Source organism: Rhodococcus sp. 05-339-2 (assembly GCF_002258965.1).
Taxonomy (GTDB): domain Bacteria; phylum Actinomycetota; class Actinomycetes; order Mycobacteriales; family Mycobacteriaceae; genus Rhodococcoides.
Genome location: NZ_NOYW01000018.1, coordinates 865,073 through 908,648 on the forward strand (window position 1 = coordinate 865,073; position 43,576 = coordinate 908,648).

40 protein-coding genes (1 of these 40 only partly in view) are annotated in these 43,576 nt (G+C 65.8%); 10 read left to right on the forward strand and 30 right to left on the reverse strand.

The window, feature by feature from the left end; translation table 11 throughout:
* Nucleotides 1-565, forward strand: the 3' portion of a protein-coding gene (gene rsgA / locus CH273_RS21795; RefSeq protein ID WP_052050252.1) for a ribosome small subunit-dependent GTPase A. 470 nt of this gene lie to the left of the window's left edge; only the last 565 of its 1,035 coding nucleotides appear in the window; its start codon lies beyond the left edge, outside the window; it ends in the stop codon at nt 563-565.
* Between the two features lie 50 nt (nt 566-615).
* Here the strand turns inward: rsgA and CH273_RS21800 are convergent, their stop codons facing one another.
* From CH273_RS21800 to CH273_RS21820, 5 genes are all read right to left on the reverse strand, one after another.
* Nucleotides 616-1,866 (reverse strand): fatty acid desaturase family protein, encoded by a 1,251-nt coding sequence (locus CH273_RS21800; protein WP_032397669.1) that lies wholly within the window; start codon nt 1,864-1,866, stop codon nt 616-618.
* A gap of 122 nt (nt 1,867-1,988) precedes the next feature.
* Nucleotides 1,989-3,290 (reverse strand): fatty acid desaturase family protein, encoded by a 1,302-nt coding sequence (locus CH273_RS21805; RefSeq protein WP_032398294.1) that lies wholly within the window; start codon nt 3,288-3,290, stop codon nt 1,989-1,991.
* Between the two features lie 108 nt (nt 3,291-3,398).
* Entirely contained in the window at nt 3,399-4,514 is a 1,116-nt protein-coding gene (locus CH273_RS21810; protein WP_032398293.1) for a ferredoxin reductase, read from the reverse strand.
* Nucleotides 4,515-4,638: 124 nt separating this feature from the next.
* Nucleotides 4,639-5,163, reverse strand: a complete 525-nt coding sequence (locus tag CH273_RS21815; RefSeq protein ID WP_032397668.1) for a DUF6912 family protein — start codon at nt 5,161-5,163, stop codon at nt 4,639-4,641.
* Nucleotides 5,164-5,174: 11 nt separating this feature from the next.
* Nucleotides 5,175-6,620, reverse strand: coding sequence for a WS/DGAT/MGAT family O-acyltransferase (locus CH273_RS21820; RefSeq protein ID WP_032398292.1), 1,446 nt, complete (start codon nt 6,618-6,620; stop codon nt 5,175-5,177).
* A gap of 185 nt (nt 6,621-6,805) precedes the next feature.
* Between CH273_RS21820 and CH273_RS21825 the strand changes: the two genes are divergently transcribed.
* A complete protein-coding gene (locus CH273_RS21825) occupies nt 6,806-7,384 on the forward strand; it encodes an Rv3235 family protein (RefSeq protein ID WP_052050249.1) in 579 nt (192 codons plus the stop codon).
* A gap of 37 nt (nt 7,385-7,421) precedes the next feature.
* Here the strand turns inward: CH273_RS21825 and secA are convergent, their stop codons facing one another.
* From secA to CH273_RS21895, 14 genes are all read right to left on the reverse strand, one after another.
* A complete protein-coding gene (secA, locus tag CH273_RS21830) occupies nt 7,422-10,328 on the reverse strand; it encodes a preprotein translocase subunit SecA (RefSeq protein WP_032397667.1) in 2,907 nt (968 codons plus the stop codon).
* Between the two features lie 307 nt (nt 10,329-10,635).
* On the reverse strand, nt 10,636-11,304 hold the full coding sequence (gene hpf, locus CH273_RS21835) for a ribosome hibernation-promoting factor, HPF/YfiA family (RefSeq protein WP_032397665.1): 669 nt from the start codon (nt 11,302-11,304) through the stop codon (nt 10,636-10,638).
* A gap of 201 nt (nt 11,305-11,505) precedes the next feature.
* Nucleotides 11,506-12,189 (reverse strand): ComF family protein, encoded by a 684-nt coding sequence (locus tag CH273_RS21840; protein ID WP_032397664.1) that lies wholly within the window; start codon nt 12,187-12,189, stop codon nt 11,506-11,508.
* 46 nt (nt 12,190-12,235) lie between these two features.
* Entirely contained in the window at nt 12,236-13,978 is a 1,743-nt protein-coding gene (gene lpqB, locus CH273_RS21845) for an MtrAB system accessory lipoprotein LpqB (protein WP_052050429.1), read from the reverse strand.
* 35 nt (nt 13,979-14,013) lie between these two features.
* On the reverse strand, nt 14,014-15,699 hold the full coding sequence (mtrB, locus tag CH273_RS21850) for an MtrAB system histidine kinase MtrB (RefSeq protein ID WP_032397663.1): 1,686 nt from the start codon (nt 15,697-15,699) through the stop codon (nt 14,014-14,016).
* Nucleotides 15,696-16,373, reverse strand: a complete 678-nt coding sequence (gene mtrA / locus CH273_RS21855; RefSeq protein WP_027496508.1) for an MtrAB system response regulator MtrA — start codon at nt 16,371-16,373, stop codon at nt 15,696-15,698. Before mtrA ends, mtrB begins: the two co-directional genes overlap by 4 nt.
* Nucleotides 16,374-16,377: 4 nt before the next feature.
* Nucleotides 16,378-17,043, reverse strand: coding sequence for a dTMP kinase (locus CH273_RS21860; protein WP_032397662.1), 666 nt, complete (start codon nt 17,041-17,043; stop codon nt 16,378-16,380).
* 21 nt (nt 17,044-17,064) lie between these two features.
* Entirely contained in the window at nt 17,065-18,549 is a 1,485-nt protein-coding gene (gene ahcY / locus CH273_RS21865) for an adenosylhomocysteinase (RefSeq protein ID WP_032397661.1), read from the reverse strand.
* 121 nt (nt 18,550-18,670) lie between these two features.
* Entirely contained in the window at nt 18,671-19,774 is a 1,104-nt protein-coding gene (locus CH273_RS21870; RefSeq protein WP_045199982.1) for an alkane 1-monooxygenase, read from the reverse strand.
* A gap of 266 nt (nt 19,775-20,040) precedes the next feature.
* Nucleotides 20,041-21,558: an amino acid permease gene (locus CH273_RS21875; RefSeq protein ID WP_032398289.1), complete on the reverse strand. Its 1,518-nt coding sequence runs from the start codon at nt 21,556-21,558 to the stop codon at nt 20,041-20,043.
* Between the two features lie 150 nt (nt 21,559-21,708).
* Complete coding sequence (manA, locus tag CH273_RS21880) at nt 21,709-22,938, reverse strand: mannose-6-phosphate isomerase, class I (protein ID WP_082322644.1); 1,230 nt, start codon at nt 22,936-22,938, stop codon at nt 21,709-21,711.
* Nucleotides 22,938-24,080, reverse strand: coding sequence for a hypothetical protein (locus CH273_RS21885; RefSeq protein WP_032397659.1), 1,143 nt, complete (start codon nt 24,078-24,080; stop codon nt 22,938-22,940). The genes manA and CH273_RS21885 overlap by 1 nt, the downstream gene beginning before the upstream one ends.
* Nucleotides 24,081-24,151: 71 nt before the next feature.
* Nucleotides 24,152-25,534, reverse strand: a complete 1,383-nt coding sequence (locus CH273_RS21890; protein ID WP_032398287.1) for a phosphomannomutase/phosphoglucomutase — start codon at nt 25,532-25,534, stop codon at nt 24,152-24,154.
* 196 nt (nt 25,535-25,730) lie between these two features.
* On the reverse strand, nt 25,731-26,141 hold the full coding sequence (locus CH273_RS21895; RefSeq protein ID WP_179275530.1) for a DUF3499 domain-containing protein: 411 nt from the start codon (nt 26,139-26,141) through the stop codon (nt 25,731-25,733).
* A gap of 72 nt (nt 26,142-26,213) precedes the next feature.
* Here CH273_RS21895 and CH273_RS21900 point away from each other — a divergent pair, with 72 nt between their 5' ends.
* Nucleotides 26,214-26,693, forward strand: coding sequence for a metallopeptidase family protein (locus CH273_RS21900; RefSeq protein ID WP_032397658.1), 480 nt, complete (start codon nt 26,214-26,216; stop codon nt 26,691-26,693).
* 30 nt (nt 26,694-26,723) lie between these two features.
* On the opposite strand, the gene CH273_RS21905 is transcribed toward CH273_RS21900, so the two are convergent.
* Nucleotides 26,724-26,957, reverse strand: coding sequence for a WhiB family transcriptional regulator (locus CH273_RS21905; protein ID WP_027496498.1), 234 nt, complete (start codon nt 26,955-26,957; stop codon nt 26,724-26,726).
* A 719-nt stretch (nt 26,958-27,676) separates the two neighbouring features.
* Between CH273_RS21905 and cofD the strand changes: the two genes are divergently transcribed.
* The 3 genes from cofD to CH273_RS21920 all read left to right on the forward strand — a co-directional run bounded on the left by cofD (nt 27,677) and on the right by CH273_RS21920 (nt 30,588).
* Nucleotides 27,677-28,651: a 2-phospho-L-lactate transferase gene (cofD, locus tag CH273_RS21910; protein ID WP_032397657.1), complete on the forward strand. Its 975-nt coding sequence runs from the start codon at nt 27,677-27,679 to the stop codon at nt 28,649-28,651.
* On the forward strand, nt 28,648-30,018 hold the full coding sequence (locus tag CH273_RS21915; protein ID WP_032397656.1) for a coenzyme F420-0:L-glutamate ligase: 1,371 nt from the start codon (nt 28,648-28,650) through the stop codon (nt 30,016-30,018). Before cofD ends, CH273_RS21915 begins: the two co-directional genes overlap by 4 nt.
* 108 nt (nt 30,019-30,126) lie before the next feature.
* Entirely contained in the window at nt 30,127-30,588 is a 462-nt protein-coding gene (locus CH273_RS21920) for an NUDIX hydrolase (RefSeq protein WP_082074002.1), read from the forward strand.
* A 13-nt stretch (nt 30,589-30,601) separates the two neighbouring features.
* Here the strand turns inward: CH273_RS21920 and manB are convergent, their stop codons facing one another.
* From manB to rfbD, 3 genes are read right to left on the reverse strand one after another with little or no spacing between them, the layout of a single operon-like run.
* On the reverse strand, nt 30,602-31,696 hold the full coding sequence (gene manB / locus CH273_RS21925; RefSeq protein ID WP_032397655.1) for a mannose-1-phosphate guanylyltransferase: 1,095 nt from the start codon (nt 31,694-31,696) through the stop codon (nt 30,602-30,604).
* Entirely contained in the window at nt 31,686-32,597 is a 912-nt protein-coding gene (locus CH273_RS21930) for a glycosyltransferase family 2 protein (protein WP_032397654.1), read from the reverse strand. The genes manB and CH273_RS21930 overlap by 11 nt, the downstream gene beginning before the upstream one ends.
* A 34-nt stretch (nt 32,598-32,631) precedes the next feature.
* Nucleotides 32,632-33,486 carry a dTDP-4-dehydrorhamnose reductase gene (gene rfbD / locus CH273_RS21935; RefSeq protein ID WP_032397653.1) on the reverse strand — a complete coding sequence of 285 codons (855 nt, stop codon included), beginning with the start codon at nt 33,484-33,486 and terminating at the stop codon, nt 32,632-32,634.
* A 443-nt stretch (nt 33,487-33,929) separates the two neighbouring features.
* On the opposite strand from rfbD, the gene CH273_RS21940 reads away from it, so the two are divergent.
* Together CH273_RS21940 and CH273_RS21945 are read left to right on the forward strand one after the other, a co-directional pair.
* Nucleotides 33,930-35,354, forward strand: coding sequence for an LCP family protein (locus CH273_RS21940; RefSeq protein WP_032398284.1), 1,425 nt, complete (start codon nt 33,930-33,932; stop codon nt 35,352-35,354).
* 59 nt (nt 35,355-35,413) lie between these two features.
* The gene (locus CH273_RS21945; RefSeq protein WP_032397652.1) at nt 35,414-36,139 is read left to right on the forward strand and encodes a TIGR03089 family protein; all 726 of its coding nucleotides are present in this window, start codon (nt 35,414-35,416) and stop codon (nt 36,137-36,139) included.
* Here CH273_RS21945 and CH273_RS21950 read toward each other — a convergent pair.
* Genes CH273_RS21950 through CH273_RS21960 form a run of 3 tightly spaced genes read right to left on the reverse strand, consistent with a single transcriptional unit; the run spans nt 36,127 to nt 38,247 of the window.
* Entirely contained in the window at nt 36,127-36,516 is a 390-nt protein-coding gene (locus CH273_RS21950; protein WP_371828389.1) for a hypothetical protein, read from the reverse strand. The genes CH273_RS21945 and CH273_RS21950 overlap by 13 nt on opposite strands.
* Entirely contained in the window at nt 36,513-37,052 is a 540-nt protein-coding gene (gene purE, locus CH273_RS21955) for a 5-(carboxyamino)imidazole ribonucleotide mutase (protein ID WP_032397651.1), read from the reverse strand. The genes CH273_RS21950 and purE overlap by 4 nt, the downstream gene beginning before the upstream one ends.
* Entirely contained in the window at nt 37,045-38,247 is a 1,203-nt protein-coding gene (locus tag CH273_RS21960) for a 5-(carboxyamino)imidazole ribonucleotide synthase (protein ID WP_371828401.1), read from the reverse strand. The genes purE and CH273_RS21960 overlap by 8 nt, the downstream gene beginning before the upstream one ends.
* Before the next feature lie 198 nt (nt 38,248-38,445).
* Here CH273_RS21960 and CH273_RS21965 point away from each other — a divergent pair, with 198 nt between their 5' ends.
* Entirely contained in the window at nt 38,446-39,006 is a 561-nt protein-coding gene (locus CH273_RS21965; protein WP_045199996.1) for a GtrA family protein, read from the forward strand.
* 5 nt (nt 39,007-39,011) lie between these two features.
* Here the strand turns inward: CH273_RS21965 and CH273_RS21970 are convergent, their stop codons facing one another.
* The 4 genes from CH273_RS21970 to CH273_RS21985 are packed head-to-tail and all read right to left on the reverse strand — an operon-like array spanning nt 39,012 to nt 42,541.
* On the reverse strand, nt 39,012-40,331 hold the full coding sequence (locus CH273_RS21970) for a sensor histidine kinase (RefSeq protein ID WP_032397649.1): 1,320 nt from the start codon (nt 40,329-40,331) through the stop codon (nt 39,012-39,014).
* Nucleotides 40,332-40,337: 6 nt separating this feature from the next.
* Nucleotides 40,338-41,018, reverse strand: a complete 681-nt coding sequence (locus CH273_RS21975; RefSeq protein ID WP_032398281.1) for a response regulator transcription factor — start codon at nt 41,016-41,018, stop codon at nt 40,338-40,340.
* 39 nt (nt 41,019-41,057) lie between these two features.
* Nucleotides 41,058-41,657 carry a PH domain-containing protein gene (locus CH273_RS21980; protein ID WP_082322677.1) on the reverse strand — a complete coding sequence of 200 codons (600 nt, stop codon included), beginning with the start codon at nt 41,655-41,657 and terminating at the stop codon, nt 41,058-41,060.
* 47 nt (nt 41,658-41,704) lie between these two features.
* Entirely contained in the window at nt 41,705-42,541 is an 837-nt protein-coding gene (locus CH273_RS21985) for a biotin--[acetyl-CoA-carboxylase] ligase (RefSeq protein WP_032398279.1), read from the reverse strand.
* Nucleotides 42,542-42,637: 96 nt separating this feature from the next.
* On the opposite strand from CH273_RS21985, the gene CH273_RS21990 reads away from it, so the two are divergent.
* Nucleotides 42,638-43,576: acyl-CoA carboxylase subunit beta (locus CH273_RS21990; protein WP_306436897.1), on the forward strand; the 939-nt coding region annotated here is incomplete at its 3' end.

Consider the following 43,576-nt stretch of genomic DNA (forward strand, 5'->3'; position numbering starts at 1 on the left):
ACTGGTGGCTGCGTACGTCGGCGGACTCGAACCGGTCCTGTGCCTGACCAAGAGCGATCTGGCCGACCCCGAGGAATTCACCGCGGCCTTCGCCGATCTCGACGTCCCGGTGGTGTTGGCAGGCCAGTCCGAGGACCTCACCGAGCTGACCGCGATGCTGACCGACAAGGTGACGGCGCTCATCGGACACTCGGGCGTCGGAAAGTCCACGCTCGTCAACAGGCTTGTGCCCGACGCATATCGCGCCACCGGTGTGGTCTCGGGCGTCGGGAAGGGCCGTCACACCTCGACGCAGTCGGTGGCGCTCCCTCTGCCCGGCGGCGGCTGGGTGGTCGACACTCCCGGTATCCGGTCGTTCGGACTGGCGCACATCTCCCCCGAGAACGTCGTCGCAGCGTTCTCCGATTTAGCCGACACCATCGAGAACTGTCCCCGAGGATGCACCCACCTCGGCCCACCCGCCGATCCCGAGTGCGCTCTGGACACCTTGACCGGAGACGCGGCCCGACGCGTCGCGGCCGTGCGTCTGCTCCTCGAAGCCGTTCGAACGAACGAAGCCTGGTAGCAACCCCCCTTTCGGGGTCGGTTGCCACCAGGCTGCACGCCGTTCGGAACTTACGCGGCCTTGCGGACCAGGCTGCGAATTCCCTTGCGCTTCTTCGTCTCTGCGATGGCGGTGCGGAGACCGCGACGCTTGCCCGTTTCGGGATCGACGGTGAACAAACCGGCCGGAGCATCGGCCCACTTGCGCTCGGACGCAGTCTCGGGAGCGTCGTCACTGGTCGCCTTCAGGTACTTGTTCGGCAGCGACAGCTTGGCGATGGTTCGCCACGACAGGAAGTACTGGTGGACGATCGAGCCGGTCGTGTACGGCAGGTCGTACTTCTCGGCCAGTTCGAGCACTCGAACCTTGATCTCGCGCAGGCGGTTACTGGGCAGATCCGGGAACAGGTGGTGCTCGATCTGGTAGCATAGGTTGCCGCTCATGAACTCCATGACGGGGCCCGCGTTGAAGTTCGCACTGCCGAGCATCTGACGCAGGTACCACTGACCCTGAGTTTCGCCCTCCATGTCGGACTTGGTGAACTTCTCCGCACCGTCGGGGAAGTGGCCGCAGAAGATGACGGTGTTGGTCCACACGTTGCGGATCATGTTGGCGGCGATGTTCGCCGTCAACGTGCTCTTCCAGGCGGGACCGGTCAGCAACGGATGCAGGACGTAGTCCTTGCCGATCTGCTTGCCGACCTTCTCGAGCACCTCGCGCCGCTTCTGCTCGAATTCCTCACGCGGCACTCGACCCTTGGCGACCTTGCCCAGTTCGAGGTGCTGAAGCGCCACTCCGTACTCGAAGAACAGCTGCAGCAGCAGGTTGTAGACGGGGTTGCCGATGTTGAAGGGCTTCCACCGCTGATCGCGGGTGACGCGCAGCAGACCGTAGCCGACGTCGTCGTCCATGCCGAGCACGTTGGTGTACTTGTGGTGAATGTAGTTGTGCGTCTGCTTCCAGTGAGCGGACGGCCCCGTGTTGTCCCACTCCCACGACGTGGAGTGGATTTCCGGGTCGTTCATCCAGTCCCACTGGCCGTGCATGACGTTGTGGCCGAGCTCCATGTTCTCGATGATCTTCGCGACACCGAGCATGGCGGTGCCGACGAGCCACGCCGGACGACGACGGCTGGCGAAGAGCACGGCCCGGCCACCGATGTCGAGGGATCGCTGCAGGCGGATCGTGTTCTTGACGTACCGGGCGTCGCGTTCACCGCGGGACGCTTCGATGTCACGCCGGATGGCGTCGAGCTCGTGGCCCAACGCCTCGATGTCGGCATCGGTCAGATGCGCGTATTCTTTGACGTCCGTAATCGCCATGGGAAACAACCTCCTGGCAGTCGTGAACACACAGCTCGCGTATCAGGCCATGTGTGATTCCGTCACCTACCGTATCGTAACTTACGGTTCCGTAGGTTAGCGCCGGGAATGTGTGTGACGATTCACAACGACGCGCGGTCGCCCGATCGACGAAGGGCCTTGGCCTGACGCCTGGCTTCCTTCTTGGCGTTGCGCAGGCTCACACGCGCCTCCTGCATCGCCGACCGCAGACCGCGGCGCTGCCCGGTCAGCGGATCGATCCGAAGAGCATGAACGGCAGGCGAATCCCCTACGCGCCACCGTCGCTCGGAGGACGTCTCGGGAGCGTTGTCGGACGTGGCACGCAACCACGAGTCGGGCAGCGACAGCTTGTGAATGGTCCGCAGCGCCAGCAGGTACTGCTTGCCGAGCGACCCCGTGGTGTACGGCAGGTCGTACTTCTCGCACAGAGCGTGCACCTTCTCGGCGATCTCCGAGTACCTGTTGCTCGGCAGATCCGGGAACATGTGGTGCTCGATCTGGTAGCAGAGGTTGCCGCTCATGAACGCCATGACCGGACCGGCGTCGAAGTTCGCACTGCCCAGCATCTGACGCAGGTACCACTCGGGTCGTGTCTCGGTCTCGAACTGGCCGATCGTGAACTTCTCTGCCCCGTCGGGGAAGTGACCACAGAAGATCACCGCGTACGCCCACAAATTCCGGACGAGGTTGGCCGTCGCGTTGGCGGTCAACGTCGACTTCCACGCCGGACCGGACAGTGCCGGGAACAGCACGAAATCCTTGCCGACCTGCTTGGCGATCTTGCGCGCAAAGGCGCGGGTCGCCGGAGACTTCAGCAGGCCCTTCTCGTCCTCGCCGTCCAACTGCTTCTGCGCGTCGTAATCGTGCAGCGCGATGCCCCACTCGAAGGTGGTGGCCAGCACGATGTTGGCGAGCGGCTGAACGAGGTTGATCGGCTTCCACGGCTCGTCGCGGGTCATCCGCAGGATGCCGAAGCCGATGTCGTCGTCCATGCCGACGATGTTGGTGTACGTGTGGTGCGAGTAATTGTGGGCGCGTTTCCACTGCTCCGACGGACCGGTCTGATCCCACTCCCACGAGGTGGAGTGAATCTCCGGATCGTTCATCCAGTCCCACTGCCCGTGCATCACGTTGTGGCCGAGTTCCATGTTCTCGACGATCTTGGCGACACTGAGCATCGCCGTACCCACGAACCAGGCCGGCCGATACTTGCTGCCGAGCAGCACCGCACGGCCACCGAGCTCGAGCAGCCGCTGCAGTCTGATCGTCCGACGGATGTAGGCGGCATCGCGCTCGCCGCGGCTGTCTTCGACGTCTCGACGAATCGCATCCAGTTCACGACCGAACGCTTCCATGTCCGCTTCGCTGAGATGAGCGAACTCTTTGATGTCGGTGATAGCCACCGGGTCCTCCAACAGTTGAGTGCAGTGCCCGAAATATCGGGTTTCGACGTGGGCAACCTACGTAAGCGTAACCGAACAGTCTGAGAAGGCGGTGTGCGAAAAACAGACCTACAGTTCCAGTGTGCAATCGCCCGCAGCAGCGGAAATGCACGTCTGGACGCGGTCGCCCTCACTGTGTTCCTTACCGGAACGAAGGTCGATCACATGCCCTGCCGTCAACGGGACAACGCACGTCTGGCAGATACCCATCCGGCAGCCGAACGGCATCTGAACGCCGACGTTCTCACCGGCTTCGAGCAGGCTGGTCGCGCCGTCGACGGTGGTCTTCTTGTCCGATTTGGAGAACGTGACGGTGCCGCCTGCACCGGAGGTGTCGGCGCGCGAGATCTCGAACCGCTCCAGGTGAAGCCGGTCCTCGATCCCCTCGCGTTTCCAGGTCTTCTCGATCTCTTCGAGCAGAGCCGCAGGCCCGCACGCCCAGGTGTCACGCGTGCGCCAGTCGGGATAGAGCTCGTCGAGCGAGGCGAGTGCGAACTTGCCGTCCGACCGCGTCAGTTGCACGTGCGAGGTGAAGTTGGGATGAGACTTCTCCAGAGCGGCGATCTCGGCGGCGAACATGACTTCGTCCTCGGTGGGTGCCGAGTGGATGTGCACGGTGTCGGGCATGTCGCCGTGCCGATCCAAAGCCCGCAGCATCGAGATGATCGGGGTGATGCCGCTGCCTGCCGTGACGAACAAGATTTTGTTCGGCGGCGGCACGGGCAGCGCGAAATTGCCTTTCGGGGCGGCCAGCCGAACGATGGTTCCCTGCGGGACACCGCCGACCAGGTGTGACGAGAGGAAGCCTTCCGGCATCGCCTTGACGGTGATGGAGATCAGCTTGTCCTCCCAGTTCGGCGGGGAGGTCAGCGAGTAGGACCGCCAGTGCCAACGCCCGCCGAGGTGCAACCCGATCCCGATGTACTGGCCGGGCCGGTAATCGAAGTTGAAGCCCCAACCCGGCTGGATCACCAGGGTCACCGCCGTCGCGGTTTCCTTCTCCACTCGCACGATGCGACCGCGGAGTTCGCGTGCGGACCAGAGAGGATTCGCCAGATGCAGGTAGTCATCGGGCAACAAGGGAGTGGTGATGCGGGTGAAGGCACCACGCACCATGTTCAGTCTCGGACGCTTGGGGGCCGATACTCCGGCCGCCGGAGCCTCCAGCCACTTCTTCAGATCCATCGGGTGTTCCATCCCCTCGATCGAGATACTGAACCGCTTGCGGTCATCGAGGTTACGCTACCGTAGGTTCGGGTTCGGGAACACCTGCGCCGATGTGAATCGTGCCCGAGCGAACACGGCCGAGTCACAGCAGTTCGAGCAGAAACGACAACTCTTGCGGGGCGTACCACGCGAGCGTGTGATCCTCGGCGTCGCCGAGCACGAACTCCGCGTCCACGTCACCCATGTCCGCGGCATCGACGGCAGCGACGGCCTTGGCCACCGCCGATTCGGCCCCTTCGAGATCGACGTGGACCGACGCGACCTGATCCATCCGCAACGGTTCCTTCAGCCGGACGACGGCATCGTCGAGATCGGGGCGCAGAGTGGGATCGTCCACATCGGCCGCGATCACCGCCCGCCGGTACACCACCCCTTCGGCGACCGTACCGGTATCGCTCTCGTCGTCGACGGCGGCGGCGATCAGTCGCAGAGAGGCCCGCGCGGCCTCCCCCATCGCCACCTCGGCAAGCTCCTCGTCGTCGCCGGACGAGTACGCCTCACGCAGCGTCGGTGTCACCGCGAAGGCCGTGCGCGAGACCGGGCTGAACTCGCCCTCCGCCGACAACACTTTCAAGAACTCCAACGTCGCCGGAACGTAGACACGCATTGCAGAAGACCTCACACTCTCGATTCGTTGCTGGCATCGACCAACTCTTCCAATGCCTCGTGCAGAAGCGCCGTGACGACGTCCACGTCGGGCATGGCACCTCGATCGGCGTTGAGCCCGAAGAACACGTAGCCGTCGTAGGACGTCAACCCGATGCTCATCGCCTGGTTCTCGAACAGCGGCGACACCGGATACATCTCGAGCATGCGCGCACCACCCACGTACAGCGGGAACTGGGGTCCTGGCGCGTTGGTGACGATCAGATTGAACACCCGCTGAGAGAGCCTGCTGCCCGCCCGCGCGCCCATCGCGTGCAGGCTCGCAGGCGCGAACCCGGAGATGCGCATCAGTGTCTGTGCGGTGACTCCGCGACTCTGCTTGGCATGCGCCTCGGTGGCGTGCGCAATGTGCGAGAGCCGCACCACGGCATTCGATTCACCGACGGGCAGGTCCACCAGAAACGACGAAACCTCGCTGCGATCGTCCTCGGCCGGCTCGACCGGCCGCTCGGCCGCATCTCCGAAACCGACCCGATCGGCCGAGACGTACACCGACATGGGCACCATGGCCCGCACCGTCGAGGAGGCCGTGACGGGCTCTCCCCGAGAGAGCAGCCAATTGCGCAGTGCCCCGGTGACGACAGCGAGCACCACGTCGTTGATCGAGCAGTCGAACCTGTTGTGGATGCTCCGGTAGTCGGCGAGCTCGGTCTTGGCCACCGCGAATCTGCGGTTTCGCGAGATCGGGGCGTTCAGCGGACTCGACGGCGCGCTCTGGGTCGCGGTGCGCAGAACTGCCGCGACCTTCGCGGCGGCACGCACTGCCTCGCCCGCGACACCGGCAGCCCCGCGGACCGCACCGCGCAGAGCCTCGACGCTCTCCCCAGGACGCACCACCAACTCGGTCAGAGCATCGATGACCAACGCCGAGTCCTTGGGCTCGCGCGCAGGCATCCAGAGTTCCTCGGCCATCGGCGGCGGATTCTTGCTCGCATCCAGAATGACCTGACCGATGTCGAGCGCGTGTTCGCCGTCGACCAAGGCCGAGTGTGACTTGGTGAAGATCGCGAAGCGATTCTTCGACAGGCCCTCGACCAGATACATCTCCCACAGCGGCCGAGTGCGATCGAGTGGGCGCGAGGTCAGTCGCGCGATCAGATCGTGCAACTGATCGTCGGAACCAGGCTTCGGGAGCGCCGACCGGCGAATGTGGTACGTGATGTCGAAATCCGCGTCGTCGACCCACACCGGCCTGGCCAGACCGAAGGCGACCTCACGCACCTTCTGCCGATACCGGGGAACCAAGGCCAATCGTTGTTCGACCAACGACAGCAGTCGGTCGTAGCTGAATCCGCTGCGCGGAGTCCGAAAGATGGCGAGCGACCCGAGGTGCATGGGGCTGCTACTGGCCTCGAGAAAGTAGAACGACGCATCCTGCGCTGTCAGCCTGGTCGCCATCGCGTGTTCCAGTCCCCGTCCTCGCGTGAAGTACGCGCCGATTCCTGTGGCCGAGCGCGCAGTGTGCTCGAACATAGAGTACGTGGCGGGCCGATGTCGGTCTCGGGGTCGGTCGTGGACCGTATCGCGGGCCGATCCGGGGTACCGACGGGAACCGAACGCGCTCTCGGACCGTCAATGACGGTGTGAGCGTCATCGAATCGAACGACCCGCTGGACATCTCCGACACGTCGGCCCCCGGCCCCCGAGTCCGCGCCGAACATCATTGCTTTCTCTCGCGTGCCGCTCCGTTCGAACCGCCGCTGTGCACCGGTGCCGTACACACGTGGGATCCGGCGTCGGCCGCCGAAGCGCCGCCGCCGGCTCTGCACCGACCTTCCGTGCGCAGCAACCGTTCTCGACCGCGCGTCGAGCCCTACGGCCGGCCATCGGTACCCGCCGATGCACGGTCGAGTGCCGACCGCGCCATGCGCATGATGATCGAGGTCATCGATAGACGACGCAGCGCAGACCAGCTGTCACCGTTGTTCACTGCCTCGATGGTCGACCTCGTGCGGACCATCGTGCGGAACCCGCCGCCCGGCAGACGACTCGGATTCGCTGCCGTGCGTCGAGTACACGTGGCGTATCGATCGGACGTCTCCGCGGAGATCTTCGGCTCCTACACCCGCGGTCCACGCACGTTCGCCTTCGCGGGCCGAATCGAGCTGGCGATCGACCCGCGCCGCCCCGGGTGGACGGTCACCTCGCTACGAGTGGGGTGACGGTCGCCTCGCCCGGAGGCGACGCGACCGTCGTGCACTATCTCTTGCGCTTGGAGCGAGCTGCCTTCTTGGGTGCCTTGCTCTGAGTCCTCGCGGCTTCGCGACGCTCGCGGCGGGTGCCTTCGGCGGCGGACTCGCTGCCGGACGGGGACGGACCGGAACGGCGAACCGCAGTGCCACCGCCCTCGGCCGGACCGGAGAAGGTCAGTCTCTGCTCGTCCTGGTCGTCGAGACCCTTCGCCCGCAGAGCCGAGGGCACTGCGGGAGCGGTCGGTGCCGGAGCAGTGGGTGCCGGAGCCGTCGGTGCGGGTGCCGTCGGTGCCGGTGCTGCGGCGGGTGTCGGCGCCGGTCGGCCGGAGCCCACCGGCGAGGACAGTCCTGGAGCCACGGCGAGACCTGCCGAGGCCGCGGGCCCCGCCGGAGCCGGTGTCGCCTCGACCTGAAGGTTGAACAAGAAGCCGACCGACTCCTCCTTCAGGCCGTCGAGCATGCCCTGGAACATGTCGTAGCCCTCGCGCTGGTATTCGACCAGCGGGTCGCGCTGCGCCATCGCACGCAGGCCGATGCCTTCCTTGAGGTAGTCCATCTCGTAGAGGTGCTCGCGCCACTTGCGATCGAGTACCGACAGCAGCACTCGACGCTCGAGTTCACGCATTCCGTTCTCGCCTGCGATTCCGTCGATCTCGGCCTCGCGGGTGGCGTAGGCCGATCGCGCGTCCTCGAGCAGCGCCTCACGCAATTCGTCGCGGCTCAGGTCGTCCTTCTCGCCGTCCTCGTTCTCGCCGACGAGCACCTTGTGGTCGATTCCCACCGGATAGAGAGTCTTCAGTGCGGTCCAGAGCTGCTCGAGATCCCAGTCCTCGACGTAGCCCTCGGCTGTCGCACCGTCGACGTAGGCGGTGATCACGTCGGTGATCATGCCCTCGACCTGGCCCTCCATGTCGGCACCTTCGAGGATCCGGCGACGCTCCTCGTAGATGACGGTGCGCTGCTGGTTCATCACCTCGTCGTACTTGAGAACGTTCTTGCGGATCTCGAAGTTCTGCTGCTCGACCTGCGTCTGAGCGCTCTTGATGGCCTTGGACACCATCTTGGCTTCGATCGGGACGTCGTCGGGCAGGTTGAGCCGGGTCATGATCGATTCGAGTGCACCACCGTTGAATCGACGCATCAGTTCGTCGCCGAGCGAGAGGTAGAAACGCGATTCACCCGGATCACCCTGACGACCGGAGCGGCCTCGAAGCTGGTTGTCGATCCGGCGCGAATCGTGTCGCTCGGTACCGAGGACGTACAGCCCACCGGCCTCGCGCACGGTATCGGCATCGGCCTTGACCTGCGCCTTGACCTCTTCGAGCGCAGGCTCCCACGCGGCCTCGTACTCTTCCGGGGTCTCGACCGGATCCAGACCCTGCTTCCTCAGTTTCAGGTCGGCGAGAATGTCCGGATTGCCACCGAGCACGACGTCGGTGCCGCGGCCGGCCATGTTGGTCGCGACGGTCACCGCGCCCTGCCTGCCCGCCTCGGCGATGATCGTCGCTTCCTGCTCGTGGAACTTCGCGTTCAACACGTTGTGCGCCACGCCGCGCTTGGTGAACTGCTTCGACAGGTACTCCGAGCGCTCGACGCTCGTGGTGCCGATGAGGACCGGCTGGCCCTTCTCGTGCCGCTCGACGACGTCGTCGACGACGGCGTCGAACTTCGCTTCTTCCGTCTTGTAGATCAGGTCGCCGTTGTCCACGCGGACCATGGGACGGTTGGTCGGAATCGGAATGACGCCGAGACCGTAGATCTGGTGCAGTTCCGCGGCCTCGGTCTCGGCGGTACCCGTCATGCCCGAGAGCTTGTCGTAGAGACGGAAGTAGTTCTGCAGGGTGATGGTGGCCAGCGTCTGGTTCTCGGCCTTGATCTCCACCTTCTCCTTGGCTTCGATCGCCTGGTGCATGCCCTCGTTGTAGCGGCGTCCCACCAGGATGCGGCCGGTGAACTCGTCGACGATGATGACCTCACCGTCGCGGACGATGTAGTCCTTGTCCTTGGTGTAGAGCTCTTTGGCCTTGATCGCGTTGTTGAGGTAGTTCACCAGCGGAGAGTTGGCGGCCTCGTACAGGTTGTCGATGCCGAGCTGATCCTCGACCAGTTCGACGCCCGCCTCGTGCACACCGATGGTCCGCTTGCGGATGTCGACCTCGTAGTGGGTGTCCACCTTGAGCATCGGCGCGATACGGGCGAATTCTCCGTACCACTTGCTCGACGCGTCGGCGGGTCCGGAGATGATCAGCGGCGTGCGGGCCTCGTCGATGAGGATCGAGTCGACCTCGTCGACGACGGCGAAGTTGTGGCCGCGCTGCACGAGGTCGTCGAGCGAGTGCGTCATGTTGTCGCGCAGGTAGTCGAAACCGAACTCGTTGTTGGTGCCGTAGGTGATGTCCGCGGCGTATGCGGCACGGCGTTCCACCGGGGTCATGCCGGAGAGAATCACGTCGACCGAGAGACCGAGGAAACGGTGTACGCGGCCCATCCACTCCGAGTCGCGCTTGGCGAGGTAGTCGTTGACCGTCACCACGTGCACACCGTCGCCGGAGATGGCGTTGAGGTAAGCGGGCAGAACACAGGTCAGGGTCTTGCCCTCACCGGTCTTCATCTCGGCGATGTTGCCGAAGTGCAGGGCGGCTCCACCCATGACCTGAACGTCGAAGTGTCGCTGCGACAGCACCCGCCAGGACGCCTCGCGGGCCACGGCGAAGGCCTCGGGCAGGAGCTGATCCAGGGTCTCGCCGGCGGAGTACCTCTCCTTGAACTCCGCGGTCTTGCCGCGCAGTTCGTCGTCGGAGAGGCTCTCGACGTCCGGAGACAGGGTCGAGACGTGGTCGGCGATGCTCTTGAGCCGCTTGACCATGCGACCTTCACCGACACGGAGCAGCTTGGAAAACGACAGCGACGGCACGGGCTTTCTCGTCCTCGATCCTCGGTTCACGGGTACTGGTACGAACAACACTGCATACTTCACGAGCTCACGGGTTCGTCACCACGACTTCTGCGTGACGGGTAACCCGAACGCGTCCATGGTAGGCGGTGTCGCTGCGAACCCGGCAGCCCGACTGTCGGTCGTCGGAGATCGTCGATCGACCATTCGGACAACACCGACACAGCACTGCAGGCTCGACGTGGGGATCGAGTCTCCGGTGTCGAGCCTGCAGCGGTGAAAAGATTTCACGGACGGCGAACGAGTCGCGCCGCCTCGAGCGGTCCGGTCAGGTGAGTCTGATCAAGCCGTAATCGAAGGCGTGCCGTCGGTACACGACCGAGGGACGATCGGTTGCGCTGTCGTGGAACAGGAAGAAATCGTGACCGACGAGTTCCATTTCGTACAGCGCGTCGTCGACGCTCATCGGTGCAGCCGAGTGGATCTTGGTTCGCACGATGTGCCCGGGACCGCTCTGGTCGTCCTCGAACGAGTCGAGTTTGATCTCGGGATCGAGGGCCAGCGTGTCGTCCTCGGCGAGTTCGGCAGTGGCCTCGGCGACGGACACGGGTCTCTTCTCGCCGTAGTGGACCTTGCGACGGTCCTTGGTGCGCCGGAGTCTGCTCTCGAGTTTCGACGTCACCGCTTCGAGTGCGGCATAGAAACTGTCGGCACACGCTTCGGCTCGAACGACCGGGCCCTTGCCCTTCGCGGTGATCTCCACGCGTTGACATGCCTTGGCCTGGCGGCGATTTCGTTCGTGCTGCAGTTCGACGTCGAACAGGTAGATGGAGGGATCGAAGCGCTCGAGGCGAGCCAATTTCTCGGAGACGTATATCCGGAAATGATCCGGTATCTCGACGTTGCGGCCCTTGACCACAACGTCCGCATTGCTCTTGGCGGGTTCTTCCGAGGGCTTCTCGTCGAAGAAAACCGAGGCTTGTGAAGGGGTCGTCACGCGTACCTCCCGATATCGGCCACGCCCACTGTTGGACGTGGCAAGTGTGCATGCCGAATGGGGAACCTTCCGGCATCTCGAGTCCGGGGCATCACCTCACATCCGGTTCAGTTGGGGCGTGTCCGCGACGTTAGTCGGTCATCGACTCGTGTGCCACCGTTCACCCCGAATTGGTTGTCGGCGTGTCCCTCCACCTCACCGTCACGCACTGGCCACCACCAGCGCGCCGGCCACCGGGACCCCGAAATCGGTTAGTACTCTTGCCGATTCGGCCAAGGTCGCGCCGGTGGTGACGACGTCGTCGATGAGCAGAACGGTGAAGTCCGCCGACTTCGTCCCACGTGCGCCGGTTCGCGGACGAGTCACCCCGACGGCCTCGATCCGGCCCGCCACGTTGTGCTGCCGTTGCCCGGCCGACAGTCCGACCGAGTCGCGGACCGCGCCGCTCATGCGGAGCACCTCGGGAACGAGCACTCGCTCCGGTGCCAACTGTTCGGCAGCGATCCGAGCGCATCGCAGAACGGGATCACCCCCGCGAGCGCGCGCCGCCCGAGCCCGAGAGGGCGCGCAGATCAGAACCAGCGAACCGAGCTCGGGCGGATCGATCTCACCTGCGTCACGCAGATGTCCCACGGCCCCGGCGAGCGCTCGCCCGAAGGGCCGGGCCACCGACCGTCGACCTCGCTCCTTCAAGGCGATCACACCACTGCGACGCGGCCCGGTGTACGTACCGAGGGACCAGCACGGCACGCCGGGATCGACTCGTGGACGAACGGCGATGGGCGGGACGAACAGAGCCAGGGAACACACCGGGCACCAGTGCTCCCCCGGCACACCGCACCCGGCACACTCGAGAGGCAGAATCAGATCGAGGAGCGATCGCATGGACGGGGATTCTGCCCGGGCCCACCGACAGACGTCTGCGGCCCCGTCAGCCGGGCAAAATCGGCACCGCTTCGACTCCGGTCAATCCGGTGACCTCGCGCCAGTACCGGTCGCCGACCGGATCGGTGTTGTTGAGCGCGAACACGGCCCGCGCGTCGGCCACGTACTCCGTTTCCGGCGAGGCGTCCACCGCCAACACCGGAGTGGTCAGGTTGCGTGAGGGCAGCGGATCCATCCGGGATCCGTCGACGGTCACCTCGACCACCGGTGTATCGGTGGCGACCCGTGCGATCACGATCGTGTCGCCCGTACTCCAGTCCAGACTCGTGGCGTCACTACCGAGTCCGATGGCCACGGCCCTCGGCTCGGTCAGGGAGTACACGCCCGAGGGCTCGCGCACCACCGTCGCCACGTACACGACGCCGTCGACGATGAGCGCCGCTCGCACCCCGTCGCGGGCCAGTCGCAGTTCGGTGATCCGATTGCCGAGTGTCGTGACGGCGGTGGCCTCGACCGGGATCACCGACACCTGACCGGTGGATGGATCGCGGGCGGCCCGGATGACGTTGGTGCCGTCGATCACCGCCCACGCCGCGTTGTCGTCGGCTCCCCAGGTGGGACGCGTGATCGATTGCCCCTCGGCCACGGGGAACGCGCCACCGTCGTAGCTACCGACCATGAGCGTGCTCGACGGCGCAGGGGCGGGCCGTCCGGTGTCCGCGACGCCTGCCACGAGGGTGCCGTCGTTCGACAGCGCCACCGAACGCAGGTTGCGGGCCTGCCCGAAGTACCCGGGAGCGGGGGTGGTCTCCGCCTCGTCGACGCGGAGCAATGTGCCGGAGGCGAGTGCGTGCAGCCCGATGCTGTCGTCGGTACCGCCCAGCGGATCGAACGCGTCGACGCCCGCGGTCGTCCACCCGTCGGGCTTGGTCGTGTCGATGGGTTGACCGTCGGCGAGCAACACGTACGGCCCTGCCACCTCCGCCGAGGCGAGAGTCCAGATCACTTGAGCGGCAAGCAGTTCGCGATCGCGGTCACCCTTGTTCTGCAGGCCACCGAAGTCGATCTTGATGCCGCCGAGTCCCACCCCCACCTGCGAGGTCTGGCCGTCCGCCTTGGTGATGGGCCCGCGAATACTCACATCGTCGGACAGTTCGTTGCTCACCGCGGCCGCCAGCGCCGACTTGGGGCCGTCGATGAGCAGCTGCACGAGCTGGTTGGCGAGCTGGTCCTGCGATCCGCTGGTCCACCGCACGTCGGGCACGAGTACGCCACCGAGCGGATCCACGAAGTAGAGCGATCGCTGCTGATAGGTGTTCAGAAATGCGGATCGATCGATGACGACGCCCGGCGGCAGTTTCGAGATCCGCCACTGACCGTCCACTCGGGCCATCTCGATCGCGGCGTCGACCGTGTCCGAGCCGGCCTGGTACTCGCCGCCGGAGGCCAGCATTCCCGCCGTCGTCGAGCGGATGGTGAACTGCGCGGTGTCCGCAGTTCGTGGACCGGACAGGGTGTCGATCCGGTCCGCTACGACCGTCCGTGCGCCGTCGTCCCACGTTCCCGACGCCTCCTCGGTGAGAAACTGCCGGGCGGCCTGATGCCTGTTGGCCGAGACCGCGCTGGCCTCGAAGAAGTCGTCGAGCAGGCGATCGGGCTCGCGTCCCGGCTCGGGGGCCGGGGCGCTGGTCGGCACGGCACCGGCGGTCAAGGTGCCGATGGCCTGAGGGCTGGACGACTCAGGCAGGCTGGCGCAGCCGCCGACGAGGGCGACGACGAGCGCGCACATCGCCAGCACCCGGGTGCTGCGACGACACGAGAAGATCACGTCGCGGGCTCCGACGCGGATGTCTTGGGTGCGGTGATCGCGGGAATCGGTTGTCCTTGTGCGAATTTCCTGGTGCTGGGTTTGAGGGGCAGTGGGGATCCGATCACCTTGTGCCCGCGCACGAGCGGCAGGGTGAGTCGGAAACATGCGCCTTCGCCCACTGCTCCCCACGCTTCGAGCTTACCGTCGTGCAGGCGGGCGTCCTCGACGCTGATGGCCAGCCCCAGGCCGGTGCCGCCGGAACGTCGAACGCGGGAGGGATCCGAGCGCCAGAACCGGTTGAACACCAGCTTCTCTTCGCCCGGTCGCAGCCCGACTCCCTGATCGCGCACCACGAATGCTGCCGCGTCGGCGTCCGAGCGTAGCCGCAGCAGGACCGGCTTGCCCTCGCCGTGGTCGAGTGCGTTCGCCAGCAGATTGCGCAGGATTCGTTCCACCCGTCGAGGGTCGACCTCGGCGATCACTGCGGTCTCGGGCATGTCGACGATCACTTCGGTGCCGGTCTCGCGGGCCAGATGCCGCACGGTCGACACCGCCGCTCGGGCGCACATGCGCAGGTCGAGCTGTTCGGCGGCCAGTTCGGCCACGCCCGCGTCGTGGCGGCTGATCTCGAGCAGGTCACCGAGCAGGGTCTCGAACCGATCGAGCTCGTTGACCAGCAACTCCGACGATCTCTTGAGTGCAGGCTCCAGGTCGTCGCTGGCGTCGTGAATGAGGTCTGCGGCCATCCGAACGGTGGTCAGCGGGGTGCGTAGTTCGTGGCTGACGTCGGAGGTGAATCGGCGCTGGAGATTACCGAATTCCTCGAGCTGGGTGATCTGTTTGGACAGGCTCTCGGCCATCTCGTTGAACGACATCGCAAGTCTGGCCATGTCGTCCTCGCCGCGGACCGGCATGCGTTCCTTGAGCCTGCCGTCGGCGAATCGCACCGCGATCCTCGACGCCGAACGAATGGGCAGAACCACCTGCCGCGCGACGAGCATCGCGATCGCCGCGAGCAGAACCAGGAGCACCACCGCGCCGATGAACAGCGTGCCGCGAACGAGCGAGAGCGTGCGATCCTCGCTGGCCAGCGGAAAGATGAGGTAGAGCTGCAGGGCCGAGATGTCGGATCCGGTGGGCGATCCCATGATCAGCGCCGATCCGGAATACCCGCCGTCGCTGTCGGTCACCGTGGCGTACTGCGAACTGATCAGGCCCTTCTTGACGAAGTCGCGCAGGCTGTTCGGGATCTGATCGACCGGACCGACGGACGCCTCAGCTCGGGTGGCATCGCCCTCCACGATCAGGACCGGATCGAACGATCCCGCCGACCCGGTGGTCGACGCCGCGTCCAGATCCTGGTTGGTCAGTGCCGCCCTGGCCCGTTCGAGGCGTGTCGCGAGCCCGCTCGAATCGTCGGCTCCGGCGAGGTTGCCCTCGACGGTGGTCCGCGAACGGTCGAGCTCCTCGGTCGCGGCGGACAACTTGGCCTCGAGCAGTCGATCGGTGATCTGGCTGGTCAACACCACACCGAGGATGAGAATGACCACCAGGGACAGCGTGAGCGTCGACACGACGACGCGCAGCTGCAGAGACCGTCGCCAGGCATGGCCGAGCGACGTACTCAGCGAACGAAACCAACGCAGTACCGGTGAGAACTTGCCGTTGATCCGCCGCCGAGAATGGGAGAAACGGATCACGGCGGTCCGGCCTTGTAGCCGACCCCCCTCACGGTCAACACCACCTCGGGGTTCTCCGGGTCCTTCTCCACCTTGGCGCGCAGACGCTGCACGTGCACGTTGACCAGTCGGGTGTCGGCCGCGTGGCGGTAACCCCAGACCTGTTCGAGCAACACCTCTCGAGTGAACACCTGGCGAGGTTTGCGGGCAAGCGCCACGAGCAGGTCGAACTCGAGGGGCGTCAGGGAGACGAGTTCGTCGCCGCGACTGACCTTGTGGGCCGGCACGTCGATGACGATGTCTGCGATGGACAGCAGTTCGGCGGGTTCGTCCTCGGTCCGACGCAGGCGCGCACGCACCCGAGCGACCAGTTCCTTCGGCTTGAAGGGCTTCATGATGTAGTCGTCCGCACCGGACTCGAGACCCAGGACGACGTCGACGGTGTCGGTCTTGGCCGTCAGCATGACGATCGGCACGCCCGAATCGGCACGAAGGACGCGGCAGACGTCGATGCCGTTCATTCCGGGAAGCATCAGGTCGAGCAACACCAGGTCCGGCCGATTCTCACGTACGGCAGCCAGAGCTTGGGTGCCGTCGCCGACCACGAAGGGCTCGAATCCCTCACCGCGCAACACGATGGTGAGCATCTCCGCCAGAGCCGAATCGTCGTCCACAACCAGAATCCGAGGCTTCATGGTCCTATGGTGTCACTTTCCGAACCCCTGATGGCTGATTGAACATGTCGGCGGCGAGTCGATCGGGGTCGACGTCGGCGGTGACGACCCGCCACGGCGACACCCAGTGCGATGCAGCGAGGGTGCTGTACGCAGCCGAGGTTCGGCTCTGCAGTGAGCTGTCGCGCTCGTAGGAATCCCGGGTGCGAGCGGCGTCCGCACTCTCCCGGGCCGCAGCACGCTCGGCGGCCAGCGCCACCGGGACGTCGAGGAGAATCTGGACATCGGGAACGGGCACCGCGAATCGCTCGAACTCGAGCGACCTGATCCATTCGACGGCCTCGCCGTCGGCGGACTGCTCGAGCCGAGCGGCGGTGTAGGCGGCGTTGGATGCCACGTACCGATCGAGAAGAACGATATCTTTGTCCGAGAGCAACTTTCGGATCTCCTCGCCCGCGTCCCGGCGATCGAGAGCGAACAACAGGGCCATCGCGTGCACACTGCCTGCGGTGTCGCCGTGTTCGCCGTGCAACGCCTCCGCAGCCAGATCGGCGTGGATCGACCGGTCGTACCGGGGAAACCCGATGCGCTCGACCGACAGGCCGTCACGTTCCCACGCCGAAACGAGCCGACGGGCGAGCGTGTTCTTGCCCGCTCCGTCGACTCCTTCGATGACGAACAGTTTTCCCACTCCCGGACCTGGCCCCGTCGGTCAGTAGCGGTAGTGCTCGGGCTTGTACGGGCCCTCGACGTCGACGCCGATGTACTCGGCCTGCTCCTTGGTGAGCTTGGTGATCGAGCCACCGAGCGCTTCGACGTGGATGCGGGCGACCTTCTCGTCGAGGTGCTTGGGCAGGCGGTAGACCTCGTTGTCGTACTCGTCCGGCTTCGTCCACAGTTCGATCTGAGCGATGACCTGGTTGGAGAAGCTGTTGCTCATGACGAACGACGGGTGTCCCGTGGCGTTGCCGAGGTTCAGCAGTCGCCCCTCGGACAGGACGATGATCGAGTGCCCGTCCTTGAACTGGTACTCGTCGACCTGCGGCTTGATGTTGATCCGCGTGACGTCGGGAGCCTTCTCCAGCCCGGCCATGTCGATCTCGTTGTCGAAGTGACCGATGTTGCCCAGGATCGCCTGGTGCTTCATCTTGCGCATGTGCTCGAACGTGATGATCGACAGGTTGCCCGTCGAGGTGATCACGATGTCGGCCTGCTCGATGAACTCCTCGACCGTGCGCACGTCGAAGCCGTCCATGAGCGCCTGCAGCGCATTGATCGGATCGGCCTCGGTGACGGTGACCCGCGCACCCTGGCCCTTGAGCGCCTCGGCGCAGCCCTTGCCCACGTCGCCGTAGCCGCAGACCAGCACGGCCTTGCCGCCGATCAGGACGTCGGTGCCGCGGTTGATGCCGTCGATCAGCGAGTGCCGAGTGCCGTACTTGTTGTCGAACTTGCTCTTGGTGACGGAGTCGTTGACGTTGATGGCCGGGAACGTGAGCTCTCCGGCGGCCGCGAACTGGTAGAGCCGTAGCACTCCGGTCGTGGTCTCTTCGGTGACCCCCTGAACGGACTCGGCGACCTCGGTCCACTTGGACTTCGATGCCTCGAGCGAGCGACGAAGCAGGCCGAGGAACACCTTGTACTCGTCCGAATCGTGATCGTCGTCGGTCGGCGGTACGACGCCTGCCTTCTCGAACTGCGCGCCGCGCAATACCAGCATCGTGGCGTCGCCACCGTCGTCGAGAATCATGTTGGCGGGCTGCTCGGGCCAGGTGAGCATCTGCTCGGCCGCCCACCAGTACTCTTCGAGGCTTTCACCCTTCCAGGCGAACACCGGGACGCCCTTGGGCTCCTCGACGGTGCCGTAGGGCCCGACGACGACGGCCGCTGCCGCGTGGTCCTGGGTGGAGAAGATGTTGCACGACGCCCACCGAACTTCGGCACCGAGTGCAACAAGGGTCTCGATCAGCACGGCTGTCTGCACGGTCATGTGCAGCGATCCCGAGACTCGCGCTCCCTTGAGCGGCTGCACGTCTGCGTATTCGCGGCGCAGCGCGATCAAGCCGGGCATCTCGTGCTCGGCGAGTCGGATTTCCTTGCGGCCGAATTCCGCGAGCGACAGGTCTGCGACCTTGAAGTCGATTCCACCGCGGCGATCCACGGTGAGTGCCGATCCTGACGTAACTGAGGTCGTCATCTTGCCTCTCCTGTTGACTGAGTATCTGTTCCCAGGCTATCGGGTCCGCGCGGCGGCACCACCGGCTGCCCGAGCGAGCAGGAGTGGAACCGGCGAATCGACCGACCGTCGAGAACCCGCTCTACCCGTTTCGTCCGGCTCGCGCCAGGATTCGAGCCCGTTTTCGGGGCAGGATGTTCGCGCGGGCGATATCTCCCTGGTAGTGCGCCGATACCCGCGGATCCATCACCCGACGCCACAGCGGCGGAATTGCGGCGAGGATCACCATCGACGCGTAGCCGGCGGGCAACTGCGGGGCCTCGTCGCAGGAGAGCAGGGTCTGATATCGCTTGCCCGGATTGGCATGGTGGTCGCTGTGCCGCTGCAGGTGGTACAGAAATATGTTGGTGCAGATTCTGTCGCTGTTCCAGCTGTGGCGAGGCGAGCACCGAACGTATTTCCCGCGATCGTTCGTTTCGCGGAGCAGGGCGTAGTGCTCCACGTAGTTCACCATCTCGAGCAGGACGAATCCGACGACGGCCTGCACCAGAAGATACGGCGCGATGGACCAGCCGAACACGATCAGCAACGAACCGAACAGCACGACACTGAGCAGCCACGTGTGCAGCAGCGCATTGGAAGGGCTGGCGACCGAGCGGCCCTTACGCCGGAGTCGTTGCGCCTCGAGCTTCCATGCGGAGGCAAGGCCGCGGATCGTGCTGCGCGGCACGAAGGTCCACACACTCTCGCCCAGTCGTGCGCTCGCGGGATCCTCCGGCGTCGCCACCCGGACGTGGTGACCACGATTGTGTTCGACGAAGAAGTGTCCGTACAGCGTCTGGGACAGGGCGACCTTGGCCAACCAGCGCTCGTGCTGCTCGATGCGATGGCCCAGTTCGTGAGCGGCGTTGATACCCGTGCCTGCCACCAGGCCCACCGTGACCGCGAGGCCGATCTTGTCCACCACGCTCAGATCGCCGTATGCCCACATCCAGCAGGCGACGAAGAGTCCGACGAACTGCACGGGCAGAAACAGATACGTACACCATCGGTAGTACCGATCGTTCTGCAATTTTTCGCTGGCCGACGCATCCGGATTGTGTCCGTCCTCGCCCGCGATCAGATCGATCACCGGAATGATCACGAAGAACACCAGCACGCCGCTCCACCAGAAGAGCGGCATGCCCGTCCAGTAGACCAACTGCGACGGCAGTAGCGCCGACGCCGGGGCCAACAGCCCCAGCATCCACAGATAACGTTTGTTGTCCTGCCAGCGAACCGACCGTTCACTGGCCTTCGAATCCCGCCCCCCGAAAGCGACACCCGAATCCTCCGTAGAAGTGATTCGGCCGTCCACACTCACTGTTGCAACACCCTCTCATCGAACTTTTTGAGTCCTCCAAGTCTGTTTTCGAGGGTATAACATTCCCACGGTCTGATGTGACGCTATCTAAATTCGCCGCACAATCGCTGGTCAGCGGTCATGAACGCCCAGCGCTGTCACTGCGCAGGTCAGCGCTCGGGCTTCTCGGTCCTGGACTTGCCTGCTTCTCGCAGCCCCATCACCGAGTGACGCCTGCCGTACAGGACGTAGATCACCACGCCTGCGGCCATCCAGACCAGGAACCGCAACCACGTCTCCACCGACAGGTTGAGCATCAGCCACAAGCAGGCCAGGACAGCGAGAATCGGCACCAACGGAACCCACGGCACCCGGAAGCCACGCTCGAGGTCGGGTCGAGTCCGGCGCAGAACCAGCACACCCGCAGACACCAACACGAACGCGAACAGCGTGCCGATGTTCACCATCTCCTCCAGCGTTCCCAGCGGAACGAAGGCAGCGAGGAGACCGACGATGACACCCACCAGAATCGTCGTCCGAACCGGCGTGCCCTTGCTTCCGGTGTGTGCCAGTCCCCGCGGCACCAGTCCGTCGCGCGACATCGCGAAGAGCACTCGGGTCTGCCCCAACATCAACACCATCACCACGGTCGTCAGACCGGCGAGGGCACCGAACGAAATGATGTTCTTGGCCCAGGTCAACCCATTCAGCTCGAACGCCGTCGCCAGCGTGGAGCTGTCGCCGGCCAGATCGGTGTACTTGACCATTCCGGTCAGCACCAACGTGACGGCCACGTAGAGCACGGTCACGATCGCGAGCGATCCGAGAATCCCGCGCGGCAGTGCCTTCTGGGGTTCCCTGGTCTCCTCCGCGGTCGTGGCGACCACGTCGAAACCGATGAACGCGAAGAACACCAGTGACGCCGCAGCCAACAGTCCGTACCAACCGAAGGTGCTGCCGCCGGCACCGGTGACGAACGAGAACAGCGACTGGTGCAGCCCCTCACCGGTCGACGCAGGCTCCGACGGCGGAATGTAGGGATCGTAGTTGGCGACCTTGATGTAGAACGCGCCGACGACCACGACGAAGAGAACGACGATGACCTTCACCGCGGTGATCACCAGCGACACCCGTGAGGACAACTTGGTACCCGACGCGATCAGCACCGTCAGGACCACCACGATCAGCAGTGCGCCCCAGTCGAAATTCAGAGAACCGATCTCGAGCACCGGCGCGGACGTACCGAGCAGATCGCCCAGATAGAGCGACCATGCCTTCGCCACCACGGCGGCTGCGAGGCCGAACTCGAGGATCAGATCCCATCCGATGATCCATGCGATGAACTCGCCGAACGCCGCGTACGAGAACGTGTACGCACTTCCCGCCACGGGCACCGTCGACGCGAACTCGGCGTAGCACAGCGCCGCGAGGCCACAGGCGATCGCCGCGAGCACGAAGGCCAACGACACAGCCGGTCCCGCAACGTTTCCTGCGGTCCGCGCGGTCAGGGTGAAGATGCCGGCACCGACGGCGACGGCGACGCCGAACACGGTCAGATCCCAGGATCCGAGTTCTTTCCGAAGTTTCGTGTCCGGCTCGTCGGTGTCCTCGATCGACTGCTCGATCGATTTGGTCCGGAACCAACCCGTCGTACGTGGGGTCTTCGCGGGCCGGTCTGCTCTGGTCATCGGGTCTCCGTATCGCCACTTCACATCTACCGACGGATCACCGAACTCATCCGTCACTTCGATTCACTGTGGCATCAGACTATTGCCTACGGGCACGCCATCGGACCGATCTCACGGTTCGAATCGGCAGACGCTCCGTGAACGCGCGATCTACAGGCGGCCAACGGAGGCCACGAACACCTCGGCCTCGCCCGAATCGGCGGTCACGGTGACGGATTCGTCTGCAGCGGGTATCCATGCCGAGCTGCCCTGGGGCACGGTCAGCTCGAACTGTCGGTCTGCGGTAGCGGCGACGACGGTGCCACTCGTGCACAACAGAATTCTCGGGCCGGAGCCGGGAACGGCGACCGTCTCCCCCGCCGCAACCGCAGTCCGACTCAGCGCGAATTCCGGTGCAGGCGTCGGATACAGATAGGTCGGTCGATCGTCGACACCCGGAGTGATGGGCGAGATGTCGGCAGGCTCGAAATCGAGCACCCGCAACAGTTCCGGGACGTCGACATGTTTGGGGGTCAGTCCGCCGCGGAGCACGTTGTCGGAGTTCGCCATGATCTCGACCCCGGTGCCGCGCAGGTACGCGTGCAGATTTCCGGCGTCGAGGTACAGACCCTGGCCGGGAGTCAGGTTCACCCGATTGAGCAGCAGCGCCGCGAGCACTCCGGCGTCACCGGGATACGACTCCCCGAGCTCGAGCAGAGTTCTGGCCTCGGCGGCGAATCGTCCACCGTCCGTGCGTGCGGGACCGGAGAGATAGTCGATGCATCCTTGGGCGACGGCAGGCAACATGTCGTCGAGTGCCTGCCCGGGCAGCGTGATCCACGAGGTGAACACGGTGCGCAGCCCCGAGGCATCGGGCTGGGCGGCCAGCAGAGTTCGATACCCGCTCAGGGCGGGGACGGCCAACGCGTCGAGCAGTTCGACGGTCTCGGTCGGACGCCGGAAGCCTGCCAACGCCTCGAATTCCGTGAGCGCGACGATCAATTCGGGCTTGTGGTTCGGATCCCGGTAGTTGCGTACCGGAGAGTCGATCGGGACACCCGCGGCGTTCTCGCGTGCAAAGCCTTCACGTGCCTGAGCACTGCTGGGATGCGCCTGCAGAGACAAGGGCTCTTCCGCGGCTAGCAGTTTCAGCAGGTACGGCAGGCGTGACTCGTACTGCTGCGCGGAGCCACCGAGATGAGTACCCGGATCGTCGTCGATCAGCGTGAGCAGCGGGGTGCTGCCGCCCTCGTGCACCACATGCGCGGAGTCGGCCGGATGAGCGCCGAGCCAGATTTCTGCCTCGGGATGATCGGACGGCACCGGGCGTCCCTGAATTCGAGCCAGAGCGGTTCGCGAACCCCATGCGTAGGACCGAACCGCGCCTCGCAAGAGCTGCACTAGCTACCGCCCATCAACAGCAGATACGCGGCAGTGGTGTCCAACCGCGTGGCCAACACGGACATCGTGTCGAGCACCGAGAGTCTATCCGGATCCCGCACCGGTGGGGGGCCGTCGAATTCGGAACGTGCGTGCTCGCCACCGAACAGCGCCTCGCTGGAATCGGCGAGCAACATTTCCGACTCCGGTACACCTGCGATTCGTCGTTCGGTCATCGCGCGATCGACGTCCGAGGCCACCACGACGACGCGCATCGGCAGCGCAGGCGGTGGTCCGTCGAGCTGCTCGTCGTGAAAGAACGAGTCGAATGTCTGTGATGTGCCGGATGATTCGACGACGGACGCCCGAATGGATGCGGCAATGACGTCACCCAACTCCCCCGCACCGACGACGACACCCGCCACGCGCAGCAGCACCTCGCTGCCGTGCCGAGCGACCTCGACCGCAGCAGGACTGCCCCCGGTCAGCACGACGCGTCGACCGTTCAACCCACTGGCGAGGGCCTTGGCCGGATTGTGGAACATCTCGTTGGACGGGCTGTTCCTCACCGCCTCCGCGTCGAGCAGGTCTGCAAGACGAGACAAATTGGGCAGCAACGTCTTCCACGATCCGCCGGCAACCGCACCGAGTACCGCAACGAACGCCGCGAGGTAACGCATCAGCGCGTTGTGGTCGCGAACCGCGATTCGCGGCGGCAACCACATGACTCTGGCTCCCCGGACGGCACGCAGCGGCCCCTCCTCGGGGGCAACCACCACGACTTCGGCACCACGCCGGGATGCCGCGTCGACCGACTCTGCCAGTCGCGGATCCCCTGCGTCGTCGCCTGCCACCACCACCACGTCGAGCGGGCCGATCCACGGCGGGGTACCGGTGCTTCGCACGAGGGGGACGCCGAGGCGGTCACCGAGCGCAGCGACCAGCAGTGACGCTGCCCGACTGCTCCGCCCGTCGCCGGTCACGATCACCACGCTCCGGGGACGCAGATCGGCCAGCCGGGCGAGGACCGACTCGTCGACCGCGGTCGCGACGGCACGAACCTGAGCGCCCGCCAGCGCTGCGCTGCGCAGGGAGCCCTCGCGATCGGCTGCGATGAGAGCATCCGAATCGTCGAGATCGACCAGAGACGACACTGCCGTCATGGCTGCGACACCTCCCCTTACCTCACCCGCTCGAAACGTCTGCATACCCACTCACGGGCCCTCGGTAACCACTATTCCAGTCCGGCGCGAACGATGCTCAAGATCTCCGTCGAAAGTGCGTCGACTTCTTCGCGGGTCCGCGCTTCCACATTGAGTCGAAGCAGGGGTTCGGTGTTGGATGCCCGCAGGTTGAACCAGCCGCCGTCGGCCAACTCGACCGTCACGCCGTCGAGGCGGTCGATTCCGGCGGTCCGATCGGCGAACGCCGCGAGCACGGCCTCGGTCCGTTCGGCTGCGTCACCGACCGTCGAGTTGATCTCTCCCGACGCGCTGTAGGTCTCGTAGGTGGCCATCATCTCCGACAAGGGGCGATCCTGTGCACCGAAAGCCGCGAGAACGTGCAGCGCAGCGAGCATGCCCGAGTCCGCTCCCCAGAAATCACGGAAGTAGTAGTGCGCCGAGTGCTCGCCACCGAAAACGGCTCCGGTGTCGGCCATCTGCTGCTTGATGAAAGAGTGGCCGACGCGGGTGCGGACCGGCGTGCCACCGAGCTTCTCGACCAGCTCAGGTACCGCACGGGAGGTGATCAGATTGTGGATGACGACCGCGCCCGGCTCCTTGGCCAGCTCGCGCTCGGCCACCAGGCAGGTCACCGCCGACGGTGACACCGGGTCACCCTTCTCGTCGACGACGAAGCACCGATCGGCGTCGCCGTCGAAGGCAAGGCCGATCTCGGAGCCGGTCTCGACGACGAATCGCTGCAGGTCCACCAGGTTCGCCGGGTCGAGTGGATTGGCCTCGTGATTGGGAAAGCTGCCGTCGAGTTCGAAGAACAACGGTTCGATCGTCACCGGCAGCGGCGCGAACACGGCGGGCACGGTGTGCCCGCCCATGCCGTTGCCTGCATCCACCGCGATCTTCATGGCGCGAATACCCGACAGATCGACCAGTTCGCGCAGGAACTGCGCGTACTCGGTCAGCACGTCACGAGACGTCACGGCCCCGGCGGGGCCGTCGAACTCCGGTACCCCGTCCACCAACTCGGCCTTCACCGTGGCCAGACCGGTGTCCTGGCCCACGGGCTTCGCACCGGCGCGGCAGAGCTTGATCCCGTTGTACTTCGCCGGGTTGTGACTGGCGGTGAACATCGCCCCCGGGCATTCGAGCAGGCCCGAGGCGAAGTAGAGCTGATCGGTCGACGCCAGGCCGATGTGCACGACGTCGAGCCCCTGAGCGGTGACGCCGTCGGCGAACGCACGAGAGAGTGCGGGCGACGAATCACGCATGTCGTGCCCGATGACCACCGAACGCGCGGCCCCCGCCTCGTCACGAACCAATCGAGCGAACGACGCACCGACGTCGCGCACGAACGCCTCGTCGATCTGCTCACCCACGACCCCTCGGACGTCGTAGGCCTTGATGACGGCGTTCACGGATTCTGCGGTTCGGGCCACGAAGATTCTCCTGGTGATCGTTGTCGACGACGCCGCACATCGGCGTCGGAAATCGAGCGTCGGTAGCGGTGCGATCCACACCAAGTATCGGCTGAACCTTGCGGTCCGTTTCTGTCCTGCTCCCCGAACCTTGCCAGACGGCAGACGGACCGGCCAGTCGGACCGACGGACGCCACACTCGGTGTCCTCGGACGGCTCAGGACGTGGGGTCGGGAAGAACTCGAAGGTGACCGCGCCTGCCCGTTCGGACGGCCGGAGCGGACCGGCGTTCGGTCTCGGACGGCCGGGAGATCGAGCGATCGGAGCTATCGCGATCCTCGGATCGGACGCGATCGCCGCGACCCGCTTCGCGTACGGCTTCGGCGAGGGCCGTCAGATCGTCCTCGTCGGGGCTCGACGTCGAGTAGCCGCCTTCGTAGCGCACCAGTTCCCAGCCCTTGGGAGCGGTGGTGGTCGACGCGTGCACCTCGCACAGATCCCAGGAATGCGGTTCGTCGACTGTGGCCAGCGGTCCGACGACCGCGGTGGAATCCGAGTAGACGTATGTGAGCGTCGCAACGGCAGAACGGTTGCAACCAGGCCTGCAGCAGCCACGCAGTGATCTCACGAGTGCAGAGTATCCGGTGGGTGCAACCGACCGAACGACCGACACACCAGACGAGCGCGATAACCTCCCCGTATGCCTCGTTTCTCATCCGCGCGCCGGATCACTTCTCGGTCCGTGGCCCGACACGGACGCGGCATCCGCGGACCGGTTCTGCCCGAGGACATCCCGGCGCGGCGCTCACGGGCGGAGAAGTTCGACCGGCTGGTGCTCGAGGCGTTCGCGCGGATCGATCATCGGTGGCACGAGAAGCTCTCGAAGCTCGACATCGCCGTGGACGAGGTACCCAAGATCAGGGCGTTGGATCCGGAATCGGTGACGTGGCCACCCGAGGTGGTGGCGGAAGGTCCGGTACCGCTCTCACGCCTGGTACCCGCCGGCATCGACAAGCGCGGGGAGACGACACGCGCCAGAGTGGTGCTGTTTCGGCGGCCGTTGGAACGACGCGCCAAGCATCCGGAGGATTTGGAGGATCTGTTGTTCGAGGTTCTGGTCGAGCAGGTGGCCACGTATCTCGGCATCGACCCGGACGAAGTCGACCCGGCCGGGGAGTGATCGACCCGTCGGGAGACCGAACCGAACTGCTCAGCCGATTCCGCGCTTGAGCCTGCGACGCTCCCGCTCGGACAGCCCGCCCCAGATACCGAACCGCTCGTCGTTGGCGAGCGCGTACTCGAGGCACTCGTCCTTGACCTCGCAGCCGAGGCAGATGCGCTTCGCCTCGCGGGTGGATCCGCCCTTCTCCGGGAAGAAGGCCTCGGGGTCGGTCTGCGCACACAGGGCGCGTTCCTGCCACTGGTCCTCGATTTCCTCGAACATCTCGTCGAAACCCGCGACGAGACTGAGGAACGGCTTGGCCGGTGGAACCGACTCGGCGACGAACGGCATCGAGTCGACGTCGGAATCCGAATCGAGTTCCGCGTCGGCGTCGGCGTCGATGACGTCGACGTCGTCGGTCTCGTCCGTCGGGACGACGTACGCAGAACCCGCATCGATCGAGACGCTGGAATCTGCGCCGATGCCGGACTCGGTTTGCGGCGCGTCGTCGACAGCGCTGAGATGTGCAGTGGGTCCGCCCCGCTGATCACGTGTCACGTGCTGGTCATACATCGCTTCCGCCTCCTCACCTGTGGTAGCGCAGATACTTTCGGTCCTCGTGTTCTCGAATACCTTGCCCCGCGCGGTCATTCGATCGAGCTGGTCCAACGTGCCGGATCCGACTCTCGACCTCTACTCGACGTCCAGTCAGGGACGAACAGGAAGGGAACGAGTGTTCGAAACCAGGTTCGCCGCAATCGAACTCGTGCTGCGAACACTGAATGACATACCTGTGATTAGACACGTCCAGGTGTGTCGCGGTCAAGCCGATCGCGCAAATCCAATACCATCACATGCCCGAAATCGGCGCTCTCCCCGAATCGAAGCCCGTCCCGTGCGTGTCGCATCGGTTCTCGCACGCGCAAACCGGCCACACGGACGTTGCGGCACGGGGTGGGCGCTCACCCCGCACCACCGCAACCCCATTAGGCTCGCGTGTTGTGAAAGTTACTGTTCTGGTCGGCGGCGTCGGTGGCGCTCGGTTTCTGCAGGGCCTGAAAACGTTGTTCGGCGACGAGCCCGAGCACGAGATCACCGCCGTGGTCAACGTCGGCGACGACGTGTGGATGCACGGACTCCGCATCTGCCCGGATCTCGACACCTGCATGTACACCCTCGGCGGCGGAATCGACACCGATCGAGGCTGGGGTCGGATCGCGGAGACCTGGAACGCTCGGGACGAGTTGGCAGCCTACGGTGCCGATCCCGACTGGTTCGGACTCGGCGACCGCGACATCGCCACGCACCTGATCCGCAGTCGTATGTTGCGCACCGGCTTTCCACTGTCCGCCGTCACCGAAGCTCTGTGCAACCGTTGGCAACCGGGAGTCCGGCTGCTGCCCGTCACCGACGATCGCTCCGAGACCCATGTCGTCGTCACCGATCCCGACGACCCGAGCGGCGAGCAACAGCGCGCAATTCACTTCCAGGAGTGGTGGGTTCGGTATCGCGCACAGATCCCGACCCACAGCTTCGCCAACATCGGAGCCGAACAGGCAACTCCGGCACCGGGAGTCGTCGAGGCGATCACCGAGGCCGATGCCGTCGTCCTCGCGCCGTCCAACCCGGTGGTCAGTGTCGGTGCGATCCTCGCAGTGCCGGGTATCCGCGGTGCGCTTCGCACGACGGATGCCAAAGTCGTCGGCCTGTCCCCCGTCGTCGACGGTAAGCCGTTGCGCGGCATGGCCGACGAGTGCCTGTCCGTCATCGGAGTCGAGACCACGGCGCAGGCGGTGGGCCGTCATTACGGAAGCCGGAGCGGTACCGGCATTCTCGACGCATGGCTGGTGCACACCACCGATACGGCGGTCGTCGACGGAGTGGACGTGCAGTCGGTTCCGTTGCTGATGACCGACCCCGAGACCACTGCAGTGATGGCACGCACTGCACTGCGCGCAGCCGGACTCGACCTGTGACCGACTCCCACACCACACACACCGCACCGAGTGATCACGCCCCCGGCGGGGCCATCGAAATTCTTCCGGTGACCGGGCTCCCCGAGTTCCGTCCGGGCGACGATCTCGCTGCGACCGTCGCGGACCGTGCGCCGTGGTTGCGTGACGGCGACATCCTCATCGTCACCAGCAAGATTCTCTCCAAGGTCGAGGGCCGTCTCGTACAGGCACCCCGCGATGCAGACGAGCGAGATGCCGCCCGCAGAGTCCTGGTGGAACAGGAAGCCGTACGCATCGTCGCCCGCAAGGGCCGCACCCTCATCACCGAGAATCGACTCGGCATCGTGCAGGCCGCGTCGGGAATCGACGGCTCCAACGTCGACGGCGGCGAGCTGGCGCTGCTGCCCGAGAACCCCGACGCCAGTGCAGCAGCGCTCCGCACTGCCCTCGGGGCGCTGCTGGGGGTGACGGTCGCCGTGGTCGTCACCGACACCATGGGGCGGGCGTGGCGGATCGGCCAGACCGACGCCGCCATCGGAGCGGCGGGCCTCGGCGTCGTACATGCATACGCCGGAGCCGAGGACGGCCAAGGGAACGAGCTCGTCGTCACCGAGGTCGCGATCGCCGACGAGCTCGCTGCCGCAGGCGATCTGGTGAAAGGCAAGCTGGGCGGGGTTCCGATCGCCGTGGTGCGCGGACTGACTCCGGTCGACGACGGTTCCACCGCCGCAGCCCTCCTGCGCGGTGGTGAGGACGATCTGTTCTGGCTCGGCACGGCCGAGGCACTCGATCGTGGTCGACGCGAAGCCCTCCTCCTCCGACGGTCGGTGCGCTCGTTCACCGACGAACCCGTCGATCCCGACTCCGTTCGTGCTGCCGTGTCCGATGCCCTCACCGCCCCTGCTCCGCACCACACCCGTCCGGTCCGTTTCGTCTGGGTCAGGACACCCGCGCTGCGCCGCCGGCTGCTCGAGGCGATGCGAGAGCAATGGCGAGCCGACCTGACCGCAGACGGCCTGAGCGAGGAGCGAACAGCAGCACGACTGAGCCGCGGCGACATTCTGTTCGACGCTCCGGAGATCGTGATCCCGTTCTGTGTGCCCGACGGCGCACACTCCTACCCCGACGAGCGGCGACGGACGGCGGAGGACACGATGTTCACCGTCGCCGTCGGCGCGGCCGTACAGGGTCTGCTCGTCGCTCTCGCGGTTCGTGACCTGGGCAGCTGTTGGATCGGCTCGACGATCTTCGCGGCCGACACCGTGCGCGCCGAACTCGGCCTGCGAGCGGATTGGAAAGCCATGGGAGCCATCGCGATCGGGCACTCCGCCGAGCCGCTGACCGTGCGGGAGCCAGTGGTGCCCGGCTCCTCGCTGCTGGAGGTCTGAAGCGTGTCGGCGGCTACGCCGCGTCGTTCGACCCTGTGGAACTCGGTCGGCACGGCCCTGCACGGATGGGCGCCCTCCGACTCGGGAGACGAATCGCTCCGGCACACCATGCTGGCGTTTCTCGACAGCAATCCCGACGCCTGCCTGCGCGCCAACCGGGCCGGACACTTCACCGCGTCCTCGTTGGTGCTCGACGCGTCGGGAGCCCATGTGCTGCTGACGCTTCATCCCAAGGTCGGTCGGTGGATTCAACTCGGTGGCCACTGCGAACCGACCGACGAGACCGTGGTCGACGCCGCGCTACGGGAGGCCACCGAGGAATCCGGGATCGCCGATCTGACCATCGATCCGATACTGCTCTCGGCGCACACCCACCCGATCACGTGCTCGCTCGGCGCACCGACGCGGCACCTCGACCTCAGATTCCTGGTCCGGGCCCCGGACGGCGCGCGAGCGGTCCGCAGCGAGGAATCGACGGATCTGCGCTGGTGGCCGGTCGATGCATTGCCCGACGACGCCGAGCGAGAGACGATCGACCACCTCGTCGCACTCGCTGCCCGCCGCCGCTGACGGCGAGCACGCCTCAGACGTCGGTGGAGAAGCGGACTCCACCGTCGGGCAACTTGACCCCGGGCCACACGCGCGCGCCGCGGAGCAACTCGCAGCGAGCACCGATGTCGGCACCGTCTCCGATGACCGCGTCGCGCACCAGTGCGCGAGGTCCGATACGGGCACCGAAGCCGAGGATGGATCTCTCGACGACGGCCCCTGCTTCGACGATCGCACCGTCGAACACGACGGCCCCGTCGAGGCGGGCACCCGCCCCGATCTCGGCACCGCGTCCGACGACGGTTCCACCGATCAGCAAGGCACCCGGGGCCACGCCTGCACCCGGATGAACCAGTGATTCGCCGCGATCACCGTGCAGTGCAGGCGACGGCGCGATGCCACGAACCAGATCGGCAGAGCCCTTGACGAAATCTTCCGGTGTTCCCATGTCGCGCCAGTAGGCGCTGTCGACGTGCCCGTAGACCTTCTTGTCCTCGGCGAGCAACGCGGGGAACACCTCTCGCTCCACCGACACCGGGCGATCGGACGGAATGGACTCGATGATCTCGCGCTTGAAGACGTAGCAGCCCGCGTTGATCTGATCGGTCGGCGGGTCCTGAGTCTTTTCGAGAAACGCTGTCACCCGGCCTGATTCGTCCGTCGGTACGCAACCGAACGCGCGCGGGTCACCGACGCGAACCAGATGCAACGTGACGTCCGCATCGGTGGTTCGGTGCGTATCGAGCACCGCTGTCAGATCGGTGCCGCCCAGGACGTCGCCGTTGAAGACCATGACGTTCTCGGCGCGCAGACGCGGCAGTACGTTTCTGATACCTCCACCGGTGCCCATCGGCTCGGTCTCGAAGACGTACTCGAGTTCGATGCCGAGCGACGATCCGTCCCCGAAATGCTGCTCGAACACTTCGGCTTTGAACGATGTACCGAGAACCACGTGCTCGATGCCTGCGGCCTTGATGCGCGCCAGCAGGTGCGTGAGGAACGGCAACCCAGCGGTGGGGAGCATCGGCTTGGGTGCCGAGAGCGTCAGCGGCCGGAGCCGAGTTCCCTTGCCGCCCACCAAGATGACTGCGTCGGTACGTGCGGCACCCGATGTGGAACTATCCGACATGTCCAGCCTCTGTTCTCTCGTCCGATACTCGTCCGTCAACTGCCCGCGCCCGAAGCGCTCCGGCCACAACGATCTTCGAGCGAAGACCGAGACCTGCGCGCAGGGCCCATCGTAAGGGAGCCTGCCACGTCCGGTCGTGCCGATCGGCCTGGAAGCGGTACGCGCTGGTGTGATGTGCGGGCAACATCACTTCCGGATGCCGTCCTGCCGCATGACCTTTCGAGTGGGTCACCTCGACATCGGGAACGTAGACGTTGTGCCAGCCCGCTCTTCCGAGCCGGTCGCCGAGATCCACGTCCTCCATGTACATGAAGTAGCGCGAGTCGAATCCACCGATCGAGTCGAACGCCGAACGCCGCAACAACAAGCACGATCCCGACAGCCACCCCACCGGACGCTCGCTGACCGTCTCGTTCTCCTGGCGATACCGCCGAGTCCACGGGTTCGTCGGCCACAGTTTGCCCAACACCGCATGGCCTGCACCGGACGTGAGATCGGGCACCGACCGTGCCGACGGGTAACGCGAGCCGTCGGGCTCACGAATGAGCGGTCCGAGGGCACCCGCCCGTGGCCAACGCGCCGCAGCGTCGAGCAGGCCGTCGAGGGATCCGGGATGCCACCGCACGTCGGGGTTGGCCACGACGACGAACTCGACGTCGGGGTCGATCTCGGCCACCGCGCGGTTGACCGCTGCGCCGTAACCGATGTTCGCTCCGGTTCGCAGCAGTTCCGCCTCCTCGAACGCGGCCTCGGCTGCCTCGGGCGTGCCGTCGACCGAGCCGTTGTCCGCCATGATCACCCGAAGGGGACGCGTCGTCGCCTCACGCAGAGACGTCAGGAACTGGTCAAGGTATTCGCCGGGTGAATAGGTCACCGTCACCACGGCCAGCTCGGAACTCACGCGGGCAAGACTAGCCCGATCCCGCGTCCGACCCTCATGTCGACTGCGTCAAGGCGGCCGTCAACGCGTCCGACCACGGCCGCGCCGGGGTCAGACCGGCATCGACCCATGCAGTCGGTGACAGCACCGAGTACGCGGGCCGAGGTGCCGGAACGACGTACTCGGCGCTCGAGCACGGCTGCACTCGCTCGGGATCGGCACCGATGCCCGCGAACACCGCGCGTGCGAGGTCGAACCAACTGGCCTGCCCCGCATTGGTGTAGTGCAGCGTTCGACCGCGCACAGCAGGATCTGCTTCGAGCTCGAGCAGGCCCGACGCCAGATCGTGAGCGAACGTGGGCGACCCGATCTGGTCGTCGACCACCGAGATCGTCTCGCGCTCACCTTCGAGTCGACGCATCGTGGTCACGAAATTCTTGCCGGTGTTGTCGTACACCCAGGCGGTCCGCACGATCACGGCCTCGGGCAGTTCCTCGTGCACCGCGAGCTCGCCTGCGAGCTTGGTGCGTCCGTACGCCGACTGCGGTGCGGTCTTCGCATCGACCTCGTACGGTTCTGTTGCTGTGCCGTCGAACACATAATCGGTGGAGACGTGGATCAACCGGGCCCCGACACGCCCGCAGGCGCGCGCGAGATTTCGAGGGCCGTCCGCGTTGACCGCCGATGCCCTGGCCTCGTCGGTCTCGGCGGCATCGACCGCGGTGTACGCGGCACAGTTGATCACCGTTGCCCCCGCTGTCACCGCCGCAGCCACGGCGTCGGGGTCGGTGATGTCCAGGTCGGCGGAGGAATATCCGAACACCTCGACACCGTCACCTCGTTCGGCGGCCAGAGACATCACTCGGCGGCCCAACTGGCCGTGTGCACCGGTCACCACGATCGCATTCACGGTTGCCAAGTGTGGCACGCCGCGTTCGCTTCGGCGAGGCAGCGACCGGTGCCAAGTAACCTTCGAACGGCGGGGGGGAACAACGAAGTAGGCGGGTGTCTCAGACCGGCCGGAAACGAGAGAGGGTCGTCACGGTGCCACGAGATCCAGGCACGCCCGGAGGTGAGCGCACTCCCCCGCCGAGGCGGAGCGCTCCCCGGCGACCCGACGGCCCCCGAGCGCGCACCGCGGGCCGCCCCACCGATCGCGGGGACGCTGCTCACCGATACGGCGACGACGAGCTCCGCGGTGAAGGCAGACGGAGAACTCGCAGCGAACGTGCGGACAGATCGCGCCGGCCGGAACGACGCAGCGCTCGCGGTGGCGTCGAGCAACCCGAATCCGACGGCAGGTCGCCTCGCGTCGGCGGTACCCGCTGGCCCGCGACGCACGTCGCGGTCGCGGTGCTCTCGATCCTGGTTCTGCTGGTGACCGGTTTCGCTTGGCGCAGTGTCGACAGCCTGCGCTCGAACATCGCCACCGCGGGTGGTCTCGGTCTCGGCGGAGCCGCCGACGGTGCCGTCGACATTCTCATGGTCGGCACGGACAGTCGTACCGACGCCCACGGCAACGCGTTGTCCCCCGCCGAACTCGCGTCTCTGAACGCAGGCGAAGAGGTGGCGTCCAACACCGACACGATCGTGCTGATCCGCGTCCCGAACGACGGTTCGTCGGCCACTGCGATCTCCATCCCGCGAGACTCGTACGTCGAGGTTCCCGGAATCGGGATGTCGAAGATCAACGCTGCGTACGGCGCGACGAAGGAGAACAAGCGGCTCGAATTGGTGGAGCAGGGTGTCACCGACGCCGATGCCGAATCACAGGCCACCGAGGCCGGGCGCGAGGCCCTCATCGACTCCGTCGCAAACCTCACCGGCATCACCGTCGATCACTATGCCGAGGTGGGTCTGCTCGGCTTCGTGCTGCTGACCGATGCCGTCGGCGGCGTCGAGGTGTGTCTGAACAACCCTGTGCAGGAACCACTGTCGGGTGCGAACTTCCCGGCGGGCGAGCAGAACCTCTCCGGTTCGCAGGCTCTCAGTTTCGTCCGACAGCGGCACGATCTTCCCCGCGGAGACCTGGACCGCATCGTGCGCCAGCAGGTGTTCATGGCCTCGCTGGTGCGAAGTGTGCTCAGCGCCAAGACACTGAGCAACCCCGCGAAACTGGGCCAACTCAGCACCGCGGTTCAGCGATCGGTGACGCTCGATTCCGACTGGGACATTCTGCAGTTCGCCACCCGCCTGCAGGATCTCGCAGGCGGCAAGGTCAAGTTCGAGACGATCCCGGCAGTCGACATCAATGCGACGACCGACTACGGCGAATCGATCGTGCAGGTCGATCCGGCCGCGGTGAAGAAGTACGTCGAAGGACTGCTCGGCGACGGCAATTCGGCGGAGGCCAACGCCGAGGAATCGGACGCACCGGTTGTCGATCCGTCGACGGTGACGGTCGACGTCGCGAACGACAGCGGGATCGACGGACTCGCCAACGGTGTCGCCGGCTCGCTGACTGCCCTGGGATACGTCGACGGCACCATCGGAAACTACGAGGGCTCGTCGATTTCCGCGAGCCGTATCCAGGCTGCCGATGTGGACAGCGATGCCGCGCGTGCCGTGTCTGCTGCCCTGGGCGATCTGCAGATCACCGCCGACGACTCGCTGCCTGCGGACACCGTGCGCGTGGTCCTCGCGAACGACTACGCGGGGCCGGGCTCGGGGCAGGCCGCGACTGCGGAAACCATTGCTCCCGAATCGGGTACGGCGGTTCCCGAGGCACCGGCGGCTCCGATCGACGCCGGTTCCACCGGTCCGATGTGCGTCAACTGATCGGTGCCGCTCGCCGAGCGTGTGAATCGGTGGCGTCGAGCGTCATCTAGGGTGCTGGGGTGGCTTCGAATCTGACTCAGACCCTGCTCGACCCGATTCTCGCCGCCGATCCGGCCGGTCCGCGCGTGACGTTCTACGACGATGCGTCCGGTGAGCGGGTCGAGGTGTCGGCGGTGACCCTCGCGAACTGGGCCGCCAAGACCGCCAACTTGTTGCGCGACGAGTTCGCCTTCGAGGTGGGTGGCAGGGTGAGTGTGCTGTTGCCCGCGCACTGGCAGACGGCTGCGGCGCTGCTGGGAGTCTGGTGGGCAGGCGGCGAGGTGGTCATCGGGGCCGACGACTCCGCGGACGTGGCGATGGTGTCGGGCGATCGGCTCGACGAGTCTCCCGAGGCGGACGAGGTGTTGGCGTTCTCGCTCGACGCGTTCGGCAAGGCGGTTCCCGATCTGCCGATCGGCATGACCGATTACGCGACGTCGGTGCGGGTGCACGGCGATCAGTTCAGGGTCGCGGGTTCCGCGAGCGCAGGTGCGGCACTGGACGGGCGTTCGGTGGACGAGGTGCTCGCTGCCGCTCGTGAGCGAGCCGACGCACGGTCGTGGACGGCCTCGGACCGGATCGCCTCCAGCGCGTCCTGGAACACGGCCGACGAGCTGATCGACGGTCTGCTCTCGGTTCTCGTCGTCGGCGCGTCACTGGTTCAGGTGGCCAATCCGGACGAGACGAAGTCCCAGCGGCGGGCCGAGACCGAAAAGGTCACCGCCACCGCTGCTCAGCCGGGCTGACGGTAGCCACCGTCGGCGAGTCCGGCCTCGATCTCGTACTTGTTCGCCGGGCCCCGATGCCGCGCTTCCTCGGCGAGGTAGCGGAACGGGAAGGTGAGCCCGAAGTTCGCCCATTGGTCTGCGTGTACGGCCTCGTGCCGCAGAACCCGACGGGCGGTGTTGCCCTTCGTCAGATAGGCACCGCCGAATGTCGTTCCGCCGCGGCCGAATCCGCCGCGCAGCCCGGTGCACACGAACAGGGCGAATTCGTCGTCGAAGCGCGCCGTACCGCGCCAGAGCCGGGCATAGAGCAACGCCAGCCGTGTCATGAGCATCGACTGCCGACTACCGCGACCTGCGCGCTCGATCTGCTCGCTGCGTGACACGGCTGCGCTCACCCGAGCAGAGTGGTGCGCAGCGCTTTGTCCTTCTCCAGCACCATGGCCTCGAGCGAGGCCTGGAACGCAGCCATCCGTTCTTGCAGAGCCGGATCGGATGCACCGAGAATCCGGACCGCGAGCAGCCCTGCGTTGCGTGCACCACCGATGGAGACGGTGGCCACGGGAACACCGGCGGGCATCTGGACGATCGAGAGCAGCGAGTCCATACCGTCGAGGTACTTCAGGGGCACCGGAACGCCGATGACCGGCAGCGGCGTCGCCGACGCGACCATGCCGGGCAGGTGGGCCGCTCCCCCGGCACCGGCGATGATCACCCGGATCCCGCGGCCTGCGGCCTCGCGCGCGTAGTCGAGCATGCGCTGCGGGGTGCGGTGCGCCGACACGACGCCCACCTCGAAGTGAATCCCGAACTCGGCCAGTGCTTCTGCTGCTGCTTCCATGGTGGGCCAGTCGGAGTCGCTGCCCATGATCAGGCCGACGGCAGGAGTGGAGCCTGCGGAACGACCATCGGGGGCAGGAGTGTTGTCAGTCATCGTGCGGGTCCCATCCGTCGGTCCATTCGGCGTGCGACATCCAGTGCGCTGCGCGTTCGGCTCGCTCGCGCACCGCGGCCACGTAGGCGGGGTCGGCCAGCGAACCCGATTGTGCGCCCAGGATGTTCACGTGGCCGATCTTGCGATCCTTGCGCTCGCCCTTGCCGTACAGATGCACCTTCGCATCGGGCATGCGGGCGAACAGGTGATGCAGCCGCTCGTCCATCGTCATCTCGGGGGCCTCGGGCGCGCCCAGAATGTTGGCCATCACCGTCACCGGAGCGAGTGGATCGGTGTCGCCGAGCGGGTAGTCGAGTACCGCGCGGAGGTGCTGCTCGAACTGCGAGGTGCGACACCCGTCCATGGTCCAGTGCCCGGAGTTGTGAGGGCGCATGGCGAGTTCGTTGACCAGGAGCTTGCCCGAGGTGGTCTCGAACAGTTCGACAGCGAGGTCTCCGACGACGCCGAGCGCACCGGCGATGTCGAGCGCGAGCCTGCCTGCGAACGTGGCCACGTCCTCGTCGAGGTCGGGAGCAGGTGCCAGCACGACGGCGCACTGGCCGTTGCGTTGCACGGTCTGCACGACGGGCCACGCGGCACCCTGGCCGAACGGCGACCGGGCGACCATCGCCGACAGCTCGCGGCGCATGGCGACCTTCTCCTCGACCATGAGCGGTACACCCAGGTCGAGTTGGGCAGTGACGATCGCCTCGGCTTCCTCGGCGTCGGCCGGCATCCAGACGCCGCGCCCGTCGTAGCCGCCGCGAACGGCCTTGAGTACCACCGGCCACCCGTGCTCGTCTCCGAACGCAATCGCGTCCTGCGCCCACGAGACCTCGGCGTAGGCGGGACCGGGCGCGCCGAGTTCGGCGAGCTTGCGGCGCATACGAAGTTTGTCCTGGGCGAAGATCAACGCACTCGGTGGCGGTTGCACGTTGACGCCTTCCGCCACGAGAGTCTCGAGGTGCTCGGTCGGCACCTGCTCGTGGTCGAAGGTGAGAGCGTTGGAACCGGTCGCGGCCGTGCGGAGCGCATCGAGGTCGTCGTGGTGCCCGAAGACGACGTCGGGGCTGACCTGAGCTGCCGGCTCGTCGGCACCCGCGGCGAGGACGCGAAGAGTCTGTCCGAGTTCGATGGCGGACTGGTGAGTCATTCGGGCGAGTTGACCGCCGCCGATCATCGTCACCACGGGCATTCCGGTCGACGACGGGCGCGCAGCGGTGGGGCGCGGTTCGGTACCTGTCACGGCTCACCATGGTGTCATGTCGCGCGCATTCGGTCCGAACCGGCGTCCGGCCCGCCGGGCCACTTGCTGGGCGAGGACCTGTGGAAACCCTGATGATCGGAGCCTCGGTTCGGCGAATCCGGGGTGGGTTTCGTAGACTTCACCGTTGTGCCGACGATCGCAAGCGTGCTCCAACGCTTACCCAAGCCCATTCGGGACCTCGCGATCCGGCACAGTGAGCTGATCAAGTTCGCCATCGTGGGTGGCACGACGATGGTGTTCGACCTCGTCATCTTCTACTCGCTGAGCCTGACGGTGCTCGAGCAGAAGCCGGTGATCGCCAAGATCATCTCGGGTGTTCTCGCCACCCTGCTCAGCTACTTCCTCAACCGCGAGTGGGCATTCAAGCATCGCGGCGGACGCGAGCGGCACCACGAGGCACTGCTCTTCTTCGCGATCAGCGGCATCGGCGTGCTCATCGCAGCCGGTCCCCTGTGGATCGCGAACAACGTCTTCGACATTCGCGACACCAGTGAGTCGCTGACCACGGTGGTCATCATCGACTTCGTCCTCAACTACATCATCGGCAACCTGCTGCAGATGGCATTCCGGTTCTGGGCACTGCGCCGCTTCGCCTTCCCCGAGGACAACGCGCGCACCATCTTGGAAGTGGACGCCGAACGCAACGAGGACCCGACCGACGCAGCGGACGCACTCGACCTTCCCTGAGACGATCAGCGCGGCTCGCGCCGAGGCACGGCAGCCGACGGTTCACGCCACGCAGGCAGGAAGACCGAGAAGAGCGCCGGACGGCGGCGCTGCAGTTCCAGCCTGCCGCCGTCCGCCTCGATCAGCGCCCGGGCCAGCGCGAGCCCGACACCGGTGGAACCGGCTCCCGAGAATCCACGGTCGAAGATGTGCGGAGCGAGTTCGTTGCTCACTCCCGGTCCCTCGTCCGAGACCTCGACACAGACCAGTCGTTCACGGCGTCCCTCGGTGCTCTCGACCGCCGAGACGGCCCGAACCGCCACCGTGCACGCGCCTTCTCCGTGCACCAGAGAATTGTCCACCAGTACCGAGACCGCTTCGCGCAACCGCGAGCCGGTCACCGAGGCCTTCAGGTCCGCATCACCCTTGAGCACCAGGGTCCGCCCCACGTCCTCGAAGTTTCGCTGCCACTCGACGACGGTGCCGATCAGTTCCTCGACGACCGAGACCTCGTGCGCGTCGGCAGCGCCGTCACTTCGAGAGGATCGAACGAGCTCGTCGATGGCGAGGGTCAGTCGGTCCACCTGATCCATCGCCTCGTTGGCCTCGTCGACCACTGCCGGATCCGGGTGCGTGGAGATCTCGTCCAGGCGTAGACGGACGGCGGTCAGGCGGCTGCGAAGCTGATGCGAGACATCGGCGACCAACGTGTGTTCACGTTGCAGCCGCCCGGCGATCTCGACGGTCGCCGAATCGAGAACCTCCGAGACCCGATCGAGTTCTGCGATGCCGTGCCGCCTTGGGTCCGGCCGAAAGTCGCCCTCGGCCAGCCGGGCGGCGCGCCGCGCCACATCCTGCAACGGGTCGGCCAGCCGCTTGGCCGTCGCTACGGCCACGACGGTGCCTGCCATCGCCGATGCGAGAACGACGAGAGTCACAGCTCCGAGCGCCTGGCGCTGAAGGGAACGCATGTCGTCGGACGGAACTTCGAGGCGAAGCGAACCCGAGGTACCCATCGACAGCGATTCGACGAGCGGTCGAGGCACGGACGACTGCCCGATGTCCGCGCGCGATGCGGCATCCTCGGGGGTCGGGTAGATGACCACGAGCCGGCCACCCTGTGGGATCGCCAACCGGAGCGAGCCGATATCGAGCTGGCCCTCGATCAGCCCCGCCGACCCTTCCTGCGAAATGATCTCGGCCGCCATTCGATCCAGGCGTGCCTGCAGGTCGTTGCGGGTGAAATCCTCCACCCACAACCACGCGGTGTACATCAGGGGCAGACCGAGCAGCAAGGCCGTCATGACGACGACAGCGAGAATCGAGACCAGAATCCGGCGCCGCATCGACCGCTAGTCGCTGTTGATACGGAAGCCGACGCCGCGCACCGTCGCGATACGACGCTCGGCCACGGGTCCTTCGTCGCCGATCTTGCGACGCAGCCAGGACATGTGCATGTCGAGGGTCTTCGATCCGCGCAGCTCCGCGTCGCCCCAGACCTCACGCAGGATCACCTCACGAGAGACGACTTGGCCCGCATGGTCGAGCAAGACCTTGAGCAGCTCGTACTCCTTGTTGGCCAGAGATATCTCGGTGCCGCTGACCAGGACGCGTCGAGCAGCGGGTTCGAGACGAATGGCACCGACCTCGATCGGGGAATCCTCCCCGGCACCACGGCGGCGGAGCAACGCACGTACGCGGGCCATGAGCTCGGCGAGCCGGAAGGGCTTGCCGACGTAGTCGTCGGCCCCGGCGTCGAGACCGACCACGAAGTCGACCTCGTCGGTTCGCGCGGTGAGCATGAGTACGGCGACCTCGGATCGGTTGGCACGCACCTGCCGACACACTTCGAGGCCGTCCATCCCCGGCAGGCCGAGGTCGAGTATCAACAGGTCGAACTTTCCGTCCAGCGCGCGCTGGAGGGTTGCGGGGCCGGTCTGTTCGACGGTCACCGTGTAGCCCTCACGTCCGAGAGCTCGGGACAGGGGCGCAGCGATGGCTTCGTCGTCTTCGGCAAGCAGCACGTCGGTCACATCGGTCACCATACGGTTCGAAGGTGAGAACAGCCTGTGTTACCTGCGTTTCCCGGCTCGCCAACCTGGTTTGGACTCGACAGCCGAATCCTCGGGAATCGGCTCGAACGCTCCCTGCAGGCCGTGCACGGATTCCCGGCGGTACTCCATCGAGTCGAATACCTGCTGGTAGAGCAGGGAATGCACACGTTGTACGTGCGGAATGTCGTCGAACTCGAGCGGATCGTCCGATGCCGAGGCGATGATGAGCGTCCCGGTTCGCAACATCCGGTCGAGGAGTCCGTGGCGAAACTGCACGTTGCTGATTCGGCTCATCGGAATGTCGATGCCGGAGTGGGTGAGCACGCCCTGTCTGATCAACACTCGCCGGTCGGTGACGATGAAATGCGTGCACTTCCAGCTGATCAGCGGCACCAGGCACCGCCACACGACGATCGCCACCCACATCACCGCGGTGGCGATCATGGCGACGTTCGCGGCGGTCGATTCGAGCCGCGCACTCGCGACTCCGAGACCGACCCCTGCCAGGCCGGTGACGAGCACGAATGTCACCGACGGCAGGACGAGCATCTTCCAGTGGGGGTGATGATGGAGCAGGAGCTCTTCCTCGTCGGCCAACGCGTCCTGTGGGTAACCCACGTGCACTCCTGACTACTAGCCTCGACTTCCGTCGAGTCGATATGGTCTCACGAGAGGGGTCGGAGATGAGTGACATCACCGGCGGCCACGGCCAGCACCGACGGCGTGTCGGACCCTTGCTGCTCGACCTCGATCACGATCCGGCCGTGCTCGTCGACGTCGATTGCCGTTCCCACCTTCTCGTCGCCGCCGGGCAGATCGACTCGTACACGCTGCCCGATGGTGCCGCACCTCTCCCGGTACCGGTGGACGAGGGCGTCGGTGTTCCAGTTCGAGTCCCGCCACGAGTCCACCTCGGCGGCCATTCCCCGCAGGATCGCCCGAACCAACGTGTCGCGGTCGAGAACCGCAGCCCCTTCCAGCGCCAGTGACGTCGCCGTGGGCACCGGCAGCTCGTCGCTCGTCATCGACACGTTCACTCCGAGCCCGATGACGACGGTGGGCGAGGGCCCGTGCGCGGCGACCTCGGCCAGGATGCCCGAGACCTTCTTGCCACCGATGAGGACGTCGTTGGGCCATTTCAGTCGAGCATCGACTTCACCGACGGTGCGCAACGCGTCGACCAGTGCGATTCCGGTCATGAGCGATACCCACCCGAGCACGGCCGGATCGATTCCGGGGAACTTCAGCAGCATCGACACCAGAATCTGCGACCGCGGCACACCGGAGAACGGTCGCGCGTGCCTGCCGCGTCCGCTGTCCTGATGTTCGGCGATCAGTGCCGTCCGGTCCGCGTAATTCGCTGCGCCCGCGATCAGGTCCGCGTTGGTCGAACCGGTTTCCGCTACCACGTCCACCCGAGACCAGGAGGCCTGCGGGCCGTCCACCAGTGCCCGGCGAAGCGCGCGAACGTCCAGTGGCGGGCGATCGAGGTTTGTCCACATACGCACCAGCATATGGGCTCGGCGACAGGCCCAGGGCCTGCCGCGAACCACCCTCGGTCGGGGCGCAGATCACACTCGCAGTTAAAGTAGTGCCCCATGACCAGCGTCCAGGATTCCACTGCACACGGGTCGGCCGAAGCCCCCGATATCCATACCACTGCGGGTAAATTGGCCGATCTTCGTAAACGTCTCGCGGTTGCGGAGATTCCGTCCGGTGAGGCGGCGGTGGACAAGGTCCACGCCAAAGGCAAGCTGACCGCCCGTGAGCGGATCACCGCCCTGCTCGACGAGGGCTCGTTCGTCGAACTCGACGCCCTCGCCCGCCACCGCTCGCAGAACTTCGGGTTGGGGGAGAACCGGCCCTTCGGTGACGGTGTGGTCACCGGCTACGGCACCGTCGACGGCCGCGATGTGTGCGTGTTCTCCCAGGACGCCACCGTCTTCGGCGGCAGCTTGGGGGAAATCTACGGCGAGAAGATCGTCAAGGTGATGGACCTGGCCGTCAAAACCGGACGACCGTTGGTCGGCATCAACGAAGGCGCCGGAGCCCGCATCCAGGAAGGGGTGGTCTCCCTCGGACTGTACGGCGAGATCTTCCACCGCAACGTCCGCGCCTCCGGGGTGATCCCGCAGATCTCGGTGATCATGGGACCCGCCGCGGGCGGGCACGTCTACTCCCCGGCCCTGACCGACTTCGTGGTCATGGTCGACGGCACCTCCCAGATGTTCGTCACCGGACCCGACGTGATCAAGACCGTCACCGGCGAGAACGTCACCATGGAAGAACTCGGCGGCGCACACACCCACATGGAGAAATCCGGGGTCGCGCACTACGTCGCCTCCGGAGAACAGGACGCCCTCGACTACGTCCGCGACCTGCTCTCGTACCTACCGAGCAACAATCGCGCCGACGCCCCCCGCACCGCACCCTCGGACCCGGTCGTCGGGTCGATCGAGGACTCGCTCACCGCGGAGGATCTCGAACTCGACACCCTGATCCCCGATTCACCGAACACCCCCTACGACATGCACGAG

What these genes read in the sequence shown, in the direction of transcription:
- CH273_RS21920 (WP_082074002.1), top strand. Translation starts at nt 30,127, where the DNA reads ATGCTGGCGTTTCTCGACAGCAATCCCGACGCCTGCCTGCGCGCCAAC.
- CH273_RS21810 (WP_032398293.1), bottom strand. Translation starts at nt 4,514, where the DNA reads ATGGATCTGAAGAAGTGGCTGGAGGCTCCGGCGGCCGGAGTATCGGCC.
- CH273_RS21900 (WP_032397658.1), top strand. Translation starts at nt 26,214, where the DNA reads ATGCCTCGTTTCTCATCCGCGCGCCGGATCACTTCTCGGTCCGTGGCC.
- CH273_RS21970 (WP_032397649.1), bottom strand. Translation starts at nt 40,331, where the DNA reads ATGCGGCGCCGGATTCTGGTCTCGATTCTCGCTGTCGTCGTCATGACG.
- purE (WP_032397651.1), bottom strand. Translation starts at nt 37,052, where the DNA reads ATGACTGACAACACTCCTGCCCCCGATGGTCGTTCCGCAGGCTCCACT.
- CH273_RS21820 (WP_032398292.1), bottom strand. Translation starts at nt 6,620, where the DNA reads ATGGCGACCAGGCTGACAGCGCAGGATGCGTCGTTCTACTTTCTCGAG.
- CH273_RS21840 (WP_032397664.1), bottom strand. Translation starts at nt 12,189, where the DNA reads ATGCGATCGCTCCTCGATCTGATTCTGCCTCTCGAGTGTGCCGGGTGC.
- CH273_RS21800 (WP_032397669.1), bottom strand. Translation starts at nt 1,866, where the DNA reads ATGGCGATTACGGACGTCAAAGAATACGCGCATCTGACCGATGCCGAC.
- CH273_RS21875 (WP_032398289.1), bottom strand. Translation starts at nt 21,558, where the DNA reads ATGACCAGAGCAGACCGGCCCGCGAAGACCCCACGTACGACGGGTTGG.
- ahcY (WP_032397661.1), bottom strand. Translation starts at nt 18,549, where the DNA reads ATGACGACCTCAGTTACGTCAGGATCGGCACTCACCGTGGATCGCCGC.
- CH273_RS21870 (WP_045199982.1), bottom strand. Translation starts at nt 19,774, where the DNA reads ATGCTGGGGCTGTTGGCCCCGGCGTCGGCGCTACTGCCGTCGCAGTTG.
- CH273_RS21985 (WP_032398279.1), bottom strand. Translation starts at nt 42,541, where the DNA reads ATGTGGACAAACCTCGATCGCCCGCCACTGGACGTTCGCGCGCTTCGC.
- CH273_RS21905 (WP_027496498.1), bottom strand. Translation starts at nt 26,957, where the DNA reads ATGTTCGAGGAAATCGAGGACCAGTGGCAGGAACGCGCCCTGTGTGCG.
- manB (WP_032397655.1), bottom strand. Translation starts at nt 31,696, where the DNA reads ATGTCGGATAGTTCCACATCGGGTGCCGCACGTACCGACGCAGTCATC.
- CH273_RS21960 (WP_371828401.1), bottom strand. Translation starts at nt 38,247, where the DNA reads ATGCCCGTGGTGACGATGATCGGCGGCGGTCAACTCGCCCGAATGACT.
- mtrA (WP_027496508.1), bottom strand. Translation starts at nt 16,373, where the DNA reads ATGAAGCCTCGGATTCTGGTTGTGGACGACGATTCGGCTCTGGCGGAG.
- lpqB (WP_052050429.1), bottom strand. Translation starts at nt 13,978, where the DNA reads ATGTGCGCGCTCGTCGTCGCCCTCGTCGGCGGCTGCGCCAGCCTGCCT.
- CH273_RS21885 (WP_032397659.1), bottom strand. Translation starts at nt 24,080, where the DNA reads ATGACGGCAGTGTCGTCTCTGGTCGATCTCGACGATTCGGATGCTCTC.
- CH273_RS21815 (WP_032397668.1), bottom strand. Translation starts at nt 5,163, where the DNA reads ATGCGTGTCTACGTTCCGGCGACGTTGGAGTTCTTGAAAGTGTTGTCG.